The sequence below is a fragment of the Bacteroides sp. B1-V-101 genome (assembly GCF_023656585.1).
GTDB lineage: Bacteria > Bacteroidota > Bacteroidia > Bacteroidales > Bacteroidaceae > Bacteroides > Bacteroides thetaiotaomicron.
Map to the genome: position 1 here is coordinate 1 of NZ_JAMOKH010000012.1, position 57,671 is coordinate 57,671.

Below are 57,671 nucleotides of genomic sequence, written 5' to 3' on the forward strand. Positions count from 1 at the left end.
ACTCCCTGCTCGGTTAAGTTTTCCCGAAACAGATAAGTCGGCTGATGATAGGTCATTTTCAAAGAACACTTTCCTAATCTCTTGCCAAAGAGATATTTACGATGCAACCTTTACGGGCGCACACATAAATTTAATGTACTCCGCCATCAGCGGGCTGGCGATGGCTTTCCATGCTTCCTCGATGACAAGGACTTTGCGGTTCTTCTTGATGCGCATTTTTTGCAAGAAAACATCCATGATAATCAGCGTGACCAAAGGAAAAAGCAGCGGGTCATCTTTTATGCTGTCGATTTCGAAGACCACGAACGTCTCGTCGAACAGCGAGCTGTCCATGTTCTCGTTCAGCGTTTTTTCGTGGTTGCCGCCCAAATAGAAGTCCTTCATCATATAGCGGTATGTCGAGAGGTCGATGCCCGTGATACGGTTCTCCTCACAGATATCCGGGATGCGCTGCACGGAATATTCATAGAAAGAGTTGAATGACAGTTCCTCCACTTTCAGTTCCTTGCGTCGGCCCTCTATCTTGTCAATGATACCCTCGATGCGGACCGCGCGTTCCCGTTCGCTTTCGTGCCGCTTCTCACTGCTGTTGCGGTCATCAATAACGAGGCTCTTACGCAAGTCCTCACGCTGTTGGGGTGTGAAGCCCTCGAAACCATTGAAGTAGGCGTCGTAATATTCCGTGATGACGTGCTCTATCAGACGGTCTTCCGTCTTTGTGACCGTTCCCTGCGTACCTTTCCAGATAAGCAAGACGAGGTTTTTCAAGAATCCCGTTTTTTCTACGTTCATCTCTTCCCGATTGATGCGGAACGGATTCATCGTGATGGGCCGTTCCTCGGTATAGCTGATATACTTGCCGCCGAAATACTCGCATAGCCCCTCGTATGAGTTACCCGTATCGACCATTACCACGTCCGTCCCCTGTTCATGCAACTGGCGCACGACGGAGTTCATGTGGAATTGATTTTCAATGACTTTTATCGCTGAAAATCAGCTACATAAGAAAATAACGGTACAACTATCCGTTAAAAGAAAAGAGGGAGTGAAAAAGTTGCTTTGAGGGAGTGAATGGATTAGGAAAGGCGTGTGTTTTGAATGAAAGATTTAACCAAACCTTAACATTTTACAAGTTTTTTTATCATATTGAAAAAGCCGCATGGAATTAGGTCAAAACAAAAACGTACTTAAAAAAGGACAAAAAATATGCTCCATAATCTTGTGGATTGTGCCGCAAAATTATGGAGCATGTATGTGGTGCGAAAAGACGCTTAATTATTCAATCTGGATGTCATTACGGTGTCTGAATTTTATTATGCTTTTATCTCCGTTAGTGTTAACCTGCCACCACATATCAGTGTCAGTCAATTTGATTATTTTGTATGGATAATTTCCTGCCCAGACATCATCGCTATCAAGTTCGCCTTGAAATGACACGTCTAACAATGGCTGATTGTTCTCCACTTCAAGGATAGAGAAAGTAAAAACTCTGTCATGCTTCGGAATCCCGGCAACTGTGAGAAAGTAAGTGGTGATATATCCCTGATAACCTCCGTAACCTTCATAAATTTGAGCAGATGTTATATCAAGTATGCAGTCTCTTTCAAAAACCTTCTGGTTGCCTTGGTCAACGACTTCCCAAGTTCCACCAAAAAGTTCCAACTTCGGTGCAAACACAACATCGTCTTCGTTATCGTTACAACCTACCATTACAAATGAAAGAAATGGCAAAATAAAAAGCAATAGATACTTGTTCATAATCAGTGATATTTTTCTATAATAACGTAAATAAAAGGCGTTTATTGCCTTATTAGTGAAATATCTTCAAGGTCGTTGATGTGAAAACATGGCGTGTTTTTTGCTTTGACAGGGAATCCTTTTGATACAAATCCCTTGAAGGGCTGAGAGTCGCGAGATAGTTGTCAAGGAATTATCTTTTGCCATTATAAAACAGGCTTTTGGACGCTTTGAGGAACAATGGCGGTACAAAAAGAGGAAAAATGAGCTTTGAAACGCTGATTTTTACCTGTAAACGAAGGTTCTTTAAGGTATTTGTATTACCATTGTATTTGGATTGGGGTAACTCTATCCAAGACATACGAAATTAAGAAGCGTTATGCTCAATCTTGTAACTTGAAAACGTAGGACACTTTCAAATGGGACAAGGATTAGCATAGTGACTCCCTCGCATATGCGTGGGTCACTATTGTTACATCTGTCCTAATGGTTTCCTACGACCTTCAAGTTAAGACGTGGCATAGTTGGCTCACGTTTTCTTATAGAATCAACCTCTTGATAGAGTCAATCGAGAATATAGTAAGTAAAAAATGAATAAACTTTTAATCACACTATTTTCATTCCTTGCTATCGCTGTTGTTTCATGCAGTGATGACGATGAACCGAAAATGCCGACTAATGCTATCGCATTGAATATGATGATTGGAGATAGCGAAACAACCATTGGCGGCTCTGATGTTTTCATCAATGCTTCCAATAACTTCACATCGTATGATTGTGGAATTGCAGACCTCGGTAGAAAAGGAGGTTTCAATCAGAACCCAAATCTATCGCAGCTTGCCCAGGAGATTGCGGTTACGCCCGGCAATTTCTACCAGATTGTTCTTGCCAACAAGGTTCAGACAGTTGCCGGAGACCGGGCACTTCCTATCAACACCAACTACTACAACGTTTATGTTGATTCATGGATTTACGATAAGGACAAAGATATAGCCGGAGCAAAAATCAGCTATACTGAGTGTTTCCCCGAAGTCAAACAGCTTCCCGAATGGGACAGCCATTTCTCCGGGACCCATCAAAATGACGGGTACGGCAAGGAAAGAGCGACATTCACGTTCTCCAAAGGCTGCCATATTGACAAGAATGTAGATGCCTATTTCACAGATGGATATAATAACCTAACTGATGAACTCGAATTCGAGATAAAAGAAAATCAGATAGTGATAACTTATCCGTATTTAACCAGCCATCAGCCGGATGTCAGACTTTTGATCCGCTATGAGAGCGTGTATACACGTGTATTGTTGGACTTCGAATAATCCGATGCAGAATCATGAACCATCGATTCAAATTTCTTTCAATACTTGCTGCCTTAATATTGTTTACGGCTTGCACTACATCGAAGTCTACAGTTTCAACGAATGTCAACCTGTCACGATATGAGTATGCATCTATAATCAATAACGACACCTATCATATTCCGGCAGAGTTGATGGAGTACGAGATTCAGCTTTTTGATGCTGTGGAGAACTCACACTTAAAACTTGTAAGTGATGCCAGAATCTACGAGTTGACACCGTCACAACAGGAAAAACTTTTGTTAGTCAAGTATGGCGTAAACGTGAAGTACAAAATTGGATTTTTGTCCGCTGAATATCAGGGCTTTAAGAAAGGAGAATAAACAATGGGTAACGATTTAGAGACGAACGAAAGACTTCGGTCTGCTTTCTTTTTCCATTGTTTCAAAAAAACTCAATACAAAGATATTACTTTTCAGAAAAAAGCCTATCTTTGCATAAAATTTAGTATAAACAAATCATGTCAAGCATACGCTGTGCATTAGCACGTACCTTTAGAATCCGTGCATAGTCTACTGAGAAAGGTTTTCTCAGTTTTCTTATAGCCCTCAAATCTTCTGAGGGCGGATTTTCTATTATTATTTATTAATCAGGATTTTGATGCAGATGCTATATCTGTGTCTATATTCATTTATAAGAAAACAAGTATGGACTTAAATAAAAAGCATTTATTATATCTTACTGTATTTTTCCTATTTCTAAGTTTGAATGCTTCGGGACAATCGAATAGCATTTCAGGAAGAGTACTTAATCAAAACACAAAAGAATCTGTTGAATACGCCAGTGTTGTTCTATTCAAGCAGGATTCCGTATTCCTAAACGGAACGACAGCTGATTCAATTGGAAGATTTGTATTTACAAACCTCACTTCCGATGATTACGTATTGTCGGTATCTTGTATGGGCTTTGAAGCTAAAAAAATCTTGTTACAAAACCTTTCAGAATCGGCAGAAATAGACGTGTTATTAAATGAAAGTGTATTGTCGCTTGGTGAGATTGTTATTTCAGCTTCATCCACAATCAATAAAATAAATCAGCGAATAGTTTTTCCGACAAAACTACAACTTAACCATTCGGCAAACGGAATGCAACTATTGAATACTATGATGCTTCCAGGATTGAACATTAACCCAATGACGAATACGATTTCATCCTTCGATGGCGGGAAAGTCATGTTGCAAATCAATGGAGTAAATGTTACTTCAGAAGAGATTCAGACTTTGCAACCATGTCAAATTAGGCGGGTTGAATATTTGGATTACGCAGGAATAAGATATGGAGCAGCATCTAAAATCGTTAATTTTATTGTTATAAGGGACGATAAGGGTGGTGTTATCGGAGTGGACTTGATGAACTCTTTGAATATTCTTGCGGGCGGCGATGTGCTTTTCGCCAAGTTTAACAAAGGGAAGTCGGAATATACATTAAATTACACAACCGCTTTTCAGAAATTCAATAGCAATAATCGGACACGTACCGGAAGCTATCAGTTTGAAAACTCAACTCCGATACAGAGAGATGAAATCGGAGATGGTGGAGATTATTCATATCAGATGCATGATGTTACTTTCGGATATAACTATCAACAAAGTGATTCGGTATTCTTCAATGCAAAGTTGAAGTATGCTTTGACAAATCATCCGCATAATGATTTCAAAAGTAATTTGATAGAAAATGGCATAAAGATAGGGCAGATATTTGATGGCGTTAGTCAGAAAATAAATACCCCTTCAATAGACCTATACTATGAGCGTGGTTTGAAGAATCAGCAAAAAGTCTATGCCAACATTGTTGGGAGTTATGCCAAAGTAGAAACAGGTCGTAATTATATAGAATACGACAATGCCAATACTCTTTTCAAAGAGCAGTTCGGTTTGTCATCTGATAAATATTCATTGATAGCAGAAGGTATTTACGAGAAGGGCTTTACTTATGGCAGTTTGAAATTTGGAGCAAAGCATATTCAATCGTTTACGAAACAAGAAGTTCAGCAAAATGGAGTTTTTAAGTCCGATTTGAATCAAATGGAAACTTCCGTTTTTTCAGAATGGAATCACAGTAAAGATAAATTCAGCTGTTCTCTTGGGTTAAAGGCTAATCGGGTACATTTTTCTAATATCTCAATTAATAAGAGTTATTATAACTTCTTGCCTAAAGCCATGTTGGGATATAGATTAAATGAAAATTCTTTTATTCGTTACGATGTGGAGATGAGCCAAACCAACCCGACTTTAGTTGAGTTGACTGACACGGAAATAAGGCTCGACCCTTATCTTGCCGAAAGAGGAAACTTGTTATTAAAGCCTTACAGCAATCTGAACAATAACCTTTTTTACGAACACAAAAAAGGCTTGTTTACATTCAATGCTAACCTACGACATCATTACAAGCATAATCCCATCATGGAATCAGTCAAAGAACAAGGTAATATTTTCCTGATAATACCCGAAAATATGAAGAGTTGGAACAAGTATAATGCAGAAATGAACCTAAAGGTGGGAATGATAAAAAACATACTGCAATTTTCGCTTACAGGTGGGTACAATCATTTCAACAGTCAAGGGAACAATTATTCTCATGAATACTCTAATTTCTATTATAGTGCGAATGTCTTGGCAATGTATAAGAAATGGATGTTTATCGTTCAGATACAGCCATTTGATGAGAAGCTGTATGGTGAAACCGTTATTAAGAGTGGTAATTATCATTATTTAGCCATTCAATACAATACCGATAACTTCTCTTTTGGTATAGGAGCGTTCAATCCATTCAAGAATGTTTCACGTACTGTGATAGAGAATAAAAATAATCAAGCACCTTTCAGACGGGAAAGTTTCAGTAGTGCTTCACAAACCATCGTTGCTACTCTTACGTGGAATTTTAGTTTTGGAAAAACTCATAGTTCTGGAAACAAATCTCTTAATAATCAAGATGCGGATTATGGAATAAAAGGCAGTTACAAATAAAGTCTATTATGAATAAAATAGATTTGAAGTTATTCAGGCTATTGTCTGATGCTTCACAAGTGACAAATGAAGAAATGCAAGATGCTTATACGCACTTTATGGAGTTGGTAAAGACTATTAGTCAATCTAAACAAAGCTATTCTGAAATATTTCGGATGTTAAGTATTACTCGTATTGAGCTTGATTTTCTGGGAACATCACCTCTTTGCGAGTTGGAAAAAAAAATAGGCTCAAAAAAACTTATCAGCGAAAGGCGATTTTATTTCTTGAGTCTGAAATTGACTTACTGAAATTCACATTTAGACAAACGAATCAGCTTATTAATAAAAACGTTATTCCCTACAACTCAAAAGTATATTTCGTCCCCAAGTCGCAAGGCTTGGGGATTGATAGCGTGGGAGAATTTGCTGTTTCATTTGAACTTTCAGGACAGTTCTTTAATGAAGAAGGAAATCCTGCTCCATATATTCATATCGCCCATGCTCTGGAGCAGGCATTCAATTTCACGTTCGGGGATGCCCACAAGTCAAAAGAACGAGTATTCAAACGCAAGCCCTACAACTTAACCAAAGCGTTAGATTACCTGAAAAATCTTATCGTTCGTGAAAGCCGCAAGAAGAAGATGAAAAAAGATGATTTTGTAAATCGTTAATTTACATGAATTTACAAATCTATTTTAGGGGAGTCCATAGGGATTCCCCTATTTTTGTTGCTTCGTTCTGCCGAACTTTGGTGCGTGTATAGTGAGATTAATTTTATTAATCTCACGGTTGAGTTTGACAGCCGTATGGCTTTTTCCGCTTGCCCGTCCTGACTTGACGTGCCATAAGCGTTCTTCTATTTTCAGTTTGGTACTGAACTGGGCGATACTGTTGCCGATAATGATTTTCCCAATTATCGGGTAAGCAGTGTTTTCTCCGACACTACTTTTTTCTAATCTACTTTCCCGTTTCAGGTAAAAAGACACTTTTAATTCGTTGCTCATAACACTCACATTTTTAAGTTGATAAAATTACTTCCATTGTGAGTTATTTGAACAATGTAAACCGAAGACAAACAGCGTTATAGTCAGCCACTTAAAGGCACTCAACTGCTGTGTTTTGCTCCGCCTAAAATGGGTAACGGGATAGAAACGGAATGTTTGCTTTTATCCGCTAAAAACTGCATTTCACCCACTCGGCAACCAAAGACATTCAAAGCCAATTACTTCTCATTATCAATCAATTACTCTCTTTTTCTTCCTTTCTCGTTTTGTGCTTCCTGTATAAACGTGCAACCCGAAGAGACTATTGTTACAGTCAATTTTATAGACTATAATACAGGGCGTCCTGTAGCATCATGCAAAGGCGCATATTCCTCTCTTGGGGTTGCAGGAGCTTCGCATGATATAAAAGGAGCAATAAACAGGGTTGCAAAGCAAATATCTGACACATTCAACCCTCAAAAGTGAAAATCTATCTTAGGATTCCACCTCGCCCTCTATCAATCTTCCAATCATACCGACCTTCCGCGACATCGCCAACCTCGTTGAGTGTATGGCGATGTTTTATTTCATCAAAGGGCTGTCGGTGTTCCGCATAGTCACAGAGCCATGTGCCGACCGCTTTCCGCTGCTCGATGGTTTCGCCGTAGCTCTGCATGACGCTCTTGATGTCGGCGGCTTCGGAGGGAGAGAAGATTGACTTGTGCCGTTCCGTGGCGAAATGGATAATCGCTTCAATGGCTCGCCTGAACACCTCGCTTGCCTTGTAGAGAATATCGGCGATGATATTCAGAATATCCCGGCTCGATTTCAGCGCACCTTGCAACTGTCTTATGGTCTTGTCCTTCTCCGCCGTTGCCCGGCTCACCGCCATGCTAATGCGGTGCTGCTCCCCGGTCTTCTGCTCCCGGAGCTGCCGCAGAGCCGTGTCCCTCTCGGATTCATAAGTGTCAGCGATTGCCATAGCACTGTCTCGCTCCAGTTCGACCGTCCGCTTCGCCTCGGTCAGTGCCTTTGTCCGCTTCGCCACCTCTTTCCTGACTTCATCGGGGAACGATTCTTTGATATGTTCGTTCTCGGCTTTCAGTCTCTCGTTCTCCTGCTCGATGGCTGCGTACTTGCCCTTGCCGAAAAGGTTGGCGATGCCGGACTTTATGCTGTCCGTATTCTCCCTGTCAACCTCTCTCGCACGTTCCTCCTTTTCGGCGATTTCGCTGTCAAGTTCCTCGCTGCGCCGCTGCTTCTCCTCGTTCCTGATCTGGAGTTTTTCATGTTCGGATTTGGCATTGTCCGTCTCACGGATCGCGGCATCCCTGTCGGCTTCGGCTGCTTCCTTTTCCGCCTTTACCTGTTCGGCTTCCTGCTTCTGCTTGGCGATGATGAAGTCAGCACGTTCAAGGTGCTCCTTTCCCGTCTGCTCCTTTGAGGTGCCCCTCTCCATGTCAAGACACTCAGCCAAAAGCGTCTGCATATCGCTCATGGCTTTCTCGTCCAGTTTGCAGGATTTCCCGGTGTCGTGGTTCATCCAGTCCCATACGATATGGGCGTGAAGGTTGGGCTTCCATGTGGCGGTATCTCCGGGAGTGCCGTAATGCCCCTCGTCACGGTGGATGAAGATTTGCAGTGCCGTGATTCCCCACCGCTCCTTGCACACCTCACAAAAATGCTGCAACTGCTCCAAAGTGGTATCATTCTTGATTACCACGACACCCTCTTTGAGCGGAGTGCTGCCGCGCACGACGGTCACCTTCCCGGTCTTCTTGTTCACGCGTTCCCGGTCTTTGGTCTGCATCGCCCGACCTGTCTTTTCCTTTACCATCGCGGCTATCTGATTGTAGCGTTCCGACAGCGAAGTGCCGCCGAAATCAGGTGCTACCCATGTCTCGTTTGCCGCCATGAGGTCAGTGCGGACATAGAACTTTTCCTTGCCGATATGTGCGAGGTATTCCGCTGTCCGCCTGTTGTGCGCCTCGCTGCTTCCGATGTTGCAGGGCTTGATGTTGATTGATGTCTTCTGTGCCATAGGCATGATGATGTTTACAGATTTACAATAGGGAAAGGGTCATTAGGGCGGAGCCTTAATCGGAGGGTGCAGGGAGAGGGTCACTTCCTGCTCGGGGTTCTCAGGGGTAGAGACCTCTGAGCGGAGTTTCCAAAGAGAGGGTCACTCTTTGGTCAGGGGTGTTGGGGACTGAAAGCCTCCGACCGGGTTCTTAGGGCAGAGCCATAAGTGGGACGGGGCAAAGCCCAGCCCCTCGGGAGAGCCCACAACTACGGAAGCGAAGCGTGTAGTTATAGTGGGCTATATCTGGACAAGCCCAGTCAGTCACCCCACGACAACGGAGTACCGCTCAAAAACGCTCCCTATGCTTCCCGACCTGCCGAGCCTATGCCGGAGTAACCTCGCCGCCATCCGTGCCGTCCTGCGCCTCGCTGTAGCTCCCTGCGCCGTTTCCGCCGGATGCCATGTCGCCACTGTCTATGATATACCGATTTGCGGCTGTGTCCGCCATGAACATATCGGACGGCGGATTATGGCTGTCGCCGTCATGCACATCGGCTGACGGATTGGAACTGGCTGACAAAAGAAGGGAAGAATAAGAAGAATAAAGGGATGCCGCGCCTGTCGCCTGGCTGTCCGTTTCCTTCCCTCTTGTGTGGCAGTCAACGGCTGCGGCTTCCAGTTCATCCCCTGATGGCAGACTGTCGGAAACAGGTGTCCGCACATCGCCTGTCTGTCCTTTGGCGGTAGCCGAAGGTCTGACATAATGGGGATTGGTGATAAGGACACCTCCGACATACCAGCCAGTGAGAAAATGCAGGGAATGAACGGAAGTGCGGTTGTTGGTTCGGGTGGTCAGCATACCGAGGCGGTTGAATCTGGCGATTAGCTTGCCGACCGTCTTACGGTTGCAGTCCAAAAACTCCGCAAGCTCCACATCGGAAGCCGCCACCTGTCCCACCTCCAGCACAATATCAATGCCCTTGATTTTATAGGCGGTTCTTGTCCGCACAGCACCATTCATCAGACGGAAGAGGCACTTTTGCCTGAGAGGGGAAAACCTGCCTTCCAAAAGAAAATCCCACTGTCCGGCAGAAAGGATGGTGCAATAGTGTATGTTCTGTATCTCGTTGCTCATGGTCTGTGACATTATGGTGCTACTGCGGACATCCGGCTGTTGCCGTCCGTCAACGCTCCCGGCTTGCGTTTCTTGCCGTTGCGCAGTTCTTCAAGCCGTCTTTCAATATCACTCTCGTTGGCTACTCCCGATGTGCCTCCTTGTTTGATCCAAGCGATGACTTCATCCTCGAAGAAGTAGAGTTTGTTGCCCCTTTTGTGATACGGGATGCGCTTGTCGGAGGTCATGGCATAGATGGTGGAAGCCGATTTGCCGAGAAGTGCCGCGACTTCATTAAGGGTGAGAAGGGTGCGACACTCGCCATGCTGCTGAGGTGTCATGCCGAGCACTTTCTCCACCTTGTCGGTGAGCAGCCCCACCTTTTCGATCAGCATGGAGACCGCCTGCGGCAGTTGTTCAAATGTTATGTTGTTCATATACTGTTGTGTGTTTATTGCTGTTTGAGTGTAATCTGTTCGGATGCCTTGCGCTTCAGGTCGCTCACGACATCGACATAAACCTGTGTCGTTCCCACGTTGCTGTGCGTAAGCATCTTTGAAATGGTATAGAGGTCAGTCCCGGCGGCGAGTTGCAGGGTCGCGTAGGTGTGCCTGAACCCGTGGAACGTGATGTGCTTCCTTATCCCGGCAGACTTTATCCAGTCTTTGAGATAGAGGGGAAGGATTGTCTTTGTCAGCCCCTTGAACACCTGACCCTCGCCGCGCTCACCGCACAGCGCGAGTGCTTCATCCGACAGCGGCAGCACTGCTTCCGTCCGTGTCTTCTTGGTGACGATGTGCATGCACCAGCCGCCGTCAGCTCCTCTTATGATGTTCTCCCATTGCAGACGGATGATGTCGCTGATGCGCAGCCCCGTAAGGCAGGAGAACAGCGCGGCACTCCTTATGACAGGCTTCTCGCAAGGGGTCTCGGCAAGCATCCTCACCTCTTCAAGCGTCAGGAACTCGCGCCTTGTGCTGTCCTCCTTCGCGTGTTTCAGCCGTGGGGCGATATTCTCCTTGATGCGTCTTTCCTCGTAGGCGATGCGGAGAACGCATTTCAGCTTGTTAAGGTTGTTGTTGGCGGTCGAAGCCATCATCTTGCCCTTTGTCTGAGTGGTGAGCGACAGCAGGTAGGTAAGGAATCCCTGGCAGTATTCCAGTGTCAAATCATCGAAGGTGCAGCTTCCGCAGCAATACTTTTCAAAATGCTTGTAGGCGGTGTTCCAGTTCCTGAAATTGTCGTCGTCAGCCATCTTTGAGCGGAAGTATTCAAGGAAGCTCTCCTTGCCACGGTTGCGGTCGAGGAAGCCGTACTCCTCGTTGATGATGGCTTCGGTTCTGCGACACTTGATAAGCTCGGCATTGCGGAGCATGGTCTTGTTGAACTCTGTCTCGAATTTGTCTTTAGGGTCGGCATAGATGTATATGCCGAGATACTCCCGTCTTGTCGGCTTGCCAGTCTTGGGATGCCGCACTGCCGGGTAATAGTCAAGGTAAAGTGATACCTGTCCGTTCTTGATGGGTCGTTTCCTGACCGTCACTTTCGTGCAGATGTTTGTCATATCGGTTGTGATTTTTAATTGTTGTCTGATTCATTGTCCGGCTCTCTCTTGGCTTTGGTGCTTGCGCTCTTTCGCTCCGACACCTTCCGTGCCTCGTCCCAGTCGGCTTTGAGGTAGTAGAGGCGGTTGCCGTGGATGCGTTTCGTCCTTACCCCGTGGGTGAGCGCGAACCTGCGGACTTGGGTTTTTCCCAGCCCGAACAGGCGCATGATGTCGAAACAGGAATACCAGTGCTCCGATAGGTTGCTTCCCAGCCGTTCCGCTTCCTGAGCCATAGCCTTGTCAACCTCCGCTTTCGGGAAGCACTTTGTGGCATTGGCTTTGACACAGGGTATCGAGTAGCGCATACGGAGATTGTAAAATCGCCCGTAGGTATAATTGAATTTCCGGCATATCTCAGCCATCGTATAAAGGTCGCCTCCGGCACTCTCTTTTTCCGTGAACGTGTCGCGCACGGACTGCTTGTAGTTAGCCGCCGGAATGAGCTGCCGTTTCGGGCTGCCCTTCGCTTTCTTCTTTCCCTCCTTTTGGGAAAGGTCTTTTTCAGTGTTCGGTGTATCTTCGTTCATCTTCTTCTTTGTCTTTTTACCCTGCTTGGCGAAGATTGAAGCACTCCGCTTGCAGTAGGTTGTCTCTCTAATCATCAGAAAGAAATCCTCCCTGGTGATGATTGTGATGTGGTATGTCAGTCTGCAAGCCCGGAGAGTTCCTTTGTAAATGAGGTTATACACTGTCCGGCTGCTCACTTGCAGGATGTCCGCCACTTCCCCGATGGTGAGGAAAGGCTTGTCGGTCATGCCCCGGTCATATCCGGGCTGACCTGTTAAATTGTGTTTAATTTGACGGTCCATTATCGAAGAAATTTGTTGCACGCTCTTGAAAGCTGTTGCACGTTGCTGAAAGGAAGTCGTGCCGTGTGACCCCTCTCGCGTGGTACAATCGCGGTACAAAAATACTCCGAAAAGGACGAATCGCCAACAGGCGAAAATCTCGTTTGTTAAAATCTATTAGCTGAAAATCAAGGTATTATAACGCCGATTTTTGCAGCCATTTGTCGCCGTTTTGCCCTCCGAAACTCCATGTGGAAACTCTTTCCGCTGCCCGAAGGCCCCAGGCAGAAAAAATTCGAGTTGTCGGTCAGCTTGTTCTTTCCCTCTTTTCCCGTGATGTCGATAGCTACCGGAACACCTTGACGGTCAGTATAATAAATTTTTATCGGCGTTTCCTCACTATGCTGCACCCGTTCCTTGTACATCAGGCATACCGCAGCGTCGGAGAGGGTCAGAAAACGGTCATATTCCTCGTTCAGGCTGTAACAGTTGCCCGGAAATGAACTGACGAACAGTTCCAGTTGGTTGTATGCACGCTTACTGATATGTATGCCCATGCGCCCAAAAGCGTTTTCCAAGTGATTCGTGCATTTTTGAAGGTCGGTGTCGGCAGGCACGCCCACCACCATGTTGAAGTGCGTGTACACGAGCAGTTTGCTTTCACGGGCTATTACGTCCTGTACCTGCTTGATGTCCTCTACGGCCATTTGGTTACTCGGATTGGGGATGCTTGCGTGCCGGTTCTTCTTTTTGTCGAGTAATGCCAGTTCACGCTTCTGACTGGGCAGGAAAATAATTTGGTTGTACACCACCGTTTCTGCGTTCGGAATATTATCCACCACCGAGACAAGATCCACTGGCATCTCGGTATTATTCACCTCGATATTGGTATAGGGACGTATCAGCGAGGGGAGTGCGGCGCAGTCCACGTCCACGAGGCTGTACACCTTACAGCGTTTATCACCCATAGATACCGTTTCGTCGTCAGCCTTGACATTCGTCATCGAGACCGTACGGTCTTTGAAGTTCATCGCAAAGTAACGGTCCACATATTCGCTTGCCTCGGCTTTGTTCAGGAATTTCACTTGTACACCGCTGTCGCGTAGTAGGTCTCGAACCTTATAAATCTTCACGAGGAAATCGCGCCATTTCTTGCTATCGTAAGAGAAAAGACGGCTCTTCTTGGCTTCCTGTGTGATAGTCAGATAGCAAAGGCTGTCCGTGTACGGACGCCCATTAAAATAACGGAAGTACGATGCTGAGAGAAATTCTTGATTATGCTCCGGCTCGTTCGCGAACTGTTTTCTCACGAAGATGTCCTGTTTGTGTAAGGCATATCCTTCGCCCAGTGTTTGCGCAAGGGCAGAGAATAGATGCGTGAAATCGTAATAGCTGTCAATGTCCGCCGAATACTTCTGTACCGGATTTTCGATTTTCAAGACGGCGGAATATTCACCCGTCTTGGTGTACAGCACACCCACACCATCTGTATCTTCCACAGAGAAATAGATATTCTGAAAGATGTGCTTGCGCTTGCCGCCCGTACCGAACGTATAGACTGACAAGGCCATACCCGTACATAGGGCGATGAAAAATAAAATGATATATAGGGTCATTCCGATATTCGTTCATTAAATAGGGGCAGGTCTGCCTCGGCTGGAGGCGGACCCGCCCGCGTTCAACAATCAATCAGCCACACACATTGCCGTGATGGTTTTTCTTATAGTCATACTTTGTGCGAATAGGCATACACATACACTCCACGTTTTACATTTTTGCTGTGCAGCCCTTTTCGCTGTTTGAGGATGATAAGCACGATTCCCGCAGATAAGACAGTTGCCAATACGACCAGTCCGGCCACAAAGCCCATAAGACAGTAGGCGGCGATAAAGCCCACAATGGCTCCACCAGCCACGCCTGCCGCCCAATAGATGTAGCGGCCTTGTAATCCCATCAGCTCCAAAGGCCGTTGTAACCCCTTGAACAGCGGATAATCCGGATAACGTCCGTCATTAATCATTTCTTGACTGTTTATGCGTTAATTCCGAAGAACAGAGGTAATGCTTGGGCTGCCGCAATCAAGAAAAGGCACGCCCCAACTACCATCATGATCTTCTTCTTGAAATCTTACTGATTGTTTGTAATGTGCTGATATTCAATATATATCGTGTAAGCGAAATGGAGAAAGAAACAAAATGGAAACAACAAAATCAAGAAACCCCAAAATGAAAGCATGAGAAAACAAAAATTAACACTGAAAACAACGGCAATTTTCCGATTTTGGTATTCATAAATCAACTCCAAAAATTATAAGTAGGCACATCTGTTTTCCTTTTAACAGAATATACTGATATGCATAATATCGAGGGAAAGAGTCACTGTAAATCATGCAAAAAACAACGGAATTTCTAATTAGACAAATTATTTTCCGCTTTTTATAATGATTTTCGGATTTAACAAACGATATTTGGAGAAGAATGAGTATCTTTGCAACCGAAAACAATAATAATATACGCAATGGCTGAGAAAAATCTTAATCGTATAAAAGTTATGCTTGCAGAAAAGGGGAAAACGAACAAATGGCTTGCAGAGAAACTTGGTAGAGACCAAGCAACCATTTCCAAATGGTGTACCAATGCTTGTCAACCACCTTTAGAAGCATTAATACAGATAGCTCAATGTCTGGAAGTTGATATAAAAGAACTCATTAGGGTTCCTGAACATAATCCTTATAAAGAATTGTAATGAAAAAAAATACTTCATTCACATTATTTGATTTTAATAAGAAACGTGCAGATAAGGTATAAATATTTGGCAAAGAGTCGCTTGATAAAAATGGTAACCTTATACCATTTATCGAGCAAGTTTGCATTGGTGACTCATTATTTACAATTGAAAGACTCAAAAGTAAATATACCATATGCAAATAAAGCGCAAGATATACTGAATTTATGGTATGAATTCGTTCATGGAGAGAAGGAGCAACGACCTAATGATTTCTTCCCAAAATTAATGTAATTTGTGACTTAGAGCACGTTGATGCAAGATCTTAGGTGAGTCGGTCTTGACATTTTAACTCAAGCAGCGAGCACTCGGAGATATTTCTGTTTTTTATCCCAACTGGCTTATAATTCGGAAATTTATCAAAATTTGTATCAAAACTAAATAAGCATAACAATGGAACCATCTATATACAGTTTTTCACTTTGTACCGCACTGCCGTTAATGTTATTCTTCGGCTTTTATTTTTTGTTTGCAAAGACTCCTGAAAAGAAAATTTTCAAGAATTATCTCCGCTCCCGACAGGTTATGGGTATAGCTATGTTGCTGCTTTCAGCAAACTATTCGGTACATTTCTTCTTTGGTATCCGATTCAAAAATGCGGATTCTGCCATATTGATGAACATGTCCACATACTTTCTGTGCTATTCTCTGTTCAGTTCGGCATTGATAATGTTGCTTGATCGTTTTTACATTACCAAACGGCGTGTGTGGACACATATCATTTTATGGATAATATTTTCAACTCTTTCCGGAGTTGTGTTGTTCCTGTTGCCAAGCGGAATCTTGCAAAAATTCTCTTTATTTGCTTTAGCTGCCTGGTTAGTCGTTTTTGGAGTCGTTTTAGCTCGCAGAGTAATAATTGCATATCGTAGAGCCATTCAGATTTTCAATGAAACTCAGGCGGATGATATAGGCGCATATATCGAATGGCTTTCCATATTCACTTATTGGGCACTTATCTTCGGTGTCGGATGCGGATTGCTGACATTTCTGCCAGACGAATATGTTTTTATCTGGATTTTGTCGTCAATACCGTTCTACAGCTATCTTTTCTACAGCTATCAGAACTACCTGCTGTTCTATGAACAGGTAGAAAATGCGTTTGAGCAGGATATACAATCTGAAGAAGAACTTCTGACAAATTCGGAAACTGAACATGAAATAGTTTCTGAGAAAGAAGTTCCTAGGTCCTATACAGAATTTATAGAGAGGGTTGACAACTGGATAAAGACAGACGGCTATGTCCAGCAGGGACTTACCATAAAAGAACTGTCCGAAATACTTTATACGAACCGTACCTATCTTTCCGCTTATATCAAGACTACGTATAAAATGACATTCCGCGAATGGATAACCAGTCTCCGGTTGGAGTATGCGAAAAACATACTGAAGGAGCATCCAGAAATCAATATACAGAAGCTGGCTGAGTCTTCTGGTTTTCTTTCCCAAAGTAACTTTATCAAATTATTTTCCGAGAAAGAAGGATGTACGCCTGCCAAATGGAAAAAATCAAATCGGGAATAATTTGTGTAGTAAAAAACATCGGAAAAGGTCACAGAAACCCATTTCCAAAAAGTGCTCAAACGACAAAAAAGTGCTAATTCGACAATTCAAAAAGTGCTAATTCGACAAAAAGATGCTCAAACGACATTATTTATAAAATTTTACAGCAAAAGTTTTTCTAATCTTTTGGGCATAGAATGACATTTATTATCTTTGGAGAGGACAAAGATAATAAATGCAAGTTTATATGATCAGAAAAATCACTTTTCTTACCTTGTTTCTGTGGCTGATGACGGTAACTTTTCCTGTCATTGCGCAGCAGAAAACAGACACAACCTACACCTTCCGCTTCGTTCCGCAGAAGGACATGTTCTACGTTCCTTGGAATGGCAATGACACTGAACTTGCCCGCCTGTTGGAATGTATCGAAAACAGTAAAGCAACAATTTTTAACGGCAAGTTGCCGCTACTGGTTGACGGCTACTGCAATTCGCTGGGCGGTGAAGCCGAGAACCTTGCAACGGCGAAGATTCGTGCCAATCGAGTAAAATCAGAACTGATTACACGCGCGAAAATCAAGGAAGAAAACTTCATTACCCACAATCATGCGACAGGGGGTGATTTTGTAATCGTGCGCCTAACGGTACCTGCAAAGGAAACAGCCGTGACGGATGCGGAAGCGGAAGCGCGACGCAAGGCGGAAGCCGAACGCTTAGAAACCGAGAAGCGTGCCGAGCAGGAACGGCTTGCCGAAGAGCAGCGCAAGGCGGAAGAAGCCCGACTTGCCGCTGAACCAACGGTCGCCGGCCGAAGGGAAAGGCAAAAGGCAGAAGCCGAAAAAGCTGCTCTACAAAATACACTTGCCGGCACGCCGTCGGAAACTAAAATCACAAATGATTATCATCTCTCCCTGCGTGCCAACCTATTGCGCTGGGCTACCCTGACACCCGATTTAGGACTTGAATGGCGCATCTGTCCGTCGTGTGGCATTGCCGTAAACGGCTCATGGACTTCTTGGACGTGGAGCGACAAGGACCGCCGCTATGCACTCTGGGAAGTGGCTCCGGAAATACGTTATTACATGGGTGAGAAGAAAGCCTGGTATCTGGGGGCGATGTTCAAGGCCGGACAGTTCAACTACAAGCTCTCCGAAACAGGCAAGCAGGGCGACCTGATGGGTGGCGGCATCACCGCCGGCTATCAGCTGCGACTGAACAAGGCATTAGATCTTGATTTCAACCTCGGTTTGGGCTACCTGAATGTCGATTTCGAAAAATATGAAGTCATCGACGGTGTGCGCGTGCGCCGCGGCAACGAGACAAAAGATTGGTATGGTCCCATCAATGCCGGTGTGACATTGGTATGGAAACTTTTCTAAATAGGGGGAGGAATAGAATATGAAAGCAAGACAATATATAAATATGATAGGAATGGCAGCCACCGTGCTGCTCTCTTCCTGCGTGAAGGACACGCTTTATGACACGCCGCATCCCGACTATGGGAAGATTGCGGTGACAGCCGACTGGTCGGCCCGCGGTGAAGGTATCGACATACCTGCCACGTGGACGGTCACTATGGGCGACTATGCGGGTACGGAGACTTCCGCCACTCATGCCCCCGACCATCTGTTTGCTCCGGGCATCTACACCCTTGCGGTGTGGAATCCGGCTGAAGGAATCACGGTAAATGGTACCACCGCCACCATTGCCGCAGCCACGGGAAACCGGGCAGGCACGGATGCCTTTGTAAACAATGCCCCGGGATGGTTCTTCACCTATACGAAACAGGTGAGCATCGAGAAAGACAAGGACTATCCGCTGACCGCTGCAATGAAGCAGCAGGTACGCGAACTGACACTTGTCGTCAAACCGACGGGTGATGCCGCCGGACGCATCACGGAGATTGTTGCCCATCTGACGGGTGCAGCCAGAACACTCGATTTCGCTACCGATACCTACGGAGCCGCTTCGAACGTCGTGCTGCTTTTCACCAAGATAACCGAAGGTGACGATGCCGGCAAGTGGAAAGCCACGGTGCGGCTGCTGGGTGTGACCGGCACGGAACAACTGCTGATGGGTGAAATCCGCTATGCTGACGGCAACCCGACCCCCACCACGCTGAAAAGCGACCTCACAGAAGCTCTCAAGGAGTTCAACACAAGAAAGGGCAAATCGCTGACCCTCGGCGGAACGCTGGTTGAGACTCCCGAAGGCATGGAAGTGGACGGAGCCGAAATCAACGGCTGGGAAGAAGTGAAAGGTGATGATGTAAATGCCGATTTGTAAAATAATAAAATGACATATATAATGAAGACAAGATTTTTTACACTTGCAGCGCTCGCCCTCGCACTGGTAGCCTGCAACAACGACAACGAGAACCTGAACGGTGACCCCGTGGCCGCCCAGTTTACCGCCAACATCGCCCCCGCCACCCGCGCCAGCGGAACCACCTGGACTGCCGGCGACCGTATCGGCATCACCGACATCGGCAACGATTCCCAGTACGGCAACGTGCCTTTCATCTTGAAAAACGGGAAATTTGAGGCAGAAGGAAAGGTTATCTATATCGAAGATACAAAGACCCATACTTTCCGCGCCTACTATCCGTACAACGCGGCGGGAGGCATCCTCACAGCCACGACCGATGCCACGGCGCAGCAGAACCAGCCTGCCATCGACTTCCTCTTTGCTTCAGGAGCCACGGGAGACAAAAACAACCCGGTAGTAAGCTTCACCGACAAAACCGCCAAAGGCGGTGAAGACAACTCCTTCCACCACCGCATGAGCCAGATAACCCTTACCTTCGAGGCGGGCGACGGCGTGAATTTCAGCGTGGTCAAGCCTGAACGTTACACGCTGGACGGATTGTTACTCACTGGTACGTTCAACACGGCCGACGGTATTGCCACCGCAGACAACGGACTACAGACCGGAGAACTGACCATGAATCTGGCAGACGGCAATCTCACGTCATCGATCATCCTCTTCCCGCAGACAGTTGCATCCCTGCCGTTGGTTGTGAATTACAAAGGTCAGGAATATCATGCCACACTCACCATGCCCGATGGCGCACTGCTGGCGGGCAACAACTATACCTATACCGTCAAGGTACGCAACAAAGTCCTTGAAGTCAGCGAAGCCACCATTGCAAAGTGGAACGATATAGACGGTGGAGATGTGGGTGCTGACCTGTAGGATGTTAATAATTAATCGATTAGAATAAAGACTTATGAGACATAGATTATTTATCCCCGCAGCCACCGCACTGCTGTTCGCCCTCGCCGCCTGCACGCAGGACGAACTTGCTGGCGATAACCGTCTGCCCGAATGTGAATACCCCGTAGTTATCCGTGCCACAGGACTGTCCGTGGAGGCAACGCCGCAGGCAGCCCCATCAACCCGTGCCTCCGTGGACGGCGACTGGCAGGGCGTCACTTCCGTGGCACTCAAGATTGGCGAAGCGGTAAAGGAATACACCGTAACGGCTTCTACCGATTTCAAGAGTGCCACGCTTTCACGTGAGAACGACCCGCACTACTGGACCAGCCGCGACCCGATTACCGTATCGGCATGGTGGCCCTTCGACAATGCTGACATCACACAGATGCCTGCCGTGAAGGTGGCAGAAGACCAGAGTAAACTGGCTGACTTCCAAAACAGCGATTTCATCTCTGCTGAGAACCGGAAGGTGGAATTTAACAACCCGACTCTTGAATTTACCCACCGCACGGCACGCGTGACAATCGAACTGAAGCCCGGCACGGGATTCACGAGCGTCGCTGGTGCCACGGTGAGCCTCGTGAGCCTGTCCGCCGATAACGGCAACCCGACCGCCATCAAGACCTACAACGCAAGCGGCAACACCTACGAGGCACTGACCGCCCCGCAGACCGTTGCGGCAGGCAAGCCGTTCGTCAAGGTGGAACTCGGCAGCGGCACCTTCTACTTCCGTCCGCAGAACAACGTTGTATTAGAAGCGGGCAACCGCTATACCTACACCGTCAAGGTGAACGCAACCGGCCTGACGTTAGAGGGTTGCACCATCGGCGACTGGGCTGACGGCGGTGGCGAGAGCGGCGCAGCCGAGGATTTGGGCTACATCTACGACAGCAACACCAATACCTACACGGTCTATAACGCCGACGGCCTGATGAATGTAGCCGAATTAGTGAACGGAGGTAAGACCGACATAAACATTACCCTCGACAAAAACATTGACCTCACAGGCAAAGGCTGGACGCCGATAGGCACAGACTACGACAACTCATACACCGGCACCTTCGACGGCGGCGGCCATACCATCAAGGGGCTGACCGTTACGACAAATGACCAATTTGTGGGTCTGTTCGGCAGTCTCGGTAAAGCTGGTACGGTGAAGAACGTGGTGATGGAGGGCGTACAGATAACAAACAATCACGGGTCGGGCTATGTCGGCGGCGTGGTAGGAAATAGCGATGGCACCATTGAAAACTGCTCGGTGTCGGGCAGCGTCAGTGGCACGGCGTACGTTGGCGGTGTGGTGGGTGTTCAATGGTTCGGTTCCATCACCGGATGCAGTTCCTCTGCCACAGTAAAGGGGATGGGCGATGTCGGCGGCGTGGCAGGTCAGACGAATGCGGATGCCACCCTGACCGCTTGCTATGCCACGGGCAACGTGACCATAGAATTAGGCCACAGAGATAGAGTCGCTGGCGGCGGTCTGGTGGGAATGAACGCAGGAAGTAGCCTCCTTGCCTGCTATGCCACGGGCAACGTAGCCAGTACAGGTAGTAGCACTGGCAAGGTATATATCGGCGGCTTTTTGGGAGGAAACTACGCCACCGTGACCGCCTGCTATTGGAAGAACAATCATGAACAAGGCATCGGCAACAATAAGGAAGGCATCGCCCCCGAAGCCACGAAGGTGGACGGCACTGGTGTTACCTGGCAGAAAGCCGTTGATGCCATGAACACCGCCTTGCAGAACAAAGGCTCAGAGTGGCGTTACGAACTTAAAGGAGCATTGCCTACCTTGAGTAAGCAGTAAACCGTCGGGCGGAAAAAGTCCTGCCCGCAACGGAAAGAACCAGAGTAATAAAACAACAGATATAATGAAGACAAGATTTTTTGCACTTGCAGCGCTCGCCCTCTTATTGGGCGCCTGCACACAGGACGAAGCAGGCTTCCTGTCGGAAGGGGCGGAAGGCACACCCATCGTCTTCACCGCCACGGGGCTGAATCCCGCCGCGACAGTCATCGCCGGCACCCGTGCCCCTGTGGATGGCAATTGGGAGGGTGTGCAGAGCGTGGCAGTCCTGATGGACGGCACGGTGAAGGCATACGACGTGACGCCCTCCACCGCCGACCCCACCAGCGCCACGCTGACCTCCACCGACCCGTACTACTGGACCAACCACAACGACATCACCGTCACAGCGTGGTGGCCCTACACCGCTGGCGAGACAACCCCACCTGCGGTAAAGGTAAAAGCCAACCAAAGTGCCCAGAAAGACTTTGAGACCAGCGACCTCATCGTAGCCGACGGACAGAAGGTGATCTACGGTAGCCCCACGCTCCGCTTCACCCACCGCACGGCGCGAGTGACCGTCGTTCTGACGGACTACACCGAGGGGCTGGCATCCGTGCAGTTGACGGGTCTCTCCACCGAAGGCGACAACCCGGATATAATCGTCCCGTATGACAAGGGCAGCAACACCTACACCGCCATCGTCGCCCCGCAAAGTGTGGCAGCTGGCACAGCCTTCATTACCAGCACCTTCACTAACGGCAAGACCTTCGTTTATAAGATGAAGAATGCTACCGACTGGCAGGCGGGCGGTGAATATACCTACACCGTCTCCCTCGCTGCGGCAAAAGACCTGGGCTATACCATAGAGAGCAACGGCAGCTACACGGTCTATAACGCCGACGGCCTGCTGAATGTAGCCGAATTAGTGAACGGAGGTAAGACCGACATAAACATTACCCTCACCGCCGACATTGACCTCACAGGCAAAGACTGGACACCGATAGGCACAGACTACGACAACTCATACAAAGGCACCTTCGACGGTGGCGGCCATACCATTACGGGGCTGACCTTTACGACAAATGACGAATTTGCGGGTCTGTTCGGCTGGCTCAATAGAGCTGGTACGGTGAAGAACGTGGTGATGGAGGGCGTACAGATAACAAGCAATCAAATATATGGCGGCAGTATTGGCGGCGTGGTAGGATCTGGCTGGGGCACCATTGAAAACTGCTCGGTGTCGGGCAGCGTCAGCGGCACGGTGTATGTCGGCGGTGTGGTGGGTGTTCAAATAGGCGGTTCCATCACCGGATGCAGCTCCTCGGCCACAGTGAAGGGAACGGTCGATGTCGGCGGCGTGGCAGGTCAGACGAATTCGAGTGCCACCCTGACCGCTTGCTATGCCACGGGCAACGTGACCATAGAAATAGCCCCCAAAAAGAATATCGCTGGCGGCGGTCTGGTGGGAATGAACGCAGGAAGCAGCCTCCTTGCCTGCTATGCCACGGGCAACGTAACCAGTACGGGTAGTAGCACTGGCTATGTACATATCGGCGGTTTTTTGGGAAATAACTACGCCAACGTGATGACCGCCTGCTATTGGAAGAACAATCATGAACAAGGTATCGGCTACAATAAGAAAAGCACCGAAGCCACGAAGGTGGACGGCACTGGCGTTACCTGGAAGAACGCCGTTGATGCCATGAACCGCGCCTTGCAGAACGCAGGCTCAGAGTGGCGTTACGAACTTAAAGGAGCATTGCCTACCTTGAGGAAACAGTAAGCCGTTGCGGGCGGAACATTTCCGTCCGCAACGAACATAAACCGAAGTATAACCCCAATAAAAAAGGAGGACGTGATGGAACACACGGAGAATCCACCAATGAGAGTGGTTGTGTCTGCAAATTTTTGTCAGGCACAAACTAAATTCGTACATTCAATTGATACTAAATTGGATGATTCTTAGAGTAGTATTAATCAATAATTAAAAGTAAAAACTATGAACGAACAGAATTTGCCCAAGAATACTAAAAAAGAAGTAAAGGAAACTGCTGTTCCTGTGGTTTCAAATGACCCTCAAGAAGTTAATAATGATTCTCCTCCTAAGTTAAAGGAGGATACCGGCTCCAAAGGAAAGACAAATTCCAATGAAGCCTCCAAATCCGACATCGGCAACGATTCCCAATCCAGCATACAGGACAATGGTGGAGCAAGCCTTGCGAGTGAGCCATTCATCGACTTGCTATACAATCAGATAGAAAGCGTAATCGGAGGTGAAAATCCGAATCAGTTTCTTTGTCTGACCCTGCCAGGGCAAGCACTCACAGCCAAGGACTTTGCCTACGACTACAAAAACAATGCGGAAAAAGGGCCGATGGTGGAAGCCAACGAATCGCGTTTAGCCAACAAACTCTTCGATCCCTGTCGCGTTACAGGCGGTGATAACGGCATGACATTGCCATATCAGTACCGTTCGGCTCTGGATACATTAACTCCTAAATTGAATGAAAAAATCGCAAAAGCGAAAAATCAACTGCGCGAGCTGCTGCTGACCCCATATCCTTATGATTTTGGTGACGAAAATACGAAAAGCTATACGCTTCAGGAGGTATTTTATCGCCTATATGATGACTATGTGGCTGCAGAAAGAGCATGGTCTGAAAAACAAAACAAGAAAAAAGAAGCTTTAAGAAAAATTTATCCTGATACTTCAGAGGAGAATAATATTCATTACAACAATGAATACTTGCAATGGTATGAAGCAGTTGCAAGAGGAGAATCTTTGGAATTGAACGAAAAGCGGGCAAAAGTGTTATCCGTCTTCTCCCCCAACGATATGGACATCCTCAATGGAGTTCTTGACAGCGGTTCAGGTGCGGAGCTGGAGCAGGCCAGAGAGATTTTGGAAAACATTCAGAGGCTGACTCCAGACGGAGGCATTGTCTATCCCGTAAAATTCAACCCCACAAACTGGTTTGAACTGCTGAACACATCCTTCATCCCGTCCGACTTACTTGATTCCCCGGAGTCATTGGCTATGAGATTGCGTAATCTGTCTTCACGCAGGATTACCCTTTCCTCACAAATCTCCAATCTGACCAATCTGATTGATGAAGAAGACAGGAGTAAAGAACTGGAAAAAAACAAAAATGACGCCGAAAATGCAAGGGACGCTTTGAATAAAGCTCAAAATGAATTGATCAGCAGTTACGGTGAAGGTGTCAAGACTGTCATTGATACCGCATTTACCATTGCACCGATATTCAGTGGAGGAGTACCTAGTAGTATCATCAGCAGACTGGCAAGCGGATTAAAATTTGATAAAAATGACCAAAGTGTAGACAGTTTGGTCGATAAAATTACAGCCATACTGTCAAAAAACCAAAAACTTCAAAACGATTATATAACTAAATCGCAACAGTTATCCAATGTCTTACTGGAAGAGGCGATAAATAAAAACCTCCTGCAACTCAAGCAATTGCTTCCACCAATTCAAGAACAGCTGGAGAGGATTAATACTGAAATCCAGGAAATCTTGGAGAAAATGAAAGTTGCCCAAACGGTAAATTCAGGCAAAGAGACTGAAAGCGTACAGACACCGATTGTTCCTGAAGGATTCACGCAGGTACTAATCGACGTAGCCGCCTCACAGATAGACAAGGAAAGCAACAGCCACTCGTCTGCTTCAAACAGCCCATACGGTGCCAGTTTATGGTTCGCAGGTTACTCAGGGAAGAAAGAAACGAATTCTTCGACCTTTGCAGAGCTATGCCACTCTCAAAATACGTCTGTTCGGGTCGGAATGAATGTGGCAAAAGTGGGCATCGAGAGAGAATGGTTTAATCCTGGGATTTTTGTCTTGACCAAGGATATGTTTAACGTGTCCACCTCACGTGTGTCTCCAATAAAAGATTACAGTGAAATTACAGAAGAAAGGCTTTCAGACATGAGCCGCAGCCATATCCTACCCTGTTATCCTGTGGCCATGCTCGTCGCCAAAGACATTTCCATCCAAGTGGTTACTAGCGACCAGCTCTCGAACACCTTCTCGGCTACCATGGAAGAGCATGTCTCACATGGCGGCGGCTTCCTGCTTTTCAGCGGTGCAAAAAGTAGCAGTTCTTCATTCGGTTCTTCTGGCATCCACACCAGCTCCACGGACAAGAGTTTCAACATCAAGATTACCACTCCTCAGATTATCGGTTACTATCTGCAAGCGACACCAGCAGACAAGAGTACCATCATGGACGAGATATCCGATGATGAAATGGCAGCAGGATTTGTAACTATATCTAAGTTTGTGGAAGACTACAAGAAACTTCTCCAGGCTATGAACAAGAATAATACAGAACAACAGAATTAGTATTAACCATTAAAAATGAAATATAATGTGTTTTGGGAATAAATTAAACCAGAATAGACCTGAACATTGTATAACTCCATTTCCAACCCCCAATAATTTCTGTGGAGGGTTCGCTTTGAATGCGGTCTTGGTGGATCTGGGAAGTGGTACGTGTCCCATAGAGGTTTATATGCGGATACAGGACTATCAGAATAAAGAGATTATTGAAAAGAATCCGAATTCTTCGGCAAGCATATACTTGCTGAGCAATAAATCAAGCGGCACTCTTATGTCTTTGCCATCGGGGATATGCGCTGCATTTAAAGATTATGTAACAGATAGAACCGTTACGGTATGTTATAACTCAAATTTTGAAAGAGGTCCTTTTGAGAATTTGATATCTGAAGAAATAAGCAGAATAACAGGTGAAAGGCTGGGTATGAAAATTCAAGCTTTAGATGTCCTTTACTCTGAAACAACCTGGGATTATATATTGGTCTTGGTAAATAATAAACATTGGATTGCTGTAAAGCATGTAAAAGAAGATAAATTCGTTTGTTATGACCCAGATGAAGGTAAAGATTCAGATGGTTCCACGATGGGAGAAGCCATTAAAAATTTAAGAAAAGAATATGTAATCAGTGGCTTGTACATCTGTATCAAAAAAACAATTTAATAGAAATAGTACAATGGCGGTCATTATTGCATGACCGCCATTGTAGCAACATATGCTCCCAAGGCATAAATAAGGTTCATGATAAAGTCGTTCACAGACCTATGACGCGAATGTACTATCTGCGCCATGTTCTTCAACATATTGTTTATGGTTTCGATAATGTATCTCTTGCGCAGCATCATTCTTAACATTATGGCACGAAGAAGGCAATAAAATTGGTTGATTGGTTATCGAGATAATAATAGTAATCGCCTAACTTTAAGTGCAAACTTAATGTTAGGCAGTAACTCGTCTATCTCATGTATAGTTCTGTGCAATTATCATTCCAACACCTCCTGCAACCACAAAGATACCAAACGTGAAGAAGAACCAGAAGAACCACTGGGCATAGTGACCGAGATAGCAGCCATCATATTCCTTGTAGCGTTCACGGACTTTTTTCCGTTCATTGGCAAACATGGAATTGACCTCACGGATATGCGTCTGCATCTGTGCGGTCATCCATTGGCGTTCTTTGGCAAACAGTTCTTGGATTTTCTGCCAGTCAGCATCATTGACATTTACAGACACCTTTAATTTTGTGGGAGCATTTTCCAAGACTTTGTCTATGTGCTGATTGATGGTATCAACCTTTTTTCTGATAGTAGTCACAGCACCACCTAATTTGGATTCTGCACGCTGATACTGCTGAATGGCAGATTCCAGTTCAAGTGCGGCATTGATAAAGGTATTTGTAGCCTTATCAATGTCCTCACTTAACTGCTTCAACTCAGAAACACGGTTTACAAGTCCATCCTCGGCTTGCTGTTCCTCAACCTCGTTTTCGACATCATTCATCATGTTGTCGAAGTCGGATCTTTCTTCTGTGTCTATGTTTATCTTGCTTTTTCTGATTGCCATATTATCATTAATTTATCGGTGGAAACTTCTGCTGCGTGGTTTAGGCTTGCACATGGAATGAGCCATCTGTGCGCAACGGTGGGCAAACTTACAGTCATCTTCATCGTCCTTCTTGCCCCAACCAGAAGAGGGAGCAGAACCGCAACCGCCACATGACTCCGACATGGAAGTGGCAGCATCAATATACCCTGCAAACAACAGCATTGCTACATGAGCAACATTCTCTGTTGTCGCTATATCATTATCCTCTGGAATCTGAACCTCATTAGTAAAGACATCTTTGACAGCGTTCGGAATCCATACCTTTTTGACTTCATCGCCAATGTTGATTGTGAATGCCGTTTGTGTAATTTGAGGTTGCGCCTTTGGTTGTGATGCAGTTGGAGTATGAACGACAGGACGAACTGGGCGAGGCGCAGGAGAAACGGATGGAGAAACAGGCTTTGTCTTGACTTGTGTAGGCTGTGGATGCAGTTTCTTCCATGTGTCTTCAATCTTTGATGCCATGAACCTTCTGCCTATCTCCGAAGCCTTGAACACGGAAGCATTCTTGCCGACTGTGTAGCCGACAAGTTTCCGTTGTTTGTCGTAGCGTGGCTTTACCTCATAGCCTTTCATGCGCAACAGATTGAAGTATCTGTCTATGTTGAACTGTTGCATATCTTTGAGGGTATTTTCGCAATCCTCCGCAAGTTCCACTTTCCGCATATTCCGTATCTCCTGCGGTTGTTCCCACCCATGACGCATATTTATGATTTCCGCAGCCTTCATTGCCCGAAGATGAATATCATGCACATCGTTGGTGTTACCCTCCATATCCACACGACAACAATCAATGTGAAGGTGTAGCGTTCCAGACTTGGAGTCAGAGTGCAATCCGCCAACATTCATAGAATTGGTGAAATTGGTCTTTATCTCATTGGAGAAACCGTTGGGCGTAAGTCCAACAGAATCCAAAACTTCCAATGCTTCGTCTTGGAGGTTTGCCCAATCTGCCATCGTGAAGTTAGCAGACTCTTCCTTTGATGGGGAAAGTACAAAAGTGGTCATGAACCTTTCCAACTTTCTGCCCACCGTCCTTTCCGCCTGATGATACTGGCAATGATGCTTCATCATGTACCAGATGGCGGTAGGGTCAAGACCATCGGGCATATTGTTCACCTTGACCGTTTTTGCATTCTCCTTTTCCAATGCGTACCTTACGGAGTTACCTCCATACGATACTACCTTTGCGAGCATAATCATGATTACTCCTTTGATTTGGTCTGTACGTTTGTTGCGATATTCTCTTCAATGCTATACCAATGTTGGATAAGTCCAGCAACGGCATCAATCCACCAACGCATGAACTTCTCATTCTTGAAGAACCGAGCCTTTTCCTCAGCCGCTTTCTTGGATAGCACGTTGCTGATTTTTATCAAATCCGTCCTTGCGATGGCGAGAGAGTTGAGAGCGTCCACCTCTTCCTTGGTGAGCCTCATGCGTGGACGGTGCTTCAAGCCAGTCTCAACGACATAGCGGCTCAGACTAATCCCACACTCCTTGGCAAGCGTCTGGAGCTGCTTCAAATCTTCTTTCGTACATCGGTAGGTGTGGACTTCCGTAGGCGGTTTCCTTATGATTTTCTTCTTTCTCATTTGTCCTTGTCTCTGATTAAAATGGGATGATTACAAGCACCTTGCAAAGGTGGTCACGACTGCGAGCCTGCGAGTAGTCCGAGAAACTTTTAGGAATACAGAAAGACGGACACGGCTTCTGTATTACAAAAGGATTTCTCGAAAAGTACCTATAATATGACGGCACTTTTAACAGCGTCCGTCCCCAAAGCTGCTTAAACGTATAACAGTTTGGCGGTAGCCTATGGCGGTCAATCGTCCTTTGGGATGATTTCTCTGTATGGTGGCTCATAAGCCTCTTTATGCCTATTGATTGCCGTTATGGTAACTGTTAGCCTTGTAACCATTGGCATTAGAACCGTTAGACTGTTGTGTTTGACCTCCTGCCAGACGCTATGGATATGTGTTGTGTTCATTCTGTTTGGCATCTGCTTCTTGCAGGGAAGAAGGATTGCCAACAGATTGTCTGGAGTAGTTTTGTTGTGGGGAAATTCCACCAGTAACAGCATCGGAAAGATTACCATTCGTTCCGACCTTACCCACGCTTCTGTTGTCATTAGATGAAGCCGAATTTAGGGAAGAAGAAAAATCTCCAGTAGAAGAATTGCCCTTGTTGTCAGTATCGGATATTCCATTGGCAGAATGTCCATCTTCCTTGTCCGACTTTGTATCATCCTCCGTTGTCGTAACAATTACTCTTGCTTGTGGAACTTCCGTGTGGATGATTGCAGAGCCATCCGCATTGCGCTTCAATGAAAAGCCGTTCTTGACAAATCTTCCGTCCACATACCAACCAGAGAGGGAATGTAGGGTAATGATGCGGTTGTCTCCAACTTTTTGTGAAGAGGAAATGCCCACAGCCTCCATAGCCTGTAAAAGTTTGGGTACGGTCTTGCGGTCTTTATCCCAGAGTTTGGCAAGTTGGGTGTTGTCAACCAGACATTGCCCACACAAGATTTCCACTTGTTGGGTCTTGCTGATAGAAACAAGAGTTGTTTCACGTTCAGCAAGAGAGGCAAGAGACATGAAGCATTCCATGCGGTCAATCTTGTACTTCTTGCAGCGAAGATACTCCATCTGTACATCGGACAGCGTGAAGCAGTAATGTATCTTTTGTTTATCCATGTTCCGTGAATTTTGAATATTATAACCATAACTGGCAAGACTGTTTTTCTCAGTAAAGAGAAAATCATCTGTGCCGTCCTCTCCTTGGGGAAATGTCCTCTGCGATAACATAGAGCTCGCCTTGCAATCTGTCATTAGAATGGCTGCTTAATCGTGAAATGCACTCAATGCAAACAGACTGGGCAAGAAGTTTTCTTCTGCCGACAGTTGCTTCATCATTGATGCCCTTGTTGGCTCCGCATTGCTCGGCAAGCTGATTGAAAGCATCACGCATCCGAAAGTAGCCGTTGCCAGTATTGATGTAGCTCACGGCAAGGTCAGCGACATTTGCCAACTTGCTTCTGTACTCCTCATGGGAAATATCGTCCTTCATCATCGCCATGTCTATTTACAAAGTTCACTCATGTGCCTGGTCGCAGCAGCCTTGGTTTCAGCTTCGGACATACTGCGGTTCTGGCGCATCCAGTTCAAAAGCTCGGACTTTTCAAAATATATAATCTTGCCGTTGGGACGAAAGAACGGAAGTTCATGCTTGTGTGTCATCTTGTAGAGACTGCTCTTTGATATGCCCATGAATAAGGCAGCTTCCTCCAGTGTCAATACTTGCTTGGCATCACGGAGAAGGTTCTCCATTATCCCAATGCGGTGCTCATGTGACTCTACCTTCAAAAGAAGAGTCTCGGTGTCGATAGTTTTGTTCATTATCCTGTAATTTAATTGTTTGTGATTTGTTGTACTGCTTGTTTTTGAATATGTAGTCCCCCAAGGCAGAGAGAAATCCCTGCCCGAAAAATGGGGACTACAAAAGTGAATTTAACTGATTGTTATCCTGAAAAGTTCCGTTTACTTGTTATCCTGTAAAAAAGTTATTCTGCGTGGATGGGTGTTGGTGGCTGCTGTCCGCTTTGTTCTTGGTATCTGCTTGTTCTCTTCACGCTGTTTGCGACCTCGAAAGGCTTTCTTCGTGTTGTCAACAGCCTTGACCTTTTCATTCGTCAGCACATCTGCATAGATGGTGGTGGATTTGAGCGACTTGTGTCCCATTAGCTTCTTGGTAGTCTCAATGTTGCCGGTAACCGCCTGCACCAAAATTCCGAATGTATGTCTGGAGCAGTGAAAAGAGATATTCTTCTCAATGCCCACCTTTTTGGCTATCCTTTTAAGGGCTGCATCCACATTAGCCTTGGCAGGAAGGTGGAACACAAAATCATCATCGCCTTTGGGTGGCATCCATGACAAGGCGGTATTGCCGATTGGTACGGCATTGAGAGCCTTTGTTTTCTTCTGGACGATTACAAGAGTGTTCGTTTCCTCGTTTCTCTTGATGTCGCTCCACCTTAAAGCCTTGATGTCGCTGATACGAAGTCCTGTCAGACAGGAAAAACCGAAAGCTCTCTGTGCTTCTGCAACTCCTGGACTTCTCTCATCTGAAGCCATGAACCTTTTCAGTTCATCGGGAGTGAGATACTGCTTATGTGATGACTTTGGCTTGGAAAAGATGTCTGACTTCTCCAACTGGTAGAAAGGGTTAGCCTTCAACTTACCGAACTTGACAGCCTTGTTGAATACCGCCACTATGCGCTGTTGAACATTGTGAAGTGAGCCTTCACACAAAGGCTTGGCTTCAACTCGTACATACTTCTGTGGTACATAGTCGTTCTTCAACCAAAGGAAGAAAGCCTTGAACCATTCCTTGTCGAACTTCCTCAGAGTGATGTGAGGTCTGCGCTTGTTGGCAAGGAACTCGCTCATTAGGTATTTCAGATACTTTGATTGGTCAACAATAGCCTTGGAATAATCTGTATTGTCGCTCATCCAGTCGATGTAGGTCTGGATCCAGTCCAAGACTTCGGGAGACTCGTCATTGGGGATTTCCTTCACAATCATCAAGTGACCTACCTCTGGGATGGTCTCTGGATGAAGAATACGCTCTGCCCTTATCTGGTGAGCACGTTGCAATGTTTCTTCGTTCCTTGCTTTGGTCTCTGCATCAACCTCTGGCAACAAATAGAGGGAAAGGAATTCAAACTTGCGCTTGCCACCATCGTAGATGTCAAGATACAAGCTTATGTTGTCGTTGGCAAGTGCCTTTTGTCTGATAGTTATTGTCATGTCTCTATATATTTTCGTTGTCAATTAGTTATTTGAACATACCGTCAATGAGGTTGATGGCTTCCTCCTTCTTCTTATCCACGATTTTAGCATAGATTTCCGTGGTCTGAATATTGGAATGTCCCATCAGCTTGCTTGTGGTAAAAAGGTCTGCACCGAGAGTGAGCATCATCGTTCCGAACGTGTGCCGTGAGCAATGGAATGAGATATGCTTCTCAATGCCAGCTGCTTCCGCCCATTTGCGGAGTGCTCTGCCTATAACGGTCTGTGTGGTTGGTATATCAAAGAAAGGAATATCATTTCCTCTTGACTTTGGCAACCACCGCTTAGCCTCTTCCGAAAGAGGTATTATAACTGGCTTCTCCGTCTTCTGCATTTCCATGTCTATGTATTCGCCCTTTCCGTCAGCGGTCTTGAAGATGTGCATCGGAGCAAGACGGTACATGTCACTTAATCGCAATCCGGTAAAACAGGCGAAGATAAAAGCCTCCTTGACTTCCGGACGGTAACTGTCCGTAGCCATGAGGGTGCGAAGTTCCTCAATGGTCAGATACTCTTTCTTGCCGTCCTTGGGTTGGATGCGTTCACGTGCATCCAGTTCTTTCATAGGGTTGTTGCGGATAATGCCTTGTCGCACAGCGTTGTTGAGTGCGGTGGAGAACATTCCGAGGTATCGGCTTGCCGTATTCTCGCTGATAGGTCTTGGCTCGCCATACTTGATATGGGAATTTGGGAAGTTACGCAAGAACTTCACATAACCACGGCAGAACTCCGCATTGACCTCTTCAAGCGAAATGAAGCCTTTGTTAGTCTCGTCAAGATACTTCTCTACGGTGTGCAGCATTTCCACACGGCAATGGAGCGTTGACTTCTTGATGCCGACACCACCTTCACAATACTTCTTTATCCATGTGGTAAGAAGCATCGAGCCTTGCTTTACTGTCTCCCAGTCCTGTATGCCGTGACCATGAAGGGCTTTGATGCGCTCTGCCTTGATGCGTTCTGCAACCGCCATAGTCTGCTTGTTCTGTTCCTTGCAGACAGGGTTGATTTCGGGAACGAGGTAGAGTTTGAGGTATTCATACTTCCTCACTCCCTTATAGTAGATGTCAAGATAGATGCTCTTGTTGCCATCTGCGAGCGACTTCAACCGAATTTTAATCGGTTCTTTCAGCTTTACTTGTTTCTTTGGTCTTGCCATGATGTATGAAGTGTTATTTTGTTTTTGTATTCTGCTACATTGGAGGGTCTTTCTCCCTCTTGTTGAAAGTTCATGTCAGATATGGTTTCCTATGCTGACATTTGCTTTTTTTTCTCTTCCCTTACTTCGGAAAACTGATGTAAAGATAAGAAAACAAACCGAGAAACGAGAAACAAAACGGAAACAAGAAACAGTCTTTTATGTCTTTTTAAGAGTGAGTTTAGCAAACATCGGAAAATTCAAATTATCGCTTAAAGCATTGATACTTAGCGCATTTACTTTCATTCGCTTTCTTGTCTTTTCAAACGCATTTTGTAGGACTAAGATATTCTTGACATCCTGTTCCTCGTTGTTCATGGCGATATACACCGAAATGGCTCCGATGATGGCCACGACACCAGCAATGGCATAGCAGAGTTTGACCATGACAGGAACGTATTTCACAATTTCCTCCGCTACGGTTGATAGAGCTGTCGTACCGGCCGAGTAATCGCCTGCCGTACTTTGAGCCATAGCAGGTATGCCTCCCAACAGGGCAATGATTAACATTCTTACTTTGGTGGAAACTTGCATGATGGTTTTCTTTGCCTTTCGGCACATTCTTTTGAATTTCTGAAACATATTTATTACATTTTTGTGGTACTCTTGTTTTTTTTGAATTTATTTTACACTTCTGTCAGCCACCTATATGCGGTAGCCGAAGAAAGCAGGGAACACGATTGAAGCACCAATGATGAAGAGGCACGCACCGACAAGTGATACGATAGACTTCACCACGCCGTCCTCGCCTGTGTTCATTTTGATATAGATCTGGAGCGCGGCAACGACTACGAAAACCGAGGCGACAGCGTAGCAGATGTACAGCACGTACAGCATCATCGTCACCACGAAGTCGTGCATCGTTGCCAGTGCGTCTGCACCCCAACTGTAGTTTACGCTGCCACTTTTGGCGAATGCCGCATAAGGGACAAAGCACAGTGCACATAATATTTTTTTTGCTTTCGACATTTTACAATCGGTCTTTGAGAGGTTTCCACACCAGTTCCGGACGGTTGCCCGTCTTTCCTTTGGCAAGCATCGCTTTGTACAGTTCGTCTGCCGTGTATGCGTCTGACAGGTAGGTCGCGGTTTCTTCCATCTGTTCCTCCGCTTGGGCTTTCAGGCGTTTTAGTTTCTCCGCCACGGCTATCTCGCCATTATTGTCTGCGGTTTCCGTCTCCTGTGGTGCAGGCGAAGCGGTAGGGGCAACATCTGTTTCATATTTCTCATTACCCACATTGAATCCCGTATCGCTCTCCGTCACGTACACACTCTGTTCATCTTCTGGCGCACCGAGGTCAAATACCTCTTCTTCCGGCTTGCCATTTCCTTTTTTTCCATAAAGGTCCTGCACGATGATAACTGCATAATAGACGAGATAGGCAACCGTCAGGACAATGGTGAAAATAAAATATGATTTCATATATTTTTGTATAATATGATTTTTATATTTGGTTGTGTGTGCAAAATAAGAATGGATAATTTGAAAGATAAAATTATTGATTATAAAACGTATCGTTTTAATATAATATTTTTTCAAAATCCAAAAATCATATTTCAAAATCATATTCAAATATAATTTTAGATAAGAAAACAGGAAAAGTCGGGATATAAAAAAAAGCCCTCCGTGATGAAGGAGGGCTTAGGGAGCGGTTTTTTCATTGTTTCTTCCCACGTAAGTAGTCGTTCAGGTCTTTGTAACCGGCATAACAGTTTGATTCGTTATAGACGCATCTGCCATACATCCCGGCTATGGTTTCCACTGTCTTTTGTCCGGCAAGGTCATTGTCAAGGTAACAGTGAATATACGTGTATTTTTGCAAATACGTTAATGTCCTTTTCAGATTACTGACCGAGTTCATAACAAGGTAGTCACAGGGGGCATTAATGCAAATGGCACTATCGTCCGTCTGTTTTAGGGTTAGATAGGACAGAAAGTCCATGAATCCTTCAAATAGGCAGACACGGCTCTGTGCCTCACCACGCGATTGGGGTATCAAGGAAATGTCCTTGTTCTTGATACATCCTTTTTAATAAGGGTTTCGTACCTCGTATCCACCGGATATATTGCCAAAGGCCAGTGCAAAGTAACGTTTCTGGCGCAGTTCGTAATGGACTTCCTTGCAGAACATTCGTCCGATATCCGAATCAATCATACGTGAATGGAGATATGAGAGCAGTGCGTGGTGTCGCAGCGGCACGATAATCAAATTCTTCATGTCGGCTTCCACTGGTCGAGAGGTTGCGGGCAACGCCCGGGGTCTCGGCAGCGACACACCATTGACATACCGTTTGATGTATGCTAATGCTTCACTCACACTTTTAGTTCCGCAAAGGTACTTACCCAGTTCCACAAGGTCGCCTCCGGTGGCCTCGCCAAAATCATACCATTCATTCAGCCGGTCATTGACTTTGAACGATGGCGTCACCTCTTTCCTGAGAGGCGAAAGATACCAATATTGCTCTGATTTCATATACTGCGCACGGTGGCCGAGCTGGGCCAAAAAGTCCACGATACGCACTCGTTTTGCTTCGTCTATGGTCATATTAAATTTCTTTTCACTTGTTTGTACAAAAGCGGTTTAGTTTAGTTTGCGCCCCTATATATATAAATACTAAATTAAACTGAATTATATAGGTCCGCGCCCGCTCTCATTCTTCATCGAAAAGCATGGTTTCTGCCTGTGTCATGTCATAATAAAAAAGTTTATCTCGTTTGATAACCAGTTTTAAGGTGTCAGTCAGATATTGCAGCAGTTTGACCATTACGTTTCTCCCACGCTTAAATCCGATTGCCTCGTAAGCAGTCATCATGGCTTGCAGCATATTTTCAAACCCACGGATGGGTTTGTCTCCAAACGCAGCGGAAAGGGCTTCACGGTGCTGTTCGATGCTTAGTTCCATAAAACCCGTCCGTTGTTTCGGTTTCTGATGTGGGGCATTCTCAAACAAATGCCCTTCTGCGAGAACCGGGAGCCCACCCTCATTGACAGTGAAAGCAAAAGGTTTAAACTCTTTCTCACGGATGTGTAACGCATGAACTTCGCTGACGTTGGGACAATCGTTGTTTTTGCTGATGACCAGTACAGTCTCCGCCTTGTTGCTCATTTCCGTACCGATATGCCCGCGCACATTGTTATCTCCTTTATTCAAGTGTAGCACACAGTGGATATGCAGGTCATACTTTGATGACCATTCCATCATCTTGTTAATGACTTCCACGGACTCACCGGTACTGTTTATGTCAAGCATCAGGTCACGGATACCATCGATAATTACAAGTCCGTATCCTTTTCTTTGGCGTAAGGCGTAGTCGATGACCCCAATGCGTATGGCCGGAGAGTATTCGCGCAAGCAAATAAAGTCGAGGTTTTCACTGTCGGTTGTAGTGGGCAGTCCGGCAAGCCGCAAGATGCGTTCCAGTACATTATGACAATGGAAGCGGCTCTGCTCCGTGTCCACGTACAGAATCTTGCGTTTACCTTCCGGGAGGTGCGCCCGGTAGTTCAGCACTTGTTTCCCTGCCAGCGATGCAGCGACAATGGCCGAAACGTTAAATGTTTTTTTTGATTTCGCCTTGCCGGTTGATGCGCTGAAGTTGCCGAGCGTAGCAATGGTCGAGTTGTCTATCCAGATAATCTGTGGCGGCGTTTCATAGGTATCCGTCGCCCGAATCTGCGAGGCGGAGAGGATATCCGATAAGAAATCCTCCTCCGGCCTCATATCCACATTATATTCAGTTCTTCTTTCGTTTTCCATGGCGTCTTTGATTAAAGAAAGGTTGTGTGGCAGCGGCCTCGTTTGCCATACGTGCTGCTTCATCTACGGTTGGTTCATAATTCTGCAAAAGCCATTCGTCCAGATCTTCTTTGGCGAAATATATCATTTTGCCACGTGGCTTGTAGTGCGGAATCTCCTTGCCTGATGTTAGCTTGTACAGCATACTCTCGGATATTCCGATATACATACAAGCCTCTTGGAAGGTAAACACCTGTTTGGTGGTATATATATTTTTTTCCAGCAATGCGATGCGTTCCAACAGACTTTCTATCGGATCTAATTTCTTTAGGATGGCTTCGACGCTTGTAAGCCGTTCACTCAGCCGTTCCATGAATGTCAATCTATTATTTTGCATAAATGAGTTATTATAAATTTAGACAATGAAGTATATCCTCCGTTATGTAGCGCGCTAACGGAGGTCAAAGATAGGGCAACCCAAAAGGTCAGCGTGAGTTTGTACCGTGATAGTAACCACGTATCACGGCAACTGTCACGCTTTTACCTTTCACATACTTCGCTTATTGGCACTTCTTACCACTCTCTCAGTTCATCAATAGCTCGTCTGATACCGTAACCTGTTGATGTCATGTTGTTACGCAAGGCAGACAGAGCGGATGAAAGGCTTGAAGCTGAAACGAATCCTTTTCCATCCTTGGTTTGCAAGAACCGCCCACTACTAAGAACGGACTGCCATTTGGCTTGGATAAACGAGTGCTCAAGGAGTGTATCAAACAGGATGGCCACATGGCGGATATTGTTTACACGAATACAGAATCCTTCTTTACAGGAAAGCAGGGCTTCCATATCTTCAACGTGTAGGGTAGAAACGCAAAACAGATGATAAGCATTGGCACAAGCTGTAATACCTATCATCTGTTTACGAGTGAGATTGCATCCAAAAGAAAGAGGATAAATTCTTGTCGGTCCATCTTTGCAGCACGTGACGGACTGTGATGGTGGCACAAACGTATCATACGTTCGTTTCAGTTCCATACACTTCTCGAACGAGAAGTCTGCTTCGGTAAAAAATGCTCGGATAAGATGGGAGCAATCGTTTAATAGCCCCTTGACGATATGAATGTTCATTTCATGGCAGTTCCGGCAGACCGCATGGTCACAGTCGATATACCGGTGGCTGTTTACGAAATCCTCCACGTAACGGTAGTACTGCTTATTGCCCGTCACGACATCACGGAGATACATTGTTTTTGCTTCAACGAGCAATGCGAATAATTCTTTCGCTACATCCTGTTCTGCAACAAAATGGTGCAGATGTTTTTTCCCTCCAAAAAGAGAGAGGGTCATTGTTAGGTCTTTTCATGATGAAATATTTTAAATTGGATTTATATGATATATTATAAGAGTGTTGCTCCCGAAAGAGAATCCTGTCGGAACAACACCCTTATAAGTGGTTACATATCTGATGTTCATTGCATTGTCAATCGAATAAACCGTTGGTCAGATTTACTGCATCGTCTTTTTTCTTATTGACGATTTTGGCATACACTTGGGTCATCTTTACAGATGTATGACCGAGCAATTTAGATACAGTGTACAAATCGGCCCCCAATGTCAGCATCATTGTGGCGAACGTGTGGCGGGCGGTATGAAAGGTGAATCGCTTGGAAATTCCGGCGGCTTTGGCCCATGGTTTGATAAGCTGGTTGATACCAGAAGGCAAATCGAACACATGGTCGTCTGCTGTCTTGTCCCCACGTTCCGGCATCCACTTCAACGCTTCATTGGAGAGCGGAAGGTAAATCGGTTCTTTCGTCTTCTGCATGGCTACTGCCAAGCGGTATTGGCCGTTGTCAATAAACACATCTTTCCATTGCAATCCGATAATGTCACTGATACGTAGTCCACAGAAGCAGGAGAACAGGTAGGCACTTTTTACCCCTTCGTTCTGCATTGGTGTAGCGATTAATGATCTCACTTCTTCAATAGTCATATACGAACGCACACTTTCCGGCATCTTGGGCTTCTCCGATTTTTCCATTTCGTTGAATGGATTCTTTAAGATCCGTTTCGCACGGACAGCGGCATTTAACGCACCGTTGAAAATCTGGTAATAGGTATTACGCGTAGAAGCCGAGATGGGTTTTCCTTTGGGATGGTAGTTTGTCAGCATATAGTCGATATAGCCGTGGCAAAAAGTGAGGTCAATCTGATTTAATGTGAATCTTTCTCCTGCATACTCTTTCAAGATACCGGTAACAGATTTTATCTGGCCTATGTTTTTCTTACCACGTTTCTTCTGTTCCTCTTTATAGAGTTGCATCCAGTCCAGCAGATAAACCTTATCCTTGTGATTCATGATACCGGCTTCACCACTTGTCAACTCTATGATACGCTTCGATTTGATTGCATTTGCGGCAGCCATTGTCGTTTCGTTCTGTTGGCGGGCATTACGATCCGTTTCCGGAATAAGATACATTTTCAGATACTCGTATGTCCGCTTACCATTTCGGTATATATCCAGATACAAACTCTTGCTGCCATTGGCCAACTCCTTCGTCCGAAGACGAATCGGCTCCTTTACTTTTATTGGCTTTCTGGTCCTTGGCATATTTGTGTCCTTTTATTCGTTATTTCCTATCACAAAGGTACAAATAAAAAACGAAATCAAGAAACAAACAAGAAACAAAAATGTACCTAAAAAGAGCAAAGCAACTGAAAACGTAGAAAACAACTGAAAATAAAAACTCGTATATAAATTATTGATATATAGATGATTTATCTATATTTATTTGGAACTTGTTTTCATTTTATATATGTCTTTATGATTATTGGAAATTAATAAATTAGCGCATCTCGAACGAACGAGGTGCGCTAATAATATCCCACCGAAATAAGCTTATAGATTTATATATTAAATTCCCAATATAGATTTAAGTTCCTGCAGATCTGCAGCTTGAATACTCCTTGATTTAGGAGACTGAGGAATATACATCACCATAATGAAACCACTTTCAACGGATAATCCAATCCCCATACTATATTTGTCCAAATCATTATTGATGAACAAAAATGTATCATCATCAGTTTTTCCTACTACTTGATATCTCTCTGACAGAAATTTAGCTATTTCTTCAGTATACGAATAAGAAAGTGATAAAGCTGAAGATGTTAATTTCCCATCCTCAAACAAATAAGCAACTTTCTTTACAGCACTATTCTCACCCTTGTAACTTATTACATTTCCATTATCCTCCCAAATAGTACGTTTCTCTTTAGCCTTAACAGTTGCCTTATCCACACCAAATTCCAATACAGGTTCTGTGTAAGTGCTATATTTAGCATTTACCACAACTTCACACAACGCCTCTCCATTATCTGAAGTTGCAGTGATAATTGTTTTTCCAACATGATTTCCTTTGATTATTCCATCCTCACTTACTTCAGCTACAAATTCACTCTTTGAACTCCAAGTAGCATTGTCGTTTACCGTTACTTGTTTTGTGTCGCCCGAATACAAAGACACTTGATTAGTACTCAGAGTTAGTTTCCCATCTTCACTCTTACTACATCCGGCAATCACTAAAACAGCCGTCATTAAAAATAAAATCTTTTTCATTACTTGTTAATATTTAGCTAGCTTATTTCGTTTGTGCATTCATTTTACCAATCCATATCCCACCTATGAATCCTTTATGTAAAACGTGATAAACATTTGCCTGTTTAATCTTTCAAATAAAGAACATTTCCCTTGTTCTTTCTAAATATTTGGCAAAGATACAAATAACAACAACATAACACCACTAATCCGTAATAATTATTTCTATAAATTACTCGCTAATCATTCTCCTTATCAAATCTCTATTCCTCGGATCATCCGCATTGATCACCTCACCATCTCCACGACCTAACTTTTTACGTTCTTCCTCGCTAATTTTCTTGTTAGTCCAGTACTTATTCTTACCTTTGCATCGTCTTAACCGACAAGATGTTTTTACCAATTCATAAGGAAGAGTTAATTGTTTTTCCCACACAAACTAAAAATAATCCCTTATCTTTTAGCAACTTCATCTGTATGAATTAATCTGTTACATTTGAGCAACTATCCAGTTACACTTGTGCAATATTCCAGTTACACTTGTCTAGCACCGAAGTTATTCAACTGCATATAATCAATGGCTATTCAAAAAAGGAATTATTATGAGCATACTTTACAAAACAACCCGCTTCGCGGATACATTCACAGGAGATAAGGAGACAAATGTCCGGGTACAACTGCTATCATGGGATACACTGGACACCAAAGCATTCGTAGAATATCTGGCAACCAAATACAACCTATCCAAAGGAGAAGCATACAAAAGCCTCAGCATAGTACTGGAAGGAATGGAAGCCGTACTGAAAGACGGAAACATACTCAATCTGGACGACTTTGGCAGTTTCTCTCTAAACGGAAATTTCTGTGAAGACAAAGAGCCGGACGAAAACCACAGGGCAGAATCCATCCAAGTGAAAAACGTAGTTTTTAAAGCGGACAAGAATCTGAAGAAACGTATTTCAGCTGCCGGATTTGAGAAGTACAATCCAAAGAAACATAATAAACGGAAATATTAACTGTATGGAATACGATCGAATTTACTCCATCCGGAAAGGAGAATACTTTGCGGATGCGCTAAAACGTGCAGGAAAAGATTTTATTCCTACCAATTGCATCATCAACAAACTGCTGCCGGGACTGGGTGCCACGCACTGTGAACTCACAGCACCACGCAAATCCATTATCATCGAACCGAATGTACCCGTCATCGAGTCGAAAGCAAGGGTACATAAGAATGCACTTGCCGTCTATAAAGGTGTAAGCATCCGGCAGATCGCCGACTTTCTGGAAACAAACCGGGAGAAGGATTACAAACTACTGACTACCCCCGAAGGCTTCAACAAGATAAAGGAAGCCATGCAAACGGTGGATATAGATATGTATACGGAATGCTTCATCTTGTTTGATGAATGCGAGAAGCTGGTACAGGACGTGCACTACCGTGACTCTATCCGCGAACCGATGAACGATTTCTTCCGTTTCCAAAACAAGGCACTGATTTCCGCTACGCCTATCGTACCCGAAAAGGACAGTCGTTTTGACGGTTTCATGCGGGTATTGATTCAGCCGGATTATGTCTATCGGCAGAAACTGAAACTGATTACTACCAACAATGTGCTGGAAACCCTGCAGGAAGTGATTGAAGCCAAGAGAGGAACTGTCTGTATTTTCTGTAACAGTATAGATTCGATAGACAGCTTCTACCGGTTGATACCCGAACTAAGCAATGCCTGCACATTCTGTAGCGAAGACGGACAATACAAGCTCTGGAAAGGAAACCGCCGCAAAAAATCAATGATGATCACCGAACTGGAACGTTACAATTTCTTCACCTCCCGCTTCTACTCAGCGGTAGACATACTCTGCAAAAATCCGCCTCATGTGATTTTCGTCAGTGACTTGTATGGTGCCGCGCAATCCGTTATTGACCCTGCCACCGAGGCAATCCAGATTATCGGACGTTTCCGGGGCGGAGTCAACAGTGTGACACACATCGCTTCTATCCGACCGGAACTGGAATGTATGTCTTCTTCTGAAATCGATCACTGGATTCAGGGAGCTTCCACCATTTTCAACGGCTGGAAAGCGCAACTGGCACGGACTACCAACATAGGCGAACGCACCTTACTACAAGAGGCCATCGGAGAAAACTCTTACCTCCCTTATCTGGACGAAAACGGAAAGCCGGATTCGTTTCTGATAGCCAACTTCTATGAAAAGGAACAAGTGAAACGCCTGTACACCTCTGCCGATCTGCTGCACCTTGCTTACGAGCAGACCGGATATTTTGTCTTCTCACACGAAGAACGCCTGATGCCGGTTTCGGATAATGAACGCATGGCTATCCAGCATCGTCTGGCAAAGAAGAAACGGGCAGAACTGATCGTCCGGAAACTGGAAGAGATGGAAAAGATGAGCAGAGCTACCGACAAGAAAATACAGAAAAGGTATCAGCGTATGTTGATGAATCTGATTACTTCTACCGCCGACAGGTATATATACGACTGTTTCTGCCGTTTTGGAGCGGAATTTGTAAGGGAAGCCGATTATAATGAGAATAAATTGCGGACAGCACTAAATGTGAGTAGTGAGCATACGATTAAGAAATCCGGGCAAATGCGGACATATATCCAACGTGCTTTTCCTGTGGATGCTGAAATATCCGTGCAGGAAGCGAAAAGTATGCTCAGACAGGTATATAAAAAGATGGGATTAAACACGGGACGGGGCATAACGACGAAAGAACTGGAACAATATGCGGAAATAGAAAACAGCAGGAATCGCGAAGCCAGAATGATTAAAATACTGAAACACAAATAAATGAAAGAAAAATGCAGTTTTGATCCGGAAAAAGACAAAAACATCCTATAGTTTTTTGCAAACTTATTTTAAAAACAAGTCATTTTCAGGGGTAAACCACTGATTACAAACGCTGTGACATTTTTGTTTATCCCCGTATAATACTTAGAATAAAGACAAAAATGTCACAAGCGGCTAATTCTATTATTTACCGAATCATGAATACTTTTTCAAACGCCTGCGTGCAAAGAGAGCCAAAGCAAGCACAACGCACAACCCCGCTCCCCATATCCATAACAGTAAATCTCCCCCTTCGGTCTTTCCATAAGAGTGCAAGCCGCTCAGGTAGTAGTTTACTCCAAACCAAGTCATGATAATGGAGAGAATGGAGACTACGGACAGCAAGTTGAAACACCAGGTTGTTTTACCTTTCAGCAGTGGGATAAAACGGATATGAAGTACCAGTGCATAGACAACAATAGAGATTAATGCCCATGTTTCTTTCGGGTCCCATCCCCAGTATCTGCCCCATGAGACATTTGCCCAGATAGCACCGAGGAAGGTTCCTGCCGTCATAAAGAATAAACCGAGAATCATTGCCATTTCATTCAGTAAGGTAAACTCACGGATACGGAAAAGAAGTTTCACCCGATTGGTGGCAGAAAGCAGATTCATCAAGATAAGATTAAACAGTCCCGTCAGCGCACAAAGTGCGAAGAATACATAACCGATCATGATAATGGCGACATGAGACATCAGCCAATACGACTGAAGCACCGGAACCAAAGGAGTTATTTCCGGATTCAGATGGTTCAGTCCTGCCACGAAAAGCATGATTCCGCCTAACAGTCCGGCAAGCGCAGGGAGAATACAGAACCGGCGGGCAAACAAGAGGCCTCCGCCAACGAGCAGCCAGGAAGTGCAGATCATTGATTCGTAAGCATTCGCCCACGGTGCACGTTCGGAGATATACCAGCGCAGTAAGACACCGGTCGTGTGCGCAAGGAAAGCAGCGATCAGAAGAACAATCAGTATGCTGCTCAGTCTGCTCCCCCATTTGAAATCCGCGATAATCTCTCCGCAGGCAATGAAAAGTAAGATTCCGCCCAAAATCAGGTAAGCCAGACGACACCAGAAGAACAGGTTTAACTGATTATAGAGAAGTTCCGCTTTTACTCTCTGATTATCAATAGCGGGAGTTTTACTTTTTGCCTGCTGGAAGATATGCATCATATCGACAATCTTGTCCGCTTCTTTCCAGTTATTAGTGCGGGCCCCATTGCCCAATTCGTAGATATACCAATCCATGATTTTAGAAACAAACAGGGAATCCTTATCATGAAAGACGGTTTGTTCGTCACCTGCCGAGTACCATTTTCCCTGAACGTCGTTTTCGTCCGGGAAGAGGGGCAGAAGTTGATACTGCATAATACGATAGACAATATTCACCGATTCATCCAGTTTTAACAAATCCGAATCCATTCGTTTCCGTTCTGAAGCGGATTTTGCATAGATGGCATTCACTTCATCGGTCAGCACATAGTTGCCGTCGGCATCAAAGACATCCTGCCATGCGATGTATTTGCCGTCTCTTCCGAACCGTTGAAGAATATCTTTATTATCGACCTTGATAAAAGGATAGCCACCCCACTCATCCGGAAAAGCGAGAAGATTCAGAAAGAACTGGTCTGAATTGATGCTGTTCAGCTTGTCCGCTCCGTAAAGTTTGCGTAGAATGGCGGAAGTGTAACTGTTGACAGGTTCAAGGCGACCATTAGGATTGAGCAGTACCAGACTGCCGAATTTCCGGGCATGCGGGGCAGGAATGCAAGGTAGCTGCGAAGAAGAAAGCGCTTCCTGTGCATATGACGCCTGTGTGCCCAGCGCACCGGATAAACCTAAAAAGAGAAGCAGACAGAAAGGAGCATTCTTTTTCATCTCTCCCAGTTCCCTGCGCAAACGACCGAAACGGGACTTCTTACTGAACAGAGTCAGCACAAAGCCGGCAAACAGCAGGAAATAGCCGATATAGGTAATCTGCATACCGGGACGGTCATAACTTACGGACAACACCGTGCCCTGCTCATCCGGATCGAACGAAGACTGAAACAAGCGATAACCATCCACTTCAATCACCTTATTCATCCGGACCGTAGCCTGCAAAGGAGCTTCATTCTCCTTCTTTATCACCAGATCGCTTTCATAAGACATCGGACTGTGCGACCCCGGATAACGCTTTAACCGGAAATCGTCGAGGGTGACAGAAAAAGGCAGGGAGGCATTTCCCATCCCTGCCCCTTCATCGCGCATCATGCGGTCCACCGTTTCCCCCTCACGGATGTGCATGATTCCTGTTACTCCTGCATAGTGAGTAACAGCCGCCCCCAACCAAATAAAAACCAAAGCCCCATGAAAGAGCAGACTTCCTTTACTGATTCTTTTGAAATAACCTCCCTGAAGAAACATGGCCAACAGATTGACAGCCTGCAAGAGTTGCAACAAAATAAACCACGGAGCATAATAAAAGTATTCGCGCGCAACGGCCGGACCGGACGAATTTTCCACAAAAGTGGCGATTGCCAGTACCAGCGCATAAACTCCCGCTAATACGTACATCAACATCGGAGAAGCGATCAATCGAATCAGTTTCATCAGTTTTCTGTTTTTACAAATAAGCAATACCTTCTATTTCCACAAGCAGTTCTTCCCTGCATACATCGGCATAAAGATAGACAATAGGAACATCAGGACAAAGTTTGTCCATATCTTCTTTTACAATCTTTGCATCCTCCTCATGCTTCAGATACACACGGAGAAGTTCCAGCTTACCGGAATGTTCCGGAAGTTTCTCTCTCCCTTCTTCCAGACCAATCAGATGCTGGATATTCTCCAGTGTGATTTCCGTCTGCACAAGCACGTCGCCCGTCACTATACTTTCTTCACCACGAATGGCGGCTGTGCCGGATATATAAATCATCTCCCGTTGATGATCGGACAACGATTTGCCCCTTTCAAACTTGGGAGTTCCCTTCTCCGCATCCGTCCGGTGGCTGATCAGGACTTCATCCGAATAGACATGGGCAGCTTTCTGCCAGTCATTATCCAACGGGATAATCTCTATTCCTCCTTTGACGGCATTGAAATCTACCAGTATTCCACCATGTTGTGTCCCGATTCCTGTGGCCGCCGGATATCCGGAAGCCCATTCCGAAGAAGCATAAAACTGCGAACGTATATCATTAAAATCCTGATAACACTGATTGCCGTGCACAATATCCGTGATGCGTTCCAGATAATTCCACTGGCGGACAATATCACCGAAGCTCATCTGCTCCGCTTTCAGAATTTCTTCCGCTTTCCCGAACACCTGCTCCGACTGTTCACGGACAGGAAGAGTCAAATCGTCGGCATAGAGTCCTCCCGCTATTATTTCCCGATAATGACCGGAAGTAACCCGAAGGTAGCGGACGGAAGAAGTCATCTGTTCTTCTACCGTCACTTCCTCACCGGCAGTTGCCGGCAACGAATGGACTTCCATGACCAGTTCTCCCACCAAAGGCTTTTGGGCTACGAGCGAAAGGACCGGACGGGGAGAAACGAAATGATCGTCCACCCATTGTTCCAGAAAAGACCGTTGGAGCTGATATTCCCGATTATCCTCACAGAATGTAAAGAATACAAGACGGACCACTTTTCCCCCATGTTCCTTTTCTTCCCCGCGAACGGCTGACAGAAGTAATTCTTCCGCCATTCGTTCCCAGCTTTTTCCTTCCGCTTTATAGATTTCACATTTTATCCGATAATATTTCATATTGCAAACTTCAATGATTTTTTATGCCACAGACATCAATTAATGATACGAAGCTACTCCCGCCGGCTTGTCTGTACTATATACGGAAGACATCGTCTGTAGTTCCGGAGTATTCTCCAGAGAGTAGAGCACATTCTTCTGGCGGTCTACCAGCAGCAGATGTACTTTCTCTTTCGGGTTCACGTGTCCCGTCCAATTCGTAATCAGGAAACGTCCGTCGGAGAAGTACTGAAAACCTCCGAGAAACTTCAAAGGCTTTCCGGGAATATCCGCATTCGATATTTCCCAGATCGTTTTTCCTTCCGGAGTCACTTCTATCAATCTGGGGTTCTGATCTTTATCGGCAACAGCTATCAGCGTATGTCCGTTAGGCAGACGAGTCAGAGAATGAGGACCACCGGGAACATCCAGCTTCCACACCACCTTGCCGTTTGCATCATACTCCTTCACACACTGGTCTCCATAATGAGCTACGAGGAAATGACCGTTATCCAGCCGCCGTGCATTACGCATGAATGCGAATCCGCCATCCTTCACACCTTTCGGCAGGATGCAGGTTTCCTTCACAATCTTCCCTTTGGGGGATATCTCCAGCATCCGTCCGGTAACACATTCGCCAACGAAAGTATTACCATTCTTCAGGCGTTGGCAGGCAAAGACCGGACTTTTTGATTCATAATGGAAAATGGTATCGTTCTGACGGGTCATTTCGAGCACTCCATGTCCGGTGGTGAAGAGGATATTGCCGTTAGGCAATATCCACAAATCATTGGAATCGGGCGCTTTGTGCTTCCACACCATTTGGTTATTTTCCATCACAAATACGATTCCCTGCGAATAATCGGCTCCGGCAAACGTCTTGGTCTGTGCAAACAGAGAAGAGGCAGAAAACAAAAGAGACAAGACCGCAATAATATATATTCTTATCATAAACAATAACTATAAAATAATTTGATAAATAGGTTTCTTTAGGCACGGATTACACGGATTACACGGTTTTTATTTATTAAACCTAATTATAAACTACGCTCTTCATCCGTGAAATCCGTGAAATCCGTGTAATCCGTGCCTAAAACTTCCCACTAAAGAGACAACACATACTCTTCCAGTTCTTCCAATTCCTTCTCAGTGACAGGCTTATGAGGTCCGTGAACTTTCAGCATATCCTTCATCGAATAGCTGCGCCCGTCATAAAGATAGGGAGCTGTACGCCAGCATTCGTTCAGTGCCGGAACATCCATAGACAGTCCCTTGTCCGGGCCCGTTGTCCAGCCTACCTTATACTGTTTCTGATCCGTATAGTACTCTCCGGAATGGCAGCTCGCACAGTTTTCCTCAAAAATCTTCTTTCCCTTCTTTGCCTTACCGGAAAGTTTACCGTTCACAAGGTATGGGCTTGGCAACGGTTTCAGGGATTTCAGATATTCGTCGATGGATTCGTATATTTCGTCTTCACCTTCCATAAACAGAATATACTTCACACCCGAACGTACAGCTACTTCGGCATTCTTACGGATACCGGTCGCCATACAGGGCGGAGTCTGATGCGAAAGCAAGAGTGTCTTGGTATTCTTCGGATTTCCCATACCGTCATTCAGCAAGTCCCAGTTAAGTCCGTCCATGCGGGCGTCATTCGGATGACAGGTAGCACAGCTCTGCCAGTTCTGGAAACAAATAGTAGCATCATGGAAATACATATCACCCTTTCCGACTTTCGTGAAAGCCAGCGGTGCACCCAAAACCTGCTTCTTCAGATTCTTGCCGTTCAAATCCATAGACACCAGTTCCGAAGTATAATAGTTGGCTGTGTAAATCTTATCTCCGGTAGCAACCACCGAACGGGGGCCTTTCCCCTGTGTCGGGATAAAGTCGCGGATACCATATAAGAATCCCGCATCATTCGGAATATTATTCCATGACTTCACGGAAGGCGTCACCATCTCTCCCTGCTTTGCCTTCGCCAGACGTTCGTGCAAAGCAATGCGGTCAATACGAACCAGCTCCTGACTTCCGGTAGCAGCTACGATAATCTGTTTATCATCCGGAGTGACAATCACCGACCACGGATTGGCGGCTCCTTTCTGGGGAGTATCCAACAATACGGAAGTCAGCAGTTTTCTCGCCTTCAGGTCGATGATGGACAGCGTGTTCGTAGCCATCCATCCGCGGTCCAGCTGATTGGTAGGCAACTGATAACGGGCAATCAAGTGAGTGACATACGCATACGTCTGATTTTTATCTACCGCTACAGACTTCGCATCGGTAGCGCCGTTCGGCAACATGATGCGTCCCGTCACCTTCTTTGAAGGGACATCTACGATATCGAGCTGCACTGCAATAGGATAAGCCGTAGAAGACATTTCCGGCAGATTATTGGCAATCAGCAGGCAAGAGTCGCCCGCAAACGGAGCCATAGCCACCGGTTCACGACCGATCGCAATCTTTGTTTTCACCTTACGGGTTGCCGGATCAATTTCCCACAACTCGTTGTTGAAGCGTTGTGTCACCCAAAGTGATTTGGACACCGGACTGTACAAGATATCCGAAGGCGTAGCACCGCTCTTTGTTTTTGACTGCACCGAAAGTTTCTTTCCATCCAGTTCGTACATCATGCCGGTGTTTCCGTCGCATACCACCCAAAGGTTGCCGGACGGGTCTTGTGTCATGGCATTGACGGGCGAAGAAAGGGTCACTTTCTGTTCCACCTTCTGTCCGTCGGACGACATTTTGATTAATTCATTGCCTGCCCTGTTCGTTACAAACAAGGACTTTCCACTGTCCGCCAGAAACAAACGATCCGGCGAAACCGTCTTTGCATCTTCTTTCCAACTAGCGCAAAGAAGTATAGCTACGATACTAACAGGTATCAATATCTTTTTCATTATTTCTGTTGTTTAGTTTGAAGAGATTGAATGTACTGGCGAATATTCTCCTGTTCCTCCATGCGGGCTTGTTTCCGCTTCTTATCGTAGCGGTCGTAAAACTCCCGGTCATGATCCGACCAGTTGTTCGCTTCCCGGTAGTCACCGATCTGAGGAACAAGCAAGTCGATCCAGAGAGAAACTTTACGTATCTCCTGCGGTGTCAGTTTCGTACCTCCATGACCCTCTTCCAGACGCTTGATCAGATTACTCTTGTTGGACCCTGCAAAATAAGGAGGCAACAAAGTAGGTTGGGACAAAGCGCTGATCCAGTTTACTTCCGGGTGATGGGCATCGCCTCTCCATGCTCTGTCGGGACCATCCGGACGGGCATGCGTCAGACTGAGATATGAGTCCGTATATTTTCTTTTACTCTGTTTGTCCACTACCTTCAGTTCTCCTTTCAGGCTCATCGGGTGTTTCACTCCGTCATGACAAGAGATACAATTTCGGTCCCAAATAGGCTGAATCTCTTTCAGATAGCTGAAGTTACGTTCTCCCATTTCATCTTCCGGAGCCAATGCCTTGATTCCTTTGTCCATTGCCATGGATACCCGATGACCTGCCACCGGAACCGTATTTTTATGTTCATGGCATCCTACACAACTCTGAACTTCGTTCGGCTGCAAAGTAGACCAACTGCGCATCGTCTGCACTACTCTTCCCTTATCGTCCAATGCCTGGAAGTAAAGCGGCCTGCGGGCAGGTACTTTAAAGAAAGCGGAACCGTCAGGATATACATCCGTCACTCCGATCACTCTCTTCACGTCCCAAGCGGCATTGCCGACTCCTACCGGAGAACTTGCCAATGCGCCACCTCCCTCATCATTACCATTCACCTCGCCCACACCGGCTGCACGGAATTGAATTTCTACGATACGAAGCTGTTTGATCGTTCCGGGAGCCACTCCTTTCAAGCCATTCCCTTCATAGATATTCTGCATATAATATACTCCTTCATTCTTCGTATAGTCTACAGAAGTCGAGCGGTGGAACGGACGTTTACGGGGAGCAAGCAAGATGGGCTGATTGCAGGATATCTTCGAATCGGCAACCAGTAATTCGCGTTCTCCGTTTGCATTCATCCAGTAAATGCCGAACTCCATCGGATGTCCGATATGATATCCCAGCGGAGTATAGGAAATCAGAAACTCCGTCTCGTTCAGCGGGAAAGGATGCTGGAACTGGTCAGTAAACTGTCCGTAGCTATCTATACGCTCTGCCTCGGGCTTGCGCACCGGAGCAACAAACATGACACCTTCATTCTCATCTCTTCCGGCTTCGGGATCAATAATACCCAATTTACCGTGCTGGGGATTATGATGTCCCATGAAGACAGTCATCACTTTACGTGTACCGGGAATCTGACGGGTATGCGCTACCGTTGTCGGGAACCAGCTGTTCATTCCGTAATATTCGGCTTGTCCCGTTCCGTCAGGATTCATCTGGAACAGGGGTTGCGCCCATACTTGACCACGGTCATTATAGTCCCAACGAGTGTAAACTACCCGACCATCGTCAAGCAAAGTCGGCGTAGTAGTATGCACCTGGTCGAAACCTACCTGACGCATATAACGTCCTTCACGGTCGCAGAGGTACATATTGCTGACTTCGGTAAACCAGCAATCCACCGCACTTCCGCTACGGGTAGAGTTGAAAAGTATATTCTCATCCGGCAGGTAGATACCTTCAATATCGGCGTGTCCTTTTCCGAAAGTCAGTTGCTTGACTTCACGTGTCTTTAAATCCATCTCATACAAATGGAAGTCATCGTCTTTTGCAGACTTCTTCCAGGAGAAGAGCAGGTGCTGACCGTCAAAATGAAGATTAGGGTCACGATATACACCGTCTTCGTCCGTCAGCAATGTTTCTTCCTCCGCCCAGATACCGTTCATCTTAATCTTCGACAGCGAACCGCCTGCAAAGTAGTTGCACTCGGCACGGGCATCGGAAACGCCTTCGGTATAAGCAAAGAAAGAAGGACGCAACGTTCTGAACTTCGTAAAAACAATCTCCGGCTGATTGGCAGTGAAAGTTTCCAGACGTTCGGCACGTCTTCTCTCGCACGCTTTCAGATAAGACTGGAAAGCCGCTTCGATACTTTCCGGAGTATCATTGACAACAGTAGTAATATTCAGTTTCTGCATACGAAGGGAAAGTTGCCGGCTGAAAGAACCTCTGAACCAGTTTACATCTTTCCCGTCCTTTATGTCTTTCGCATCATTTCCATCCTGTAGCCACCAGTCATAATAAACCGGATAATCATGCATCAACATCCGGTGTGTATCTCTCACTTTACGTTCCAGCTCTTCCCTGTGATTCTCTTTCTTCTTTATCGTCTGAACCTCCGCAAACTGCTTCTGCATTTCGGCGATAAAACCTTTTGTGTCGGTTGGCTGGAAAGAAGTGTCCTTCGCCTGCCAGGCGAGGAATGGGACGAGCATGCAACATGCCAGCCCCCACTTCAACCATTTTATTAATTTCGATCTTATCATTTCAAATTCCTGTTTACCTTAAATTTACCTTTCCGAACCGGACATTACAGACCTTTCTTCAACTCTTTGTAAGCTTCTACAATCTGAATACCGCTTGAAGTACCGATACGGGTAGCACCCACCTGAATCAATGCCAGTGCCGTATCGAGGTCGCGGATACCACCTGCGGCTTTCACGCCGATCACCGGACCTACCACACGACGCATCAATTCAACATCATGCACGTTGGCGCCTGCCGTACCGAATCCGGTAGAAGTTTTTACGAAGTCCACACCCGCTTCCTTTGCAATGCGGCATACGGTTTCTTTCTCTTCGTCAGTCAGGTAGCAGGTTTCAAGAATCACTTTACAGATCACACCGGCAGGTTTGCAGATAGAAACCATATCTTCGATTTCTTTCTTTACAATGTCTGTCTGCCCCTTCTGCAAAGCACGGACATTGATGACCGTATCAATTTCGGTAGCTCCCTTGGCAATGGCATCGCGGGTTTCGAATGCCTTGCACTCTACGGTATTCTGTCCCAGAGGGAAACCGATGGCTGCTCCTACACGTACACCCGAACCTTCCAGCAGTTTGACACAGGTTTCCACTTCCGCAGGGTTGATGGCTACCATCGCAAACTTATATTGACGGGCTTCTGCACAGAGTTTTTCGATGTTCTCCGCTGTTCCGAAAGGTTTCAGAAAGGTATGGTCAATCATTCCTGCCAGTTGTTCTACTGATAAATTCGCAATCACTTCGTTTATATTTTTCTTTTCCATTGTTTTGAGTCGTTTAATATGTTAGTTTATTGTTAGTTCTTAAAAAGTCAATACACATTTCAATACTTCACCCCGTTTCACGGCAGCGAAGGCTTCTTCAATTTCTTCGATTTTGAAACGGTGTGTGATGAAGTCGGAAGCGGAAAGTCTGCCTTCTTCAATCCATTGCGCCAGCGTGGTCATAGCCGCTTTTTCTTCCGAACGGGTAGGCCACTGATGCATATGCAGGTCGAAGTTATAAGGCGCTTTCGACAAATCAAATGTCGGATTCTTCGTCATGACACCATATACACAGACATCACCGCCCATTTTTACCAACGGCAATACGGAATTGACTACTACATCGAGTCCCACGGCATCAATTACGGCATCGTAAGAACGATTGGCGGAGGCTATAAACTCCGACGTGCTGATTTCGGCAGGCGTATATCCGTTGTCCGCTCCCATCCGGCGGGCTACTTCCAGTTTGGCGGGAAGCATATCGACGATGTCAATCTGACCCAAGCCGAACAGCTTGCCCAACTTGACGAAGCTCAGTCCTACAGGACCGGAGCCTACCACTATCACTTTCTTTCCCGGAGTCAGGTTGAAATCCTTGAAAGCGCCCAGCACTTCACGCCAGGTGCAGGAGATCACCGCTTCTTCCGGCTGCACATGAGCAGGAACCGAGTTCTGAATTTCAAAGCTGTCCCAGCATCCCTGTTCGGGGGTAGCCAGTCCTTCTTCTTTCAGTACCTCGAAATCGTTCACCACTACATATTCGCTGAAACCGCCCCAGCCGCTGTTAATTCCCTGCGTGCCAAAGTCGGAGATCAGACCGCCGATAGCACGGTCGCCTACTTTAAAGTTGCGCACCTTCTCGCCTACAGCCACTACAATTCCTGCATTCTCGTGTCCCAGAGCCAGAGGATAAGTATCTACTCCGGGAAAATGTCCCGCAATCAGCTTGCTGTCGGTCGCATTACACAGTGCCACCATTTCTGTTTTCACCAACGCCTGATAAGCATTGATGACAGGAGTTTCGACCTCTCGTATTTCTATTTTGCCGGGAGCCGGCACAATTACAGATTTCATCGTATTCTTATTCATTTTTATAGGTTATAGTTCAGTTTTTGCTATCTCTGTGTACATCTCACACAAGGCGTGATAAGCCTGATCGAAAACAGGCATCCACGCTTCGTACTTCTTCACGTTTTCGGGAATAGGCTGCACCGTCTGCTCGATACGGACAAAGCGGTCGATTACAGAGAAATCAGGGAAAACACCCGCACCGATACCCGCAAGGATGGCCGCTCCCATCGAAGTTGCCTCTTCGAGATAGTTAGGCACACGGATCTCCGCCTGATAGATGTCCGCCATCATCTGACGCCAGACAGGATTCTGAGCACAGCCGCCGATCACCGTCATGCGGTCGATAGGAACATGCTTGCGGAATATATTGATGATAAATCCGAGATTCAAGGTTATTCCTTCCATCACGGCACGCAACATATCACCATGCTTGTGTCCCAGCGTCAGACCGATGAAAGCCCCTTTGGCATCAACGTTCCAACGGGGAGTACGTTCACCCAGCATATAAGGAAGGAACAGGAGTTTGTTCGCACCTATCGGAGAAGCAATGATCTGCTCGTCGATCAGTTCGAACACGCTGCGTCCCGATTGAGCTGCCAGTGCCTGTTCATTCTGGCAAAGTTGGTTGATCATCCAGTTGTAGGATGATCCTGCCGCCTGCATCGTTCCCGACGGGTGCAGCATACCGGGCACTACGTGCGCCCAGTTCATGGTACGGCGTTGTTCGTCTACAATCGGCTTTTCGACCGTCAGTGCTACCCAGGAAGAAGAGCCCAGATAATTGTACGCAGTGCCCGGAGCCACACAGCCGACACCTACTCCGGCACAGCTACCATCGCCGCCGCCACAGATGACGGGTGTTCCGGCAAGCAGTCCTGTCTCACGGGCAGCTTCGTTGGTGATTTCTCCGATCACGTCAATCGACGAACGGACTTCCGGGAATAAAGAAAGATCGAGCTCTGCGGCTTCTATGATCTCTTCACTCCATTGCCAGCGGTTCAAATCGTAGGCATTGGTTCCCGATGCATCCGAAGGGTCTGTGGCGATAGTACCGCACAAACGGTAGTTGATGTAATCTTTCGCATTCAGCATTTTGGCAGTCTGCGCAAAGATTTCCGGTTCGTGCTTCTTTACCCACATCAGTTTCTCCACAGAGTAAGAGGCGCTGATCCGATGTCCCGTGATTTCGTAGAAATGGAGCGGGTCTATCTTTTCGGTCAACTTTGCTTCTTCTTCCTGCGAACGCTGGTCGCAATAGAGCATGTGCGGACGAAGCGGATTACCGTCTTTATCTACGCAAAGACATCCCATCATTTGTCCGCTAAGAGCTACTCCGGCAATATCATTGGGTGATACCAGTTCGAGAAGTGCCTGTGTTGTGTCAACGATGGCTTTCCACCAATGGTGCGGATTCTGTTCCGCCCGGTTGCCGGAAGCATAGTCGGTAGGATAAGCAGCGGTACGCGAAGCTATCAACAGCCCCGATTCATCGAACAAAGTGGCTTTGTTCCCGCTGGTACCCAAGTCATGTGCTAATATATACATTTTATATTTTCCTTTTCAGTTAATTGAATTAGAGTGCCGCATTCGTGTATCCGGTAAGGCCGACGAAGATTCCTCCGACAATGCCGCCCAGTATAATAACTACCCAACGGGGAAACGCTTCTTTCAGCAATCCGCCGCGTGTGCCTTTCGGTGCGCAGAGCACGTCTGCAAAGATGAATCCCATCGCAATCGCCCATCCCATATCTACCCAGGGGGCACTGCCACGATTCCCCTGATGGATCAGGCTGAATTGCATCGGCAAGCCGTCGGCATCATTCAGCAATCCGGTAGAGAAGCCGAATCCGGGCAGTTTATGATTGACCAGCCAGAACGTTCCGATAATAAGGGCGGCTGCTATGAATCCGCCTATCGGACCGAAGTCCTTCACCAGCTTGGGCCAGCTCATCAATACGGTAAATGTCACGGCAAAAGCTCCGAAAATAGTGGTAATGATTCCGGCATGATACATACCGAACATCTCATTATAGGTTTGTAACCATTCGCTCATTGTGTTCTCCTCCTTATTTTATTTTTCGGGCACAGTCGCACGAACGGATTTTCCAAACTACAATTCCCGCCAGTGCACCGCCTATCAAACAACAGACCAGCGTAGGCACTGCATAAAAGAAATTGGTAATGTCTCCCTGAAAGCGGACGATTCCCCAGGCTATACCGGCAGAACCGATACACCAGCCCTGATCGAGCCATATTTTTCCCGGAGGATTCAAGATCGCTCCGTTATAATGATTCATATACCACATGATGCCGATAATCAGCGTTGCCGCCAGCCAGCCGCCCATCAGACCGTAAGTCTTCCAGAGTTCCGGCCAGATGCCGAAAGCGAAACCACCACAGATGGCGGAGCCGGCAAAGGTCGATAGATAGTATTTCATATTATAGATAATGTGTTCTTGGGTTGATAATGTGTTTTCAGATTGGTAATCAAGGCTTATTCCAGTGACAGTTTAGCTAGTGTGAAAGGCTTGTCGTGCTTGGTATTTACCTTGTCCGGTCCGGTCACCAGGTCGAAACAGGATACGATCACCTGACCGTTCCATACGATGGGTTCGC

General features: G+C 45.9%; 50 protein-coding genes and 6 pseudogenes (1 of these 56 running past the window's edge). 16 read left to right on the plus strand and 40 right to left on the minus strand.

The window, feature by feature from the left end; genetic code table 11:
- Positions 1 to 123: 123 nt before the first annotated feature.
- Together NBH01_RS10920 and NBH01_RS10925 are read right to left on the minus strand one after the other, a co-directional pair.
- Positions 124 to 963 (minus strand): annotated as a pseudogene (locus tag NBH01_RS10920) (TraG/VirB4 family ATPase); the annotation flags it as partial.
- 312 nt (positions 964 to 1,275) lie between these two features.
- On the minus strand, positions 1,276 to 1,758 hold the full coding sequence (locus NBH01_RS10925; RefSeq protein ID WP_008151888.1) for a hypothetical protein: 483 nt from the start codon (positions 1,756 to 1,758) through the stop codon (positions 1,276 to 1,278).
- A gap of 569 nt (positions 1,759 to 2,327) precedes the next feature.
- Here NBH01_RS10925 and NBH01_RS10930 point away from each other — a divergent pair.
- The 5 genes and pseudogenes from NBH01_RS10930 (at position 2,328) to NBH01_RS10950 (ending at position 6,713) form a co-directional block, all read left to right on the plus strand.
- Positions 2,328 to 3,056 carry a DUF5036 family protein gene (locus NBH01_RS10930; RefSeq protein WP_008151886.1) on the plus strand — a complete coding sequence of 243 codons (729 nt, stop codon included), beginning with the start codon at positions 2,328 to 2,330 and terminating at the stop codon, positions 3,054 to 3,056.
- 14 nt (positions 3,057 to 3,070) lie between these two features.
- Positions 3,071 to 3,361 (plus strand): annotated as a pseudogene (locus NBH01_RS10935) (hypothetical protein); the annotation flags it as partial.
- 381 nt (positions 3,362 to 3,742) lie between these two features.
- The gene (locus tag NBH01_RS10940) at positions 3,743 to 6,061 is read left to right on the plus strand and encodes a carboxypeptidase-like regulatory domain-containing protein (protein WP_117852450.1); all 2,319 of its coding nucleotides are present in this window, start codon (positions 3,743 to 3,745) and stop codon (positions 6,059 to 6,061) included.
- Between the two features lie 8 nt (positions 6,062 to 6,069).
- Complete coding sequence (locus NBH01_RS10945; protein ID WP_008151879.1) at positions 6,070 to 6,351, plus strand: hypothetical protein; 282 nt, start codon at positions 6,070 to 6,072, stop codon at positions 6,349 to 6,351.
- Between the two features lie 104 nt (positions 6,352 to 6,455).
- On the plus strand, positions 6,456 to 6,713 hold the full coding sequence (locus tag NBH01_RS10950) for a hypothetical protein (protein WP_039848335.1): 258 nt from the start codon (positions 6,456 to 6,458) through the stop codon (positions 6,711 to 6,713).
- Positions 6,714 to 6,761: 48 nt separating this feature from the next.
- On the opposite strand, the gene NBH01_RS10955 is transcribed toward NBH01_RS10950, so the two are convergent.
- The 9 genes and pseudogenes from NBH01_RS10955 to NBH01_RS10995 form a co-directional block, all read right to left on the minus strand.
- Positions 6,762 to 7,046 (minus strand): hypothetical protein, encoded by a 285-nt coding sequence (locus NBH01_RS10955; RefSeq protein WP_008151875.1) that lies wholly within the window; start codon positions 7,044 to 7,046, stop codon positions 6,762 to 6,764.
- A 469-nt stretch (positions 7,047 to 7,515) separates the two neighbouring features.
- The gene (locus NBH01_RS10960) at positions 7,516 to 9,066 is read right to left on the minus strand and encodes a mobilization protein (RefSeq protein ID WP_039848334.1); all 1,551 of its coding nucleotides are present in this window, start codon (positions 9,064 to 9,066) and stop codon (positions 7,516 to 7,518) included.
- A gap of 364 nt (positions 9,067 to 9,430) precedes the next feature.
- Positions 9,431 to 10,183, minus strand: a complete 753-nt coding sequence (locus NBH01_RS10965; protein WP_039848389.1) for a hypothetical protein — start codon at positions 10,181 to 10,183, stop codon at positions 9,431 to 9,433.
- An 11-nt stretch (positions 10,184 to 10,194) separates the two neighbouring features.
- The gene (locus NBH01_RS10970) at positions 10,195 to 10,599 is read right to left on the minus strand and encodes a helix-turn-helix domain-containing protein (protein ID WP_008151866.1); all 405 of its coding nucleotides are present in this window, start codon (positions 10,597 to 10,599) and stop codon (positions 10,195 to 10,197) included.
- Between the two features lie 14 nt (positions 10,600 to 10,613).
- Positions 10,614 to 11,726, minus strand: coding sequence for a site-specific integrase (locus NBH01_RS10975; RefSeq protein WP_008151864.1), 1,113 nt, complete (start codon positions 11,724 to 11,726; stop codon positions 10,614 to 10,616).
- A 14-nt stretch (positions 11,727 to 11,740) separates the two neighbouring features.
- Positions 11,741 to 12,577 carry a helix-turn-helix domain-containing protein gene (locus NBH01_RS10980; RefSeq protein ID WP_177909364.1) on the minus strand — a complete coding sequence of 279 codons (837 nt, stop codon included), beginning with the start codon at positions 12,575 to 12,577 and terminating at the stop codon, positions 11,741 to 11,743.
- A 227-nt stretch (positions 12,578 to 12,804) separates the two neighbouring features.
- Positions 12,805 to 14,172, minus strand: a pseudogene (locus NBH01_RS10985) (TraG/VirB4 family ATPase); the annotation flags it as partial.
- Positions 14,173 to 14,282: 110 nt separating this feature from the next.
- Positions 14,283 to 14,576 (minus strand): hypothetical protein, encoded by a 294-nt coding sequence (locus NBH01_RS10990; RefSeq protein ID WP_004310185.1) that lies wholly within the window; start codon positions 14,574 to 14,576, stop codon positions 14,283 to 14,285.
- 11 nt (positions 14,577 to 14,587) lie between these two features.
- Positions 14,588 to 14,683, minus strand: a pseudogene (locus tag NBH01_RS10995) (DUF4134 family protein); the annotation flags it as partial.
- A gap of 390 nt (positions 14,684 to 15,073) precedes the next feature.
- Here NBH01_RS10995 and NBH01_RS11000 point away from each other — a divergent pair.
- The 9 genes from NBH01_RS11000 to NBH01_RS11040 all read left to right on the plus strand — a co-directional run bounded on the left by NBH01_RS11000 (position 15,074) and on the right by NBH01_RS11040 (position 26,868).
- Positions 15,074 to 15,301 (plus strand): helix-turn-helix transcriptional regulator, encoded by a 228-nt coding sequence (locus NBH01_RS11000; protein WP_025867321.1) that lies wholly within the window; start codon positions 15,074 to 15,076, stop codon positions 15,299 to 15,301.
- Positions 15,302 to 15,781: 480 nt separating this feature from the next.
- Positions 15,782 to 16,864, plus strand: coding sequence for a helix-turn-helix domain-containing protein (locus NBH01_RS11005; protein WP_250700116.1), 1,083 nt, complete (start codon positions 15,782 to 15,784; stop codon positions 16,862 to 16,864).
- Positions 16,865 to 17,090: 226 nt separating this feature from the next.
- Entirely contained in the window at positions 17,091 to 18,221 is a 1,131-nt protein-coding gene (locus NBH01_RS11010) for a DUF3575 domain-containing protein (RefSeq protein WP_250700090.1), read from the plus strand.
- Positions 18,222 to 18,240: 19 nt separating this feature from the next.
- On the plus strand, positions 18,241 to 19,128 hold the full coding sequence (locus tag NBH01_RS11015; RefSeq protein WP_250700091.1) for a hypothetical protein: 888 nt from the start codon (positions 18,241 to 18,243) through the stop codon (positions 19,126 to 19,128).
- Positions 19,129 to 19,149: 21 nt separating this feature from the next.
- Positions 19,150 to 20,037: a fimbrillin family protein gene (locus NBH01_RS11020; protein WP_250700092.1), complete on the plus strand. Its 888-nt coding sequence runs from the start codon at positions 19,150 to 19,152 to the stop codon at positions 20,035 to 20,037.
- Positions 20,038 to 20,071: 34 nt separating this feature from the next.
- Complete coding sequence (locus tag NBH01_RS11025) at positions 20,072 to 21,868, plus strand: fimbrillin family protein (protein ID WP_250700093.1); 1,797 nt, start codon at positions 20,072 to 20,074, stop codon at positions 21,866 to 21,868.
- Between the two features lie 64 nt (positions 21,869 to 21,932).
- Entirely contained in the window at positions 21,933 to 23,633 is a 1,701-nt protein-coding gene (locus tag NBH01_RS11030; protein ID WP_250700094.1) for a fimbrillin family protein, read from the plus strand.
- Between the two features lie 216 nt (positions 23,634 to 23,849).
- Complete coding sequence (locus NBH01_RS11035; RefSeq protein ID WP_250700095.1) at positions 23,850 to 26,213, plus strand: hypothetical protein; 2,364 nt, start codon at positions 23,850 to 23,852, stop codon at positions 26,211 to 26,213.
- A gap of 169 nt (positions 26,214 to 26,382) precedes the next feature.
- A complete protein-coding gene (locus tag NBH01_RS11040; protein WP_250700096.1) occupies positions 26,383 to 26,868 on the plus strand; it encodes a hypothetical protein in 486 nt (161 codons plus the stop codon).
- Between the two features lie 23 nt (positions 26,869 to 26,891).
- Here NBH01_RS11040 and NBH01_RS11045 read toward each other — a convergent pair.
- The 18 genes and pseudogenes from NBH01_RS11045 to NBH01_RS11130 all read right to left on the minus strand — a co-directional run.
- A pseudogene (locus NBH01_RS11045) lies at positions 26,892 to 27,053 on the minus strand (transposase); the annotation flags it as partial.
- Positions 27,054 to 27,165: 112 nt separating this feature from the next.
- The gene (locus tag NBH01_RS11050; RefSeq protein ID WP_250700097.1) at positions 27,166 to 27,768 is read right to left on the minus strand and encodes a hypothetical protein; all 603 of its coding nucleotides are present in this window, start codon (positions 27,766 to 27,768) and stop codon (positions 27,166 to 27,168) included.
- Between the two features lie 12 nt (positions 27,769 to 27,780).
- Positions 27,781 to 29,013: a relaxase family protein gene (locus NBH01_RS11055; RefSeq protein WP_250700098.1), complete on the minus strand. Its 1,233-nt coding sequence runs from the start codon at positions 29,011 to 29,013 to the stop codon at positions 27,781 to 27,783.
- A gap of 2 nt (positions 29,014 to 29,015) precedes the next feature.
- Positions 29,016 to 29,405: a plasmid mobilization protein gene (locus NBH01_RS26790; RefSeq protein WP_502801502.1), complete on the minus strand. Its 390-nt coding sequence runs from the start codon at positions 29,403 to 29,405 to the stop codon at positions 29,016 to 29,018.
- 372 nt (positions 29,406 to 29,777) lie between these two features.
- Entirely contained in the window at positions 29,778 to 30,509 is a 732-nt protein-coding gene (locus NBH01_RS11065; protein WP_250700100.1) for a hypothetical protein, read from the minus strand.
- 64 nt (positions 30,510 to 30,573) lie between these two features.
- Positions 30,574 to 30,885 carry a hypothetical protein gene (locus tag NBH01_RS11070; protein ID WP_250700101.1) on the minus strand — a complete coding sequence of 104 codons (312 nt, stop codon included), beginning with the start codon at positions 30,883 to 30,885 and terminating at the stop codon, positions 30,574 to 30,576.
- An 8-nt stretch (positions 30,886 to 30,893) separates the two neighbouring features.
- Entirely contained in the window at positions 30,894 to 31,211 is a 318-nt protein-coding gene (locus tag NBH01_RS11075) for a helix-turn-helix domain-containing protein (protein ID WP_250700102.1), read from the minus strand.
- Between the two features lie 141 nt (positions 31,212 to 31,352).
- Positions 31,353 to 32,621, minus strand: coding sequence for a site-specific integrase (locus tag NBH01_RS11080; protein ID WP_250700103.1), 1,269 nt, complete (start codon positions 32,619 to 32,621; stop codon positions 31,353 to 31,355).
- 28 nt (positions 32,622 to 32,649) lie between these two features.
- Complete coding sequence (locus NBH01_RS11085) at positions 32,650 to 33,822, minus strand: site-specific integrase (protein ID WP_195630821.1); 1,173 nt, start codon at positions 33,820 to 33,822, stop codon at positions 32,650 to 32,652.
- Between the two features lie 198 nt (positions 33,823 to 34,020).
- Complete coding sequence (locus NBH01_RS11090) at positions 34,021 to 34,443, minus strand: DUF4134 family protein (protein WP_250700104.1); 423 nt, start codon at positions 34,441 to 34,443, stop codon at positions 34,021 to 34,023.
- Between the two features lie 63 nt (positions 34,444 to 34,506).
- Entirely contained in the window at positions 34,507 to 34,830 is a 324-nt protein-coding gene (locus NBH01_RS11095) for a DUF4134 domain-containing protein (protein ID WP_004310187.1), read from the minus strand.
- Position 34,831: 1 nt separating this feature from the next.
- A complete protein-coding gene (locus NBH01_RS11100; RefSeq protein ID WP_005777409.1) occupies positions 34,832 to 35,284 on the minus strand; it encodes a hypothetical protein in 453 nt (150 codons plus the stop codon).
- Positions 35,285 to 35,519: 235 nt separating this feature from the next.
- A pseudogene (locus tag NBH01_RS11105) lies at positions 35,520 to 36,407 on the minus strand (DUF8464 domain-containing protein).
- A 106-nt stretch (positions 36,408 to 36,513) separates the two neighbouring features.
- Positions 36,514 to 37,620: an AAA family ATPase gene (locus NBH01_RS11110; protein WP_004310190.1), complete on the minus strand. Its 1,107-nt coding sequence runs from the start codon at positions 37,618 to 37,620 to the stop codon at positions 36,514 to 36,516.
- Entirely contained in the window at positions 37,598 to 37,996 is a 399-nt protein-coding gene (locus NBH01_RS11115) for a helix-turn-helix domain-containing protein (RefSeq protein ID WP_004322056.1), read from the minus strand. Before NBH01_RS11115 ends, NBH01_RS11110 begins: the two co-directional genes overlap by 23 nt.
- Before the next feature lie 176 nt (positions 37,997 to 38,172).
- Positions 38,173 to 38,946, minus strand: coding sequence for a hypothetical protein (locus NBH01_RS11120; protein ID WP_009017626.1), 774 nt, complete (start codon positions 38,944 to 38,946; stop codon positions 38,173 to 38,175).
- Positions 38,947 to 39,079: 133 nt separating this feature from the next.
- Complete coding sequence (locus NBH01_RS11125) at positions 39,080 to 40,210, minus strand: site-specific integrase (protein ID WP_009017627.1); 1,131 nt, start codon at positions 40,208 to 40,210, stop codon at positions 39,080 to 39,082.
- A 303-nt stretch (positions 40,211 to 40,513) separates the two neighbouring features.
- Positions 40,514 to 41,218, minus strand: coding sequence for an Ig-like domain-containing protein (locus tag NBH01_RS11130; protein ID WP_130041609.1), 705 nt, complete (start codon positions 41,216 to 41,218; stop codon positions 40,514 to 40,516).
- Between the two features lie 581 nt (positions 41,219 to 41,799).
- Between NBH01_RS11130 and NBH01_RS11135 the strand changes: the two genes are divergently transcribed.
- Entirely contained in the window at positions 41,800 to 42,213 is a 414-nt protein-coding gene (locus NBH01_RS11135; protein WP_008760098.1) for an HU family DNA-binding protein, read from the plus strand.
- Between the two features lie 4 nt (positions 42,214 to 42,217).
- The gene (locus NBH01_RS11140) at positions 42,218 to 44,017 is read left to right on the plus strand and encodes a hypothetical protein (RefSeq protein ID WP_130041610.1); all 1,800 of its coding nucleotides are present in this window, start codon (positions 42,218 to 42,220) and stop codon (positions 44,015 to 44,017) included.
- A gap of 195 nt (positions 44,018 to 44,212) precedes the next feature.
- On the opposite strand, the gene NBH01_RS11145 is transcribed toward NBH01_RS11140, so the two are convergent.
- The 11 genes from NBH01_RS11145 to NBH01_RS11195 all read right to left on the minus strand — a co-directional run.
- Positions 44,213 to 46,648, minus strand: coding sequence for a cytochrome c biogenesis protein CcsA (locus NBH01_RS11145; protein ID WP_234150456.1), 2,436 nt, complete (start codon positions 46,646 to 46,648; stop codon positions 44,213 to 44,215).
- Positions 46,649 to 46,661: 13 nt separating this feature from the next.
- Positions 46,662 to 47,807 carry a chorismate transformation FkbO/Hyg5 family protein gene (locus NBH01_RS11150; RefSeq protein WP_234150454.1) on the minus strand — a complete coding sequence of 382 codons (1,146 nt, stop codon included), beginning with the start codon at positions 47,805 to 47,807 and terminating at the stop codon, positions 46,662 to 46,664.
- A gap of 39 nt (positions 47,808 to 47,846) precedes the next feature.
- Entirely contained in the window at positions 47,847 to 48,737 is an 891-nt protein-coding gene (locus NBH01_RS11155) for an aryl-sulfate sulfotransferase (protein ID WP_221647177.1), read from the minus strand.
- Between the two features lie 152 nt (positions 48,738 to 48,889).
- Entirely contained in the window at positions 48,890 to 50,689 is a 1,800-nt protein-coding gene (locus NBH01_RS11160; RefSeq protein ID WP_225693590.1) for a c-type cytochrome, read from the minus strand.
- Positions 50,689 to 53,223, minus strand: coding sequence for an HzsA-related protein (locus tag NBH01_RS11165; protein WP_195592306.1), 2,535 nt, complete (start codon positions 53,221 to 53,223; stop codon positions 50,689 to 50,691). Before NBH01_RS11165 ends, NBH01_RS11160 begins: the two co-directional genes overlap by 1 nt.
- Before the next feature lie 44 nt (positions 53,224 to 53,267).
- The gene (deoC, locus tag NBH01_RS11170) at positions 53,268 to 53,984 is read right to left on the minus strand and encodes a deoxyribose-phosphate aldolase (RefSeq protein WP_008760091.1); all 717 of its coding nucleotides are present in this window, start codon (positions 53,982 to 53,984) and stop codon (positions 53,268 to 53,270) included.
- A gap of 39 nt (positions 53,985 to 54,023) precedes the next feature.
- The gene (locus tag NBH01_RS11175) at positions 54,024 to 55,058 is read right to left on the minus strand and encodes a zinc-dependent alcohol dehydrogenase (RefSeq protein ID WP_352230651.1); all 1,035 of its coding nucleotides are present in this window, start codon (positions 55,056 to 55,058) and stop codon (positions 54,024 to 54,026) included.
- Between the two features lie 24 nt (positions 55,059 to 55,082).
- Entirely contained in the window at positions 55,083 to 56,600 is a 1,518-nt protein-coding gene (xylB, locus tag NBH01_RS11180) for a xylulokinase (protein WP_055217024.1), read from the minus strand.
- A 28-nt stretch (positions 56,601 to 56,628) separates the two neighbouring features.
- Entirely contained in the window at positions 56,629 to 57,108 is a 480-nt protein-coding gene (locus NBH01_RS11185) for a Lin0368 family putative glycerol transporter subunit (protein WP_117977648.1), read from the minus strand.
- A gap of 13 nt (positions 57,109 to 57,121) precedes the next feature.
- Positions 57,122 to 57,493: a Lin0368 family putative glycerol transporter subunit gene (locus tag NBH01_RS11190; RefSeq protein ID WP_008760087.1), complete on the minus strand. Its 372-nt coding sequence runs from the start codon at positions 57,491 to 57,493 to the stop codon at positions 57,122 to 57,124.
- Positions 57,494 to 57,549: 56 nt separating this feature from the next.
- Positions 57,550 to 57,671, minus strand: partial view of an SMP-30/gluconolactonase/LRE family protein gene (locus NBH01_RS11195; protein ID WP_008764572.1) — the 3' portion only. It continues 967 nt past the right edge of the window; 122 of the gene's 1,089 nt are visible here — the last part of the coding sequence; its start codon lies beyond the right edge, outside the window — the gene reads right to left on this strand; its stop codon occupies positions 57,550 to 57,552.

Bases quoted from the DNA above. Each gene is read 5' to 3' on its own strand.
- NBH01_RS10930 (WP_008151886.1), top strand. From the start codon at position 2,328: ATGAATAAACTTTTAATCACACTATTTTCATTCCTTGCTATCGCTGTT.
- NBH01_RS11150 (WP_234150454.1), bottom strand. From the start codon at position 47,807: ATGAAATATTATCGGATAAAATGTGAAATCTATAAAGCGGAAGGAAAA.
- NBH01_RS11160 (WP_225693590.1), bottom strand. From the start codon at position 50,689: ATGAAAAAGATATTGATACCTGTTAGTATCGTAGCTATACTTCTTTGC.
- NBH01_RS11035 (WP_250700095.1), top strand. From the start codon at position 23,850: ATGAACGAACAGAATTTGCCCAAGAATACTAAAAAAGAAGTAAAGGAA.
- NBH01_RS11140 (WP_130041610.1), top strand. From the start codon at position 42,218: ATGGAATACGATCGAATTTACTCCATCCGGAAAGGAGAATACTTTGCG.
- NBH01_RS11175 (WP_352230651.1), bottom strand. From the start codon at position 55,058: ATGAAATCTGTAATTGTGCCGGCTCCCGGCAAAATAGAAATACGAGAG.
- NBH01_RS11020 (WP_250700092.1), top strand. From the start codon at position 19,150: ATGAAGACAAGATTTTTTACACTTGCAGCGCTCGCCCTCGCACTGGTA.
- NBH01_RS11050 (WP_250700097.1), bottom strand. From the start codon at position 27,768: ATGGCAATCAGAAAAAGCAAGATAAACATAGACACAGAAGAAAGATCC.
- NBH01_RS10955 (WP_008151875.1), bottom strand. From the start codon at position 7,046: ATGAGCAACGAATTAAAAGTGTCTTTTTACCTGAAACGGGAAAGTAGA.
- NBH01_RS10945 (WP_008151879.1), top strand. From the start codon at position 6,070: ATGAATAAAATAGATTTGAAGTTATTCAGGCTATTGTCTGATGCTTCA.
- NBH01_RS11100 (WP_005777409.1), bottom strand. From the start codon at position 35,284: ATGAAATCATATTTTATTTTCACCATTGTCCTGACGGTTGCCTATCTC.
- NBH01_RS10960 (WP_039848334.1), bottom strand. From the start codon at position 9,066: ATGGCACAGAAGACATCAATCAACATCAAGCCCTGCAACATCGGAAGC.
- NBH01_RS10965 (WP_039848389.1), bottom strand. From the start codon at position 10,183: ATGAGCAACGAGATACAGAACATACACTATTGCACCATCCTTTCTGCC.
- NBH01_RS11070 (WP_250700101.1), bottom strand. From the start codon at position 30,885: ATGATGAAGGACGATATTTCCCATGAGGAGTACAGAAGCAAGTTGGCA.
- deoC (WP_008760091.1), bottom strand. From the start codon at position 53,984: ATGGAAAAGAAAAATATAAACGAAGTGATTGCGAATTTATCAGTAGAA.
- NBH01_RS10940 (WP_117852450.1), top strand. From the start codon at position 3,743: ATGGACTTAAATAAAAAGCATTTATTATATCTTACTGTATTTTTCCTA.
- NBH01_RS11110 (WP_004310190.1), bottom strand. From the start codon at position 37,620: ATGGAAAACGAAAGAAGAACTGAATATAATGTGGATATGAGGCCGGAG.
- NBH01_RS10980 (WP_177909364.1), bottom strand. From the start codon at position 12,577: ATGGACCGTCAAATTAAACACAATTTAACAGGTCAGCCCGGATATGAC.
- NBH01_RS11030 (WP_250700094.1), top strand. From the start codon at position 21,933: ATGAAGACAAGATTTTTTGCACTTGCAGCGCTCGCCCTCTTATTGGGC.
- NBH01_RS10970 (WP_008151866.1), bottom strand. From the start codon at position 10,599: ATGAACAACATAACATTTGAACAACTGCCGCAGGCGGTCTCCATGCTG.
- NBH01_RS11005 (WP_250700116.1), top strand. From the start codon at position 15,782: ATGTTATTCTTCGGCTTTTATTTTTTGTTTGCAAAGACTCCTGAAAAG.
- NBH01_RS11135 (WP_008760098.1), top strand. From the start codon at position 41,800: ATGAGCATACTTTACAAAACAACCCGCTTCGCGGATACATTCACAGGA.
- NBH01_RS11010 (WP_250700090.1), top strand. From the start codon at position 17,091: ATGATCAGAAAAATCACTTTTCTTACCTTGTTTCTGTGGCTGATGACG.
- NBH01_RS10990 (WP_004310185.1), bottom strand. From the start codon at position 14,576: ATGATTAATGACGGACGTTATCCGGATTATCCGCTGTTCAAGGGGTTA.
- NBH01_RS26790 (WP_502801502.1), bottom strand. From the start codon at position 29,405: ATGAGAAAGAAGAAAATCATAAGGAAACCGCCTACGGAAGTCCACACC.
- NBH01_RS11055 (WP_250700098.1), bottom strand. From the start codon at position 29,013: ATGATTATGCTCGCAAAGGTAGTATCGTATGGAGGTAACTCCGTAAGG.
- NBH01_RS11065 (WP_250700100.1), bottom strand. From the start codon at position 30,509: ATGGATAAACAAAAGATACATTACTGCTTCACGCTGTCCGATGTACAG.
- NBH01_RS11115 (WP_004322056.1), bottom strand. From the start codon at position 37,996: ATGCAAAATAATAGATTGACATTCATGGAACGGCTGAGTGAACGGCTT.
- NBH01_RS11125 (WP_009017627.1), bottom strand. From the start codon at position 40,210: ATGCCAAGGACCAGAAAGCCAATAAAAGTAAAGGAGCCGATTCGTCTT.
- NBH01_RS11040 (WP_250700096.1), top strand. From the start codon at position 26,383: ATGCGGATACAGGACTATCAGAATAAAGAGATTATTGAAAAGAATCCG.
- NBH01_RS11000 (WP_025867321.1), top strand. From the start codon at position 15,074: ATGGCTGAGAAAAATCTTAATCGTATAAAAGTTATGCTTGCAGAAAAG.
- NBH01_RS11080 (WP_250700103.1), bottom strand. From the start codon at position 32,621: ATGACAATAACTATCAGACAAAAGGCACTTGCCAACGACAACATAAGC.
- NBH01_RS11165 (WP_195592306.1), bottom strand. From the start codon at position 53,223: ATGATAAGATCGAAATTAATAAAATGGTTGAAGTGGGGGCTGGCATGT.
- xylB (WP_055217024.1), bottom strand. From the start codon at position 56,600: ATGTATATATTAGCACATGACTTGGGTACCAGCGGGAACAAAGCCACT.
- NBH01_RS11025 (WP_250700093.1), top strand. From the start codon at position 20,072: ATGAGACATAGATTATTTATCCCCGCAGCCACCGCACTGCTGTTCGCC.
- NBH01_RS11190 (WP_008760087.1), bottom strand. From the start codon at position 57,493: ATGAAATACTATCTATCGACCTTTGCCGGCTCCGCCATCTGTGGTGGT.
- NBH01_RS11090 (WP_250700104.1), bottom strand. From the start codon at position 34,443: ATGTTTCAGAAATTCAAAAGAATGTGCCGAAAGGCAAAGAAAACCATC.
- NBH01_RS11145 (WP_234150456.1), bottom strand. From the start codon at position 46,648: ATGAAACTGATTCGATTGATCGCTTCTCCGATGTTGATGTACGTATTA.
- NBH01_RS10975 (WP_008151864.1), bottom strand. From the start codon at position 11,726: ATGACAAACATCTGCACGAAAGTGACGGTCAGGAAACGACCCATCAAG.
- NBH01_RS11130 (WP_130041609.1), bottom strand. From the start codon at position 41,218: ATGAAAAAGATTTTATTTTTAATGACGGCTGTTTTAGTGATTGCCGGA.
- NBH01_RS11015 (WP_250700091.1), top strand. From the start codon at position 18,241: ATGAAAGCAAGACAATATATAAATATGATAGGAATGGCAGCCACCGTG.
- NBH01_RS11185 (WP_117977648.1), bottom strand. From the start codon at position 57,108: ATGAGCGAATGGTTACAAACCTATAATGAGATGTTCGGTATGTATCAT.
- NBH01_RS11155 (WP_221647177.1), bottom strand. From the start codon at position 48,737: ATGATAAGAATATATATTATTGCGGTCTTGTCTCTTTTGTTTTCTGCC.
- NBH01_RS10925 (WP_008151888.1), bottom strand. From the start codon at position 1,758: ATGAACAAGTATCTATTGCTTTTTATTTTGCCATTTCTTTCATTTGTA.
- NBH01_RS11075 (WP_250700102.1), bottom strand. From the start codon at position 31,211: ATGAACAAAACTATCGACACCGAGACTCTTCTTTTGAAGGTAGAGTCA.
- NBH01_RS11095 (WP_004310187.1), bottom strand. From the start codon at position 34,830: ATGTCGAAAGCAAAAAAAATATTATGTGCACTGTGCTTTGTCCCTTAT.
- NBH01_RS11085 (WP_195630821.1), bottom strand. From the start codon at position 33,822: ATGGCAAGACCAAAGAAACAAGTAAAGCTGAAAGAACCGATTAAAATT.
- NBH01_RS11120 (WP_009017626.1), bottom strand. From the start codon at position 38,946: ATGACCCTCTCTCTTTTTGGAGGGAAAAAACATCTGCACCATTTTGTT.